The sequence below is a fragment of the Haloarcula vallismortis ATCC 29715 genome, from assembly GCF_000337775.1.
GTDB classification, from domain to species: domain Archaea; phylum Halobacteriota; class Halobacteria; order Halobacteriales; family Haloarculaceae; genus Haloarcula; species Haloarcula vallismortis.
Map to the genome: position 1 here is coordinate 1 of NZ_AOLQ01000005.1, position 41511 is coordinate 41511.

Below are 41511 nucleotides of genomic sequence, written 5' to 3' on the forward strand. Positions count from 1 at the left end.
TAGTGAGATTTATACCGACAACGTGATTCCGGTTAGATATGACCAGCGTCGCCCTGATTGTACTGGATACGCTCCGGAAGGACGCATTCGACAGACACTTCCAGTGGCTTCCGGGAACGAACTTCGAGAACGCTTATGCGCCGAGTCACTACACTGTCCCCTCACACGCCTCGCTGTTCACTGGCCTCTACCCGAGCGAAACGGGCACAAACGCCAATTCACATCAGTTCACCCCGCCTAATCCCCCGCTTGCTCGCCGGCTCCAGATTGAGGGACTTGAAACACACGCGTTCAGCGCAAATGTTCAGATTTCTAGGCAGTTCGGCTGGGATCAGGGATTCGACAGATACAGCGGTTCCTGGAACTCCAAGCACGCCAACGCGACTGACGATATCTTCGAGTGGAACGCGTTCATCCGGGAACATCGCGACGAGGGCCCACAGCGGTATGTCAAGGCGTTTTGGTCATGTCTCTCGGGCGAGTGCGACACGATCCCCAGCCTCAAACACGGGCTAGAAATTAAATACCGGACACATACGGTGTCCGACTCTGGAGCACAGGAGGCGCTCTCGTACGTTCGTGGGACAGACTTCGCAGACGACGCCTTCCTCTTCATGAACCTGATGGAGGCACATGGACCATACAGACCACCCGAAGAGTACCGAACAGTGGAGTTCGATGAGATGCCCGGCTTCGCCGAGTCTGTCCAAGAGGAACCGATTGACCAGACCGACGCTGAAACCATCCGACAGGCCTACGACGACTCAGTGCGGTATCTCTCCGAGAAGTACGAGGATATATTCGCGGAACTCCGCGATGAGTTTGACTACGTGATCACATTGGCCGACCACGGAGAGAACCTCGGTGAAAACGGAATCTGGGGCCACGGGCTGGGCCTTTATCCGGAGCTGACCCATGTCCCGCTGTCTATCTGGGGGATGGGCGGCAGGAAGACACGTGCGGAGACCGTCAGTCTCATTGACGTTCACCGGACGATACTGGAGATGGTCGGTGTAAACGATGACAGGCACGAGAGTCGCGGGCGAGACCTTCGGTCGCCAGTAGATCACGAACCGCAACTGACGGAGTATCTCGGCCTGAACATGTGGCGTGAGCAGAAACTGGAGGCAGCAGAAAAAGCCGACGAGTTCGCAACGTACGACCGGGAGCTGTACGGTATCGCCACAGCCGACAATTATTACGGGTACGAGGACTTCGACGAGCGTTTCGTTGAATCCGGAACGACAACGCTGGAATCCCCCCGCGATCGGATGGAAGAACTGGTCGACGACCTTACTCGTCGGGAGAATGCGGACGAGATTGATGTCTCGGACTCGGTAATGGAGAGTCTCGAAGACCTGGGCTACGCTTGAGGTCGCAACCGTTTTGACTGGTCTCATCGAAGGCCCACCACCGTGGATTCGTTGGACATTTGCTTCGTGGTGAATGCGGTCGGCGAAGGAAGCATCCCGGCGGAGATTGCGACGGCAGTGACACGGCACACCGACCACACCGTCGACATTCTGACATGGTTCGACTCGGGGCAGTTCGCCGGCGAGGAACTACTGGACGTTCGGTCCCTTGACGCACCGGACACAGCGCTTGGTGTCGATTTAGCGACATACTGCCGTGCTGCGGACATCCTCTCGGAGTACGACCTCGTCCAAGCCCACCACAATCACTCTGCAGCATTTGCGAAGGCCATTGCGCGACGAGTTGGCGTACCGACCGTTTCCCGTGAGGGAAATACTCGCGATGGGTTCACTCGGAAGGGCCGGATAGCCAATGGTGTCACCAATCCGCTTGCCAGTCGTGTCGTCTGCATCTCAGAGAGCGTCTATCAGTCGTTCACCCGCTGGGAGCGGGCGATACTGCCCAAACGAAGGGTTCGACGAATTCCGAACGGCGTCCATCTGGACCGAATCGCCGAGACCGCACCTGCACTACCAGATGGTATCGCCCCCGCAGACAACGCTTTTGTCGTCGGCAATGCGGCTATGCTTCACGAACAGAAGGCCCAAGATACGTTGATTCGAGCCATCGCTGAACTGAACAAGCGAGCCGACCGACCGGTCGAGCTCGTCATTTGTGGCGGCGGACCTGAACGATCACGTCTTGAATTGCTTGCCGAAACACTTGGCATCACATCGCGGATTCATTTTGCTGGTCTGGTCGAGCGCCGGGCCGTCTACGCTATGGCGAAGGCCGTTGACGCCTTCGCGATGCCGTCCCGCTGGGAAGGGTTTTGCTCGGCTGTCGCCGAGGCGCTGGCCGCAGAGACCGCGACAGTGCTATCGGATATCGAGACGTTCAGAGAGCTATACGACGGCGCGGCGCTGTATCATGAGGTCGACAACGTCGACGGCCTCACTGATTGCCTGGAGACGCTGCTGTCGGATAAATCACGTCGCGAGGCGCTCGCACGGGCAGGACGCAGCTTAGTTGAAGAGAAATACACGATCAAGACCGTCGCCCAGCAGTACGGTACACTGTACGACGATATTGTTGAGTAGTCTCAGTTCGACTGCTCGACACTCTCGTACTCCCAGATCAGGTCGAAGTAGCGCTGCATCCCAGCGACGAACGAGCCGTTGTCGGTGATTGCGGCCTGGCGCATGTGGTTCGGGACGTCCGGTTCCTCGACCAGTAGAATCGCCTCACCGGTGTCGTAGTCCATGCTCGGGTCAACGAGTGTCCCGCGCCAGGGGAGTCGCTCCGTGCTGAACCGCAGGTCGATTGTGGGATACTCCGTTTGCAGCCGGTCGACGATGTCAGCCTGGACAGCGGCTTTCTCCGCTGGTAGCTCGTCGGGATGCAGGAAGAGAACGCCGACCTCGACTCCGCGGTCAAGTGCCTCCGCCAGTGCGCGCTCGACGCTGTCGAGGTAGGCGAAGCTATTGGTGATGACGCGAAGCGTCTCTTCGGCGTCATTATACAGCCGTCTGGTTTCGCGTTCGCTCGGTTCGCCCACGTCGACGACGTGGAACAGTTCGGCCGTCGGCGAGATGTCCTCGCTGGCACGTTCGAAGCGCGGTTCGTACTCAGCGAGGAAGGCATCGCGGTAGGAGTCGATGTCTGCGGCGAACGATTCGTATGATTGCCTGCGGTTTTTGACGGCTCGGTCCAGAATTTCGCTAGGAGATTTCGGCTGGTACTCTTTGGGACGGCCGGGAATCACCTTGATGAAGCCGCGGTCGGACAGCGACTCCAGCACGCCGTAGACGCGGGCCTTGGGGATGCTGCTCGCTTCTGCGAGATTCGGGGCCGTCGTTCGGCCGAGCGAGAGCAACTGTTCCAGCGCTGTCGCCTCGTATTCGGTCAGCCCGACCATGTCGAACACGTCCGCAGGGTCGCTCATACACGCCCATGTGTGGCAGGGGATGTAAAACGCGTCGCCCGGCGCCGGAATCTATTAGTGGGTGGCGGCAAGTAGTTACTCGCAGAGTGAGTAACATGACTGCGACATCCCAGACCGAAGACGACGATCACCTGGCAGACATCGAAGACGGCTGTGGCTGTACGGAGGTCTGGGAACACATGAGCGAGCAACGCGACGACTGACACGGCTGGTGTCAGCTATTGCTGACTGTCACCGCTCGTTCACCGCCGACTGGGAGAATCTGACCCGAAACCCCGCACGCGGCCAGACCCGCATTTATTTGTCTTCGCGTGGATGAGGTTGAGTCGATGGCCGACCGCGACGACGTCTGTATACTGTTGCCGACATTCAACGAGGCAGAGACTATCGAGTCGGTCGTGTCCGGGTTTCGCGAGCAGGGCTTTACCAACGTTCTCGTCATCGACGGCGGCTCGACCGACGGGACACAGGAACTCGCCGAATCGGCCGGCGCACAGGTCGTCGAACAGTCCGGCTCGGGGAAGGGACAGGCCGTCAGGGAGGCGGTGGCGCGTCACATCGACCAGCCGTACGTCCTGATGGCCGACGGCGACGCGACCTATCGGCCCGATGAAGCGGACAGGCTCCTCGAACCGCTGTTGTCAGGTCAGGCCGCCCACGTCATCGGAAACCGGTTCGCGGATATGCGACCCGGCGCGATGACGAAACTGAACCAGATCGGCAACCGCATCATCAACAGTGCCTTCGAAACGATTCACGGGCGGGACCTCACTGATATCCTCTCTGGCTATCGAGCCTTTACGCGTCAATCCTTCCAGCGGAGTTCGCTGACGGCATCGGGCTTCGGTATCGAGACAGAGATGGCTGTCGAGTGTGTCAAACACAACATCTCGACGGCGGTGGTCCCAATCACCTACCAGCCCAGGCCCGACGAGTCTGACACGAACCTCCGCCCGTTCCGGGACGGCGCGACGATTATCCTGACGCTGTACCAGATGGCAAAGACGAACAATCCGCTGTTTTACTTCGGGAGCGTCGGCCTCGGGAGCACTGTGGTCGGATTCCTGCTTGGCGCGTACGTGGCCTACGACTGGGTTGTCAACAGTATCTCACACGAGGTGATTGCAGTTGTCGGCTCGTTCGCCATTCTGCTGGGGATTCAGCTCCTCATGTTTGGCGTCCTGTCCGATATGCTCGTGGCGGTAAACCGTGAACAGACACGCCGGCTGGAGGACATTGCCGTCCAACTCACACACGAGAGCCGCGACCAGCCGGCCGACGTGTTCGCCGACCAGCAGGTTGGTGACACGGAGGGGACCGGAGACAGCGACACAGCGACGAAGCCGGCGGTATCCCCGAACCAGCCCGACGAGTGATTTAGAACGGGACCAGCGCACGGAGCTGGGAGAGAATACTGTTTCTGGTGGCTTCCCGTTTGCGTTCGAATATCGGATGGAGATCGTTGAGTAGTTCCTGCTCGTTGTCGAACTCCGTGGCGTTCGTCTCGTCGAGCGCCTCGGCGACGGTCATCGAGTGGCCCGACGCGTCGAACGGGACTGTGATGTGGCCGGCGGCGTCCCGGACCTCTCTCGCGGTCGCGGGATACTCGATGTCCACGTCCGACAGGCGGGCGTCGAGTGCTGCGATACCGAACTCGATGACGTCTGGCTCGTCGCTGTTATCGGCTGGTGGCCGTACTCCCATTGATGAAGCGATGGGGCCGGGGGATAGAAAAGTCTGCGTTGTCCAGTCAGTTCTTGCACCCGGCCAGCCACTCCTCAGCCCAGTCCTCGATTTCGTCGAACACCGGACAGAGGGATTCACCCTTGGACGTGAGCCGATAGTACGTCGCGACTGGCGCGTCCTCTTCGAGCCGCCGGGCGACAAAGTCCATCTCCTGAAGATCGTCGAGGACCCGCGAAAGGGTGCGAGAGCTGGCGTCGGTGGCGCGTTTGAGCTCGTTGAACCGCTGTTCGCCGTTCTGGAGTTCGTGAAGTACAACCAGTCGCCAGCGCGACCCGATCTGTTCCAGCGATTCGATGACGGCACACGGCCCGCTCTCTTCCTCCTCTGCGGCACTGAATACTTCAGATGACATCGGTGTTATCTAGTATCCCCATTGTCCGGGAACGTACAAATAGGTTCGCATACGAACCAAGTAACGTAATGAAACCACCAATCGCGGTTCGACAGTCTCGTAGTGAAACAACCCCTTCGCTGGAGGTGAGCGTCTGATGGCGTTCGAGGCCGCCGGGGCGGCCGAACTGTTCCTGCTGGGACGAATCCTGTTCGGTGGCGTCCTCGCCTTCATGGGCCTGAATCACTTCCAGAACGCTGGACAGATGACACCCTACGCGGAAGCGAAGGGGCTCCCGGCACCCGCGGCGTCGGTCTACGCGAGCGGCGGGTTACTTCTCATCAGCGGTGTCCTCGTCATCGTCGGTGCGTACCCCGTTATCGCAGCCGGGGCGCTGGCGACGTTCCTCGTCGCCTCCGCCGTCATGATGCACAACTTCTGGGCGGTCCCGGACGATCAGGTACAGGACGAGATGACGCAGTTCCTCAAGAACATCGCTCTCGCCGGCGGCGCGGTGTCGCTGCTTGCGGTGGCTGGTACGTCGTGGCCGTACAGCGTCGGCATGACTCTCTTCTGAGGTCCCGCGTCGATCACAGCCCGGTTGCCTGCGGCCGGCTCGCGTTCCGCCCGTCACTGTTCGGGAGTGACACCTGTCGCCATCCATAAGCCGTCCCGTACCTGAACTGTGCGTGAATGATGCAGTCGCTGCCGACGCCTGCCATGCCCGCGTGGCTCCCGTGGCAGGAAGCGGCCGTCCTCGCAGTGGTGCTTGTCATACTCCATGCCGTCCGCCGGTTCTCGGACGTACGACTCGGGGACAAGATACGGGCGCGACTCCTCCTCGGCGTCCCGTGGGGGACGCTGCTGACGATTGCGGGCGTCGCGGCGGTGTACCTGTTCTTGCAGGGCGCGTGGTGGCATCCGCGGGACCCGCTCGTGACTCCGTTCCGGACGTGGTCGTACTTCTACCCGTTTGGGATGCTCACCGGTGCGTTCACCCACGGCAGTCAGGGGCACATCACGGGGAATCTCATGGGTACACTGGTGTACGGAACGGTCGCGGAGTACGTCTGGGGACACTACCCTCGCAAGCGCGGTGTCCAGACCTTCACCTCGCTTCGAACGAACCCGTGTACCCGAATTCTGGCCGTTCCCGCCGCGATGTTCGTTGTGGGCGTGTTCTCCGCGGTGTTCGCTATCGGACCGATTGTGGGCTTTTCCGGCGTGGTGTTTGCCATTGCCGGGTTCGCGCTCGTGACGCGGCCGACGCTGTTTCTCGGTGCGTTTCTCGGAACCCGCGTGCTCGATCTCCTGTACTCGGCGCTTCGCTATCCGGTGTCGACGGCCGCTGGGCAGACCCGCTTCGTGACGCCGTGGTGGTCCACCATCGCCATCCAGGGGCACGCTATCGGCATTCTGGCAGGCGTCGTCGTGGGGATCGCGCTGTTGCGGAGTCGTGACGAACACCCAGACACGCTCCGGGTGTTCTTTGCGACGCTCGTGTTCGCCGTCGCACAGGGTCTCTGGGCGGTGTACATACCGCTTGGTGGTGGCCGATTTCGGTTGTTCCGGTGGGCCGGGACGGCACTGGTGTTTATCCTCGCACTTGTCGTCGCCGCGGCGACCGTCGGCTCTGACCGGCGTTTTCGCCCGTCGTTCGACCGTCACCCGGCGTCACTCGCGGTAGTAGTGCTGCTCGTCGTCCTCGGCGCACTGAGTCTCGCTGCCGTCCCGACGAACGTCGTCGACTTGCAGACGGACCAGCTCCCCGAAGACGGCATCGAAGTCAGAGACTACGTGGTGACCTACGACGAGAACACCCCGAACGCGTACTTCGAGCGTATCTGGGTTCCAACGCAGCAGGCAGGGACGAGCGTCAACGCCAGCGGCGTCATCGTTGCTAGCGCAGAACGGGAGATCTGGATCGCCGCCGTCCAGCCCGGCCAGCTCGCCGTCAACGGTCGGGAGCGGGTCACGGTCGGTGGGGCGACCTGGCGCGAGTCGGTCTACGCGAACCGGACGGACTGGTCGGTGCTCGGCAATTCCAGCGTCTATCGGGTCCAACTCAGGCGCGATGGCGGCCAGCCCCGCACAGCCTACACCTCAGAGCCGTCGACGGCGGACGTGATACTGGACGGACGGAACGTGACGGTGGCGGCCCGCGACAACGGGTTCGATGTGGTCGTAACACGGGGGAACGAAACGGTCGGGCAGGCACCGCTTCCGTCGAACATGAGGCGGACGCGGGTCGGCGGGCTGACCTTCGAGCGGAACCGCTCGCGGCTGTACGCGCGGACCGACGGCACCCGCGTCAAAATCGCCGAACGTCGCCAGAAGGCCTCGGAGAGCTAGGTCCAGTCGATGCGGTACACTTCCGCGGTGATCGCCTGCCGGTCCGACTCGTGGAACTCGAACTGTCGCGGCAGGTCGAACTCCGTCTCGAAGGCGTGAGTCACCTCGCCGCCGTTATCGGCGGCGAAGGACTCGATGAACGACTGGCTCCCCTCGTTGTGAATCGAGTACGAAACGTCCGCGATAGACGCGGCAGTTTCGAGGAACCGCCGGTCTGCGTGTTCGTTGTCCGACTGCGCGCCAAAGGGCGGGTTCATCACGACGGTGGTTTCCCCGACAGGAGGAGACAGCGGGGCCGTGGTGGCATCTGCTCGAACCCACGACACTGGGGTCGTCGACCCGACTTTCTGCTCGTTTTCGCGCGCTGTCGACAGCGGTGCAGGGTCGATATCCAGCCCGACGACCCGCGCCGGCGACCGCAACGCTGCACCCAGCGCCAGCATCCCCGTGCCACAGCCCAGATCGACGACCGTCTGTCCCTGAACGTCGCCCTGGAGGTCCGCAGTATGGACCAGATGGGCCGCCAGATCTGGCGGCGTCCGATACTGTTCGAGACTGGCCCGCGGGTTGTCGAACCCGGCGACAACGGCGAGTTGCTGGGCGAGCGCACTCTTTGTCGGCATTATCTGAGATACGCACAGTTCATTCAAAAACGTTTGGAAATGTTCAGTGGTTATTCTGCCGGGAGTGAGACGACGAATTCGCTGCCGCCGAGGTCGCTCTCTTCGACCCAGATGTCGCCGCCGTAGCTGTCGACCATCACCGATACGAAGTAGAGTCCGAACCCGGTCCCCGTGGACTCGGCTCCCCGCTCCCCTTTCTCGAAGATCGACTCGCGCTCTCCGGCCGGAACCCCGGGACCGTCGTCCGCGATTCGAAGCTGAACAATTGAGCCGACGCGTTCCGTCGTCACCTCGACCGTGGTGCCGGGGCCGCCGTGCTCGACGGCATTGGTCAAGATGTTCCCGACAACATCGTCGAGGAGGTCGTCAGCCACAACTTCGATGCCCTCAGAGATGTCTGTTTTGAGCGTACACTCCGTGTCCATTGAGGCCGCTTTTCTCGTCGCCCCTTCGACGACCGGCCCCAGTGCAATTGTCTCCGCCTCGGTCAGGCCGTCGTCTGACATCGTGCTCAGGACGCTCCGGACCTTCTGTGTGAGGTCGACGATATCTCGGCTCCAGTCCAGAATCGTCTCGGCGTACGTCGCCTGTGTCCCGCCGAGTGCGCCTGCAAGCGTTTCTGCGCGCGCTTCGATGACTGTCATCCCGTTGAGAATGTCGTGCCTGAGAATACTGTTGAAAAACTCCATTTGCTCTTCGCGGCGCTTGAGATCCGTGATATCCGTCCCCTCGACGATTATTTTCTGTACAGTACCGTCGACCATCACCGGCCGGGCCACGACGGCGGTCGAGATACGCTGGCCGTCTGCGCCGACATGCTCGGCCTCGAACCTGACCATCTCACCCTCACTCGCCTGCTCGACAGCGTCCTGACAACGGCACGCTATGTCTTCATTGTGATTCCACCATGGTGTTTCCCAGAACGGCTCTCCGAAGATGGCGTCGTCGTCGGCGTCGACGAACCCGAGTGCCGTTTCGTTCGCTCTGATGAGGGCTCCGTCGGCGTCGAGGATACCGATGAACGTCTCCGGTGAGTTGAACGTCGCTTCTAGCAGTCGCTGGCTCTGCTCCCGTGTATCGACAGCTAACTCGCGTTCGATCTCCGCTTCGACCCACTGGGTGAGATGTTCGAACAGCGTCTGCTGCCAGTCCGAGAACTCCGGAATCGACTCGGCGTCGTTGACGAAACACAGCGTTCCGTACTCCGCCCCGTCTGCTCGAAGCGTCGCGCCGACGTACGCCTCCAGTCCGAACCGCTCGTAGGCAGGGTCAGCCGATAATTCCTCGCTCGCGTTGGTGACGACGTAAATCCCGGATTCGTTGAGGGTGTGTCTACAGTACGTCTCGGAGAGTGGCGTCTCGTCTCCCGCTGTAATCGTCGATTGCAGCCCACTACTGGCGACGATTTCGTGCTCGTCGCCGGAGACGACTGTAACGTGGCCGTTCGGAAATCCCAGATGTTCTCGACCGACCTCCAAAACTGGCTCGACGCGCTCCCGAAACGAGGTTCCGCTGGCCGCCATCGCCGCAGTGAGGTCCTGCATAGCCGCAAGATAGCGATCCTGTTCTTCCGGGTCGCTACCTTCTGGACCGTCCAGCGGATCATTCATACCCGAGGACTCGACCTCCCCGGAATTGAAGATTCGGACCCGTTTCTCAGAAGCTGAAATGCGACCGACCGATGACAGTGTGACAATCAACCACCGCTACGGAGTCGCGTGTGGGAGTTCAATGTAAAACGCTGCGCCGCCGAGGTCGCTGTCCTCGACCCAGACATCGCCGCCGTAGCTCCGGACCATCGTGTCCACGAAGTAGAGCCCGAAGCCGGTGCCGCCGGACTCAGACCCCTTCTCGCCGCGCTCGAAGATGCGCCGCGCATCGCTGCTTGGAACGCCGTCCCCGTCGTCGGCGAGACAGACTGTGACGACCCCCTCTCCGACTGTCGTCGTCACATCGATGGTCACATCCGCGCCGCCGTGTTCGACTGCGTTGAGAAAGAGGTTCGCGAACACGTCATCGAGCAGTTCGTCGGCGACAACGGTGACCGCCTCCGATTCGACGGTGACAGTACAGTCGTCACAGACTGACCGGGCGCGCTCCGCCGCGTCGGTGAGGACAGCCTGTAGATTCCGATGTTCGTGGTCTCGCCCGTCCTTGTCGGTGACTGTCTCCAGCACAGACCGGACCTTCTCCGTGAGGTCGATCAGGTCGTCGCTCCACTGGACGATGGTCGAAGCGTACTCGCGTTCCTGACTGTCGAGCGTGTCTTCGAGGAGTTCGCCCCGCGCCCGGATGACGTTCATCCCGTTGAGGATGTCGTGTTGCAGGATGCTGTTGAAGAAGTCCATCTGGTCGGTCTGGCGCTGAATCGCACGCTGCTGTCGGCTCCTGACGACCGCGTACCGGAGTGCTCTCACGAGTCGGTCGCCATCCAGATCCGCTTTCGGCAGGTAGTCCTGTGCGCCGCGGTTGATCGCTTCGATAGCCATCTCCCGGTCTTGCATTCCCGTGAGCACGATGATCGGTACTCCCCCGATCATCTCAGTTGCCCGGTCAAGTGTTGTGAGGCCTGTCGACTCGGGGAGTCCGAGGTCCAGCAACACCACGTCGTGGGCTGCTTCCAGCTGTTCGTCGACCGGCGACAGTGACTCGACGTGAGAGATCGACACGCCATCGACGAAGTGCGCCACGGCCGGCGAATTCAGGTGGTGCTCGACGAGCCGAGCATCGCCCGGATTGTCCTCGACGAGGAGCACATCGAGGTGAATCGTCCCGGTCATCGTCATTTCGGCGGCCGCTTGACCACCGTGAGGAAGAACTCCTCGACGCTACTCACGATGTCGACGAAGCCGTCGAAGTCGACGGGCTTCGTCAGATAGGCGTTCGCGTGGAGGTCGTAGGATTCGATTATGTCTTCCTCCGCCTCGGAACTGGTCAACACGACGACCGGGATCCGCCGAAGCGACTCGTCGTCTTTCATCTCTTCGAGCACCTCCTGTCCCCCTTTACGTGGCATGTTGAGGTCGAGCAACAACAGGTCAGGCCGCGGTGCGTCGTCGTACTCCCCTTTCTGACGGAGAAACGCCAGTGCCTCGACACCGTCGTTGACGACGTGCAGGTTGTTCAGCACCTTCCCCTTCTCCAGCGCTTTTTTCGTCAGCTTGACATCGCCGGGATTGTCCTCCGCCAGCAGAATCTCCACCGGCCGCCCATCGCTGGACTCAGTCATCGCCGCTCACCTCCGTCACCGCCGGTAACGTGAACTTGAACGTCGCGCCGTGGTCAGATGGTTCGACCCAGATACGCCCGTCGTGGCGCAGGACGATTCGCTGGCAGACGGCCAGCCCGATACCAGTCCCCTCCGTGTCGTGGGCTCCGGCGCGGTGGAAGATGTCGAACACTTCCTCGCGGTCCGCCGCCGGAATCCCTGGCCCGTTGTCCGAGACGGTGAACACGACCTCGTCGCCATCTCTGTCCGCGCTGACCTCGATACGTGGTTCGATGCCGGCTTCCACGGCGTATTCGATGGCGTTTTCCAGCAGATTCTGGAACACCTGCCCGATCTGGTTCGGGTCGGCCTCGACCGGTGGCAGTGACTCCGCCGTGATGGTCGCGTCGACCTCCTCTATTCGCATCTGCAAGGCGTCCAGCGTCCGGTCGAGAACCGCGTCAGCGTCCGTCTCCTCAAAGTCGCCCGCGTTCGTCTCGACACGGGAGTACCGCAGCAGGGCATTGACCATCTCCTGCATCCGGTGGGCACCGTCGACAGCGAAGGCCATGTACTCGGCGGCCTCTTCGTCGAGGTCGTCGCCGTACTCGCTGTCGAGCAGGTCGACATAGCTCGAGACCATCCGGAGCGGTTCCTGCAGGTCGTGTGAGGCGATGTAGGCGAACTGCTGGAGTGCCTCGTTCGACCGCTCCAGTTCCGTCTGTTTGGATTTGAGCCGCGTCTCCCGTTCGATCCGCTCCAGCGCGGCGGCCGCCGTACTCGCGAGAATCTCCAGCAGGAACCGCTCGTCGCCGTCGAACGACGACACAGTCTCTGACCCGATACACAGCATCCCATGGCCGTCGAGGGGGAGACACAGGAGCGTCCGTATCGGTATGCCCGGCGCTGACGGGTTCGACAGTTCTTGATAGTCCTCGATAACGGTCGGCTCGCCGCCGTGGAAGATACGGTTCTCGTCGCTGTCCGGTCCCATCGGCGGCAGGTCCGCCGGCGTGTTCACTCCGGCCAAGTCAGCCGCCATTCCCGTCGCACCGATCGGATAGAGCGTGTCGTCGCCGCTGTCGTAGGACCAGATCGCAGCGAGTGGCTGGTCGACAATGCGCTGTGTGATCTGTGCGACTGTGTCCGCGGCCGCGGTCTCCGTACGACTGTACAGTAGTTCGTTCGTCGCGTCGCTGAGTGCCTTGACGCGTTCCTCGCGGCGCTTGAGGTCGGTGATATCCCTGGCCACGCTGACGACCTGTTTGAGCTGTCCGCTATCGCCGAACACCGGCCGATACCACGTCTCGAAGACGAGGTCATCGATCTTCTGGGTCACGCGGACCTCCTCGCCGTCGAGGGCCAGTTCGACGGCGTTGATGATGTCCGGATACTCGCTGTAGGCCTCGAACACCGACGTGCCCTCGAGTTCGCCAGGTTCCAGCCCGAGCCCGTCGAGGCCTTTCCCGGCCGAGTACGTGAACGTGCCGTCGGGGTCGAGGGTAAAGACCACCACAGGGAGATTCCCCATCAGGGTGCGGAGCTGTTCGCTTTGCTCTGCGTGCTTCCGTTCCCGCTCGCGGATGTCGGTCACATCGTGAATGAACGCCACGACACGAATCTCGTCGCCGAGCGTAGCTCGCTTGAGCGTTACCTCGACCAGTTGGTCCGTGCCGTCGGGTCCCTCTGTCGCCCATTCGACCTGTGCCGACCCCGAGGTGGCTGCCTCGGTTATCAGGTCGTTTGCGTCCGCTGTGGAGAACCCCGGCGGACTGAACTCGCCGACGTGCATCCCAACGATGTCGTCCGGGGCACATCCCAAGAGCGCGCCTGCGGCCTGGTTGGCCCGGACGACGGTTCCGGTATCGGCGTCGTGGATCATAACCGGGTCCGGACTCGCCTCAAAAACGTCCTGATAGATAGCGGTGTCCTCTGTAGAAGCCATGAACCGTATCGGCGCCTGCGCTACAAGATAGTATGCCTCTTGTTCTCAGGGGTGAGAACTGGATCTACCAGGTGCCTTTGAACGTGTCGAACTCAAGCGAGTCGAGCGGCTTCTCGCCGACGGCGATCTCGTACTCGCCGGGGGTGAGCATCGGCTTCTTGAACTGTGGGCCGTCGTCGGTCGTGATTCGGGGACAGCCGGTGTTGACGTAGGCGTCCATCCCGAAGTTCGTCAGCCGGTCCGGCGTCACCTCGTCCATCGTAATGAGGTAGGCGTTCTCGTTGTTGTCGACGATCTCCTGGGCCTTGTCCCAGCGGCCCTGGCCGATCTTCGTACAGAAGATGACGCCCCAGGACTCGGCGTCCATCGCGCGGTGGACCGCGCCGTAGCGCTGCTTCATGAACTTCTCCGTGTCCGCGACGGTGACGACGTTGTTCACGGGGTCGGCGATGACGACGTGTTTTTCCGGGTGCTCCATCGCCAGCCCGAGCGGGTGGAACTTTCCGCCGCCGACGTACAGCATCTGGTCGGCGTCCACGTCCGCGCTGGCGTAGTTACAGCCCAGCACCTGTCCCTCGTGGGTCAGTCGCTCGTCCCCGCGACGCGTATGCACGGTGTAGCCCCGCTCTTCGAGCCACGCGCGCATCTCGTCGAACTTGTTCATATGCTGGGCTGTCGTTACCAGCCCCACGTCGGGGTCGTCCTCGGGGTCAGCGAGCTGTTCCTCACGGGCCTGCTCCATGATGGGGAAGACGTCGACGTTGGAGAACAGCGGCACGTAGATAATCTTGTCAGACTCCTTCATCGGTGAGTGGCCGAAGTGGACGAACACGTCCGTCCGGCGCATCATGTACGTATCGAGGTCACAGGCACCGTAACAGGGCTGGCCCGATAGCAGCACCGTCACGTCGTCAGGCAGTTCCTCGCGGAGGTCATCGGCCACGGCCGGACCGCGGCGTTTCAGCCCTTCGGGGAACTGCAGTCCCACTTTCTCGGCGTCTCGCTCCTCGACGGCTTCGACGATTCGGTCGAGTTCGTAATCCCACTCTCGGTCGTGCTTGAGCGACAGTCCGGTGTTCCGGAGGTCGCCGTCAGTCCGCTCTTGACTCATTGCAACTCTGTATCCGTTCGAGCGCCATAACCCCCGTGCTTCGGTGAGCAGCAGTTATTCCATAATCTCAGCGAGCCGTCGCTCGACCCGCTCGACGTTTTCCTCTAGGTCACGGGCCATCTGGTGCTGGGTTTCGTTGGCGTCAGCCACTTCGTCGATAGATTCGGAAACCTCGGCGGCACGCTGGGCGATTTCGTCGATCATGCTGGCAATTTCTTCAGCGCTTGCGGCCTGATCGTCCGTCGCCTCCGCAACCTCACCGATGCCCTGTTCTGTCTCTGCGGTCGCGTCGAGGATGGCCTGCTGGTTGTCCAGCACTGTCTCCAGATCAGTGAGGGCCTGCTGAATCGCAGCCGTCGTTTCCTCGACGTTTTCGGCGGTGTCGTCAGCTACCTCGCGGACCTCCCCGACGATGCGCTCGACCTCGTCGGCGTGCTGTTTGGACTCGTCGGCCAGTTCTTTGATTTCGTCGGCGACGACCGCGAACCCGTCGCTGTCGCTGTTACTTCGTGCGGCTTCGATGTTCGCGTTCAGTGCCAGCATGTTCGTCTGGTCCGCGATGTCGTTGATGACCTCGACGAACTCGTCGATCTCCTCGATGTGGCCCCGGAGTTCCGTCGAGTCCGACGCGACCTGTTCGGCGGACTCCGTCGCATCCTCGACGCGCTCGATGGTTTCCTCGGCTGTCTCGACGGACTCCTCGGCGAGTTCTCTGGCCTCGCCGCTCTGGCTGCTCACTTCCTCGGCGCTTGAGGCGATTTCCTCGACGGTCGCGCTGAACCCGGAGACCTCGGACTGGACCTCATCAAGGTTGTCGGACTGCTCACCGGCCATCTCTTTGATGTCATCGGATTGGTCGGTGACGGCCGCGGCGGAGTCATTGATTTCGCCGACCGCTGACTCGACGTCCGTTGCCATCTGTGACTGGAGAGCCTGCAGTTCCGCTCGCTGTTCGACGATATCGCTGAAATCGAGCAGTAGTTCTAGCGCACCGATAGCGTCCCCGCCGGGACCCATAAGTGGGATAGCTACCGCTCGCGCGTGTGCCATCGTTCCGTCCGGCCGTTCGGCCGAGCGGAACTCATCTTCGCGGACCGGCTCCCCCGTTCTGATAACTTCCTGGGCGAGCGTCTCGTCTTGCCCCTCCGTGCCGAACACGTCGTAAGCGTTCATCCCGACCGCCTCGCTCGCCGGAAGCCCGAGCATCCCTGCGACCGTCTCGTTCCAGTGCGTGATGTCGCCGTCCGAGTCGACCACAAACGCTGCTTCCGGTAAATCCTCGATAAGGGACTCGAACGTGTGGAGCCAGAATTCCCCGTCGTTGTCCATAGATTCTGGTAGCAGATCGTTTCCAGCAGCTGTTTTTGGCATTATAAAGCCTATTCCAGAGCCAAATATACTATTTTCGACCGATTATATCAGTTGATAACTGATTTAAATTGCCCGTAGCGAAAGCGAAGCTACGTACACATTAGCACAGCGATGCCCTGCAAAACACAGAGACTGTACAAATACGGACGCCGGACACACCGTTGCACACCTGCCAGTCAGAGATGTTCGATGGAAGAATAGACACAGTCGGAATCATGTCACCTTCCTCCGTCTGACCCAGAACAACCCGGTTTCGGCAGGCCTATACCGCCCGAGTCCGTACAGTATGCCGATGAGCATCGAGACTGATACCGCCGCTGATATCGACGGTGACCACGTCGAAGCGCTCGCTACAGAGTTCGGCGAAGCAATCGCCGAGCTACCGGTGTACCAGCGATTCAAGGAGACGAAGGACGCCGTCGAAAACCACGAGGAGGCACAGGCGGCCATTCAGGAGTTCGAGCAGATCCGCGAGGAGTTCATGCTCGCCCGTCAGACGGGCAACGCCTCTCAGGAGGACCTCCGAAAGGTCCAGCAAAAGCAGGAGGAACTCCACGACATCCCGGTAATGAGCGACTACCTAGAGGCGCAGAACGAACTTGAACTGCGCCTACAGGAGCTCAACGAAATCGTCTCCGAAGAACTGGCCGTCGACTTCGGGCAGAAGGCCGGCGGTTGCTGCGAGGACTGACCACCGGTATTTTCGCGGTTCCGTTTTTCACTGGCCCTGAAGCGACCGGTCAGGAGCACCGATACCGCTGCCATCCGTCAGTGGCACCCTGTTGTCGACAGGTATCGCCAGTCAGCAGACGACTCGACCGACTGTGGGAGATTACTCTTCGACTTCGGTTTTCACCACAACCGCCGGTCGTTCGCTCAGTCTGAGCACTTTGTCTGTGATGCTGCCGAGGAGGCTTCGGTACTCCGCCGGTCGCCGCTTTGTCCCGAGTACGAGCAGATCGACGTCCGCCTCATCGGCGGTGTCGATGATGGACTCGGCCGGCCGTCCGTGTTTCAGGGTCGTCGTGACGTCGACGCCGGACGCCTCCGCGTCGGCCTGTATCCGTGCCAGCGTTTCCTGCCCTGTCTCTTCGAGGCCATGTTCTGGCCCCTCCGATTCGTCGACGTATTCGTCGCCGCTGTAGGCTGTGTACACGTCTTCGTCGACGACATACAGGACGTGGAGGTCCGCACCGTGTTCTGCTGCGAGGGCAATCGCGTGGGATTCGGCGTTAGTCGACGCTTCTGTCCCATCCGAGGCGAGGAGGATATGATCGTACATACAGGTGGTATTTCTCTCAGTTGGGAAATAAACGGAGGGCCCCGTTCTCAGACAGCGGGAGACGACTCAGCGTCTTCGAAACATCTTAGCGACCGGGCGTGGCATCTCCCGGCATGACAGTCGAATCTGACTGGGACGACTGGCTCCCGCGTGCGGTGGAGTCGGCGACGCCTGACGGGCTGGCGATCTGGTATCTTGGCTGTAACGGCTTCATCGTAAAATCCAGCGGTGGGACGACCATCTTCATCGACCCGTACCTCGGCACGGGCGACCCGCCGCGAACCGTCCGCATGGTGCCGGTGCCGTTCAATCCCGAGGATGTCACCGAGTGTGACGCGATTCTTGGTACCCACGAACACACTGACCACGTTCACGGGCCGTCCCAGGCCCCGATTCTCGCTGGGACAGGCGCGGACTACTACACGACCGACAGCGGTCACGATGTCATCCGGGAGGAGGCGTGGCTGGAGAACTACAGCGTCACAGACGACCAACTCCACGAAGTCACGGAGGGCGACACGCTCGAAATCGGCGACGTGACCGTCCACGTCGAACCGGCCAACGACCCCGACGCCGAGCATCCGGTGTCGTACATATTCGAGCATGACTCCGGGACGTTCTTCCACGGCGGCGACGCCCGCCCCGGTGAGTTCGAGTCCGTCGGCGAGCGCTACGATATCGACGTCGGCGTCCTCGCGTTCGGGACTGTCGGGATGATCGACGACAAGGAGACCGGCGAACCCGTCCGGACACGGTGGTACAACGACGAGAACATGATCATCGAAGCCGCAAACGAACTCGAACTGGACACCCTCATCCCGACCCACTGGGATATGTGGAAGGGGATGACGACGGAGCCGACCGTCCTGCACAACCACGCCAACAGCTTCGAGTATCCCTCGACGCTTTCAATCATTGAAATCGGCGACCGGTACAACCTCGACTGAAAGCGGCCTACTGGTGGCACACGGACGGACTGCCCGGCATTCCGGGATCACGGCCTGTTCCTGTTACTGAGAGTACGTGTACGTATTATATTAACCGGCAGCATGTAGAAAAAAGTCGTAAATGTTGGTCAGGTACGTACCTTTAATACTATTGCTGAGACCATACAGACCATGAGCAATTCGCAAGCCTACGACGAAGTCACTGTCGCCGCAGATGGCGTGACAGTGACCAAGCGGTTCGAGGCGGACGAGTTCCCTGTGCCTGCCATAGCGTTTAATCTCACGTCACGACGGTCCGTTCCGGTGACAGTCAGGTTGGTTGACACCGTTCCGGAGGATGTCGCCGTCGAGGATCTGGGCTTTCATCCCGAGTACGGCAGCGAGTACTGGGACATCAACGAAGACCGGATCGCCTTCGAAAAGGAACTCGAACCCGAAGCCGATTACACGACCGTCTACGGTATCCGTGCGACGGGAACTGACGACGTCGAGAAGTTCCTGACGGAACCCGAAATCGAGAATGTGGACCCGCCCCTAGACGAGGATGAGGAGGACCTCGTCGGTGGCGGTGACGAGGCCGTTCGCGATGTCATCGCCGGCGACGCCGACAGTGTTCCCGGCCTCGAAGAAGATGACGACGAGGACATCGAGACGTTGGACCTCTCGGACCCGAATAACCCTGATTCAAGCGTCGAAGCGCCCGAAGAGAGCAACGCCGCACCGGCAGATTCCGAGGTACAGTCTGGCGCCGTCGTCGCGACGATGGCACAGGAAATCCGCGATCAGAATGTCTCCCCCGAAGACGTGAAGCTCCTCAAGCGCGCTCTTGACGCTGTCTCCGAAGCTGAAGATGACGGTGACACCGGCGGCGTCAACGACGCCCGAATCCAACGTATCCAGAGCGACGTCGCGGATCTCCGTGCCTACACCGATGCGCTCGAAGAATTCCTCGAAGAGAACGGGACTGGCGAGGACATGATTGAGGAGTTCGGCGAGCGTCTCGACTCCTTCGAAACGGCTCTAGAGAACTTCCAAGACGAGGTCCAGTCGGCGACGGAGACAGCCACGGCTGCCTCCGATCAGGTCGACGACCTCTCCGAGGAAGTCGAGAGCGTCGAAGGGCAGCTCGATGACCTCGAAGACGACATCAAAACCGTCCGCGAGGAGATCGACGATGGCGAACTGGCTGACCGGATCGACGAAACCGAATCGGAGATCGAGGAACTCAAAGAGTGGCGCGAACAGCTGTCGTCGGTCATCGGCGGCGGCGACTAACCGAACTCGTTTTACCGATCCCCCGTCTGTGCCTGCATAATGACGACGACGAGAGTGGCTGTGCCGCGCAAGGGCCGGCCCCTCGAAGCAGTGCTGGAGCGACTCGCCGGGCGCACAGGGACGACCGACCTGGCCGACGATATCATCTCGACGCTTCGCTACGAGAAGGCCGTCACCAAGGGCAATCAGGACGCGGTCGCCGACGTGTACCGTCGCATCAGCGACTACTCCTCGCTCGATGAGCCATACAGGCCAGAATACACGCTACTCCGTGACGACCGCGACGGGATGCCTCGACGGATCGTCTTCGATAGTGTCACAATTCCGACAGAACACGGCGATGTCCAGCTAGTCGGCCGCGAGGAGCCGTTCCGGGCGCTCCGGACCCACGAGTTCGCGCTCGGGTTCGACAGCGCGGACCTCGTTCTCGAAGAGGTCGTCCAGCTTCGGGACGACCCACTGACCGCCATTCACGAAATCAACGACCGTATCGACCCGCTGGACACGGACGTACGGGTCGTGACCGGGCTGGGTGATACGGTGTACCACACCCTGCTGGCGACGCCGGAAGTGCTGGACTCACAGGACGGCCCCCTCGACCGGGCTTTTGTTACCAACTACGAAGGCGACCTCTGTATCTCGCCGCGCTACGAGCGACTCGTCGAAGCCGTCCTCGGGACGAGCGCGCTCGACGGGGTCTCCTTTACCTATCCGACGGAAGGCGGCGAGGAGGAGGAAGACATCGCGGCAACCGGTCTCGGCGTCTACCTCACTGTCACGGGGTCGACCGCACGCGACCACGGCCTCGAACTCGGCGAGCGGTTGTTCCCCAGCGAGACCGTGCTTCTGGAAAACGCTCACGAGCGTACCGAGACGACGAAACAGGTCGCCAGTCTGTTCGAGGAGCCCGAAGAAACGGCGCTGCAGTCGGTCTAAAACGGATTCGATTCAGAGACGCCGTCGCTGGATGAGCTTCGCAGCGATGCCGACAGGCACGACGACCCACGCTACAAGTGCCGCGGCGACCATTGGAGTGGTCAGCCCGGCCTGTGCGAGGACACTCCCGAAGCCGCCGGCGACCACATCCACTTGCGAGAGCGCGAGCACGCGGAAGCAGTCCACGGGGTTGAGTAGTATCGTGGCGGCGATAGCGCCCGACCCGAGGTCGAAGCCCGCGACGGCACCCAGTGCGACCAGGTCGTGCAACAGCGCGACCCACAGCCAGATGGCCAGCGCCGCACCGAGTGCGTGCGTTTTCGTCCGTGCGACCGTCGAGACCAGCACTGATACGCCGAGCATCGCACAGGCGGTCAGCACAGCAGCGAGCGCGACAGCCGCGTACGGGCCGACGCTGGCGAGACCGATGTGGCGAACGGTCAACAGCGCGCCGGGAACGAATCCCAGCAACATCGCGCCGGACAGCACCGCCGCGCGACCGACGGCAATGCCGACGACGACACGGCCTTTCGTCACCGGGAGCGCGAGCAGGAGTTCCAGCGAGCCGCGCTCGTCGGCCCCGACGATGGCGTCGTACCCGACCGCCAGCGCGGTCAGGGGGACGAGGTAGACGCCCAGTTCGGCGATGGTCGCGATCACCGCGTCGAAGCGACCCGGGCCGACCGAACTCGCACCGAACTGGACGACTGCGGCGGTAAAGAGGCCGAACAGCAGCGCCACGCCGAGCGCCCATCGGCTTCGGACCGCGAGCCGGTACTCCCGGCGAGCGATAGTGAGGAGGCTGTTGTCGGCAAGCCGGGCGAGCGCGAAGTCGTCGGTCGCGGTTGTCGTCGCGTTCTCCTCGGTTCCGCCGTCGTGTAACCGAGTCGCCGGAGTGTCAGCCGCGACAACCCCGCCGTCGGGGGTCGGGTCGGCCGAGGACTTGCCGTCGCTCATGCCGGCTCACCTCCCGAATCCTCGGTCGCTATCGGCCGTGTGCCATCGCCGCTGTGACTACTCTCACTCACAGCCTCGTGGAACGCGGCTTCGAGGCCGGGTTCACGGACCTCGAACCGGTCGATGTCGTGTGCTTCCCCGACGGCGGTCAGCAGGTCGTAGGCGTCGGCCGGTGTGGTCCGTGCTGTCACGTCTGTGCCGGCCCGGGCGATGCTGGTCGCTGCTTCGAAATCCTGCAACTCGGCTGCCGCATCGCTTGCATCCCCTTCGGACGCAAGCGACAGCGACACCGTTACCTCGTCGGCGGCGGCGCGGCGAAGCTCCTCGACCGGTCCCGCCGTGGCGACTCGCCCGTCAGCGATGATGACGGCCTCCGAGCAGAGCCGCTGAATCTCCCCGAGCGCGTGTGAGGAGAAGACGATAGTCACGTCGGTTTCGGCCGCCAGGGACTCCACGACCTCATGGAACGCCCGGATTCCGTCGGGGTCCAGTCCCGCGGTCGGTTCGTCGAGTATCAGCACGGCCGGCTCGCCGACGAGCGCCGTGCCGAGGCCGAGTCGGCGGTTCATCCCGTTGGAGTAGCCGCCGACGCGGCGGTCCGCGGCCTCGGCGAGGCCGACGGTGTGGAGGATGCGCTCGACGTGGTGGGCTCGCTCCGTGCTCGGCACCGAGCGCATCCGCGCGTGGAAGCGGAGTATCTCGCGGCCGGTCAGGCTCGGCGGGAAGCCGGCGTGTTCGGGCAGGTAGCGAACACGTTCGCGGACGGTCGTTCCGTCGGTCGGGTCCGCACCGGCGACGGAGACGCTGCCGTCGTCGGGTCGGTTCAATCCGGCGAGCAGTTTGAACAGGGTCGTCTTGCCGGCCCCGTTCGTGCCGAACACGCCGAGGGTCGCCCCCTGTTCGACGGACAGACTCAGTCCGTCGAGGGCCTGCACGTCGCCGTAGGCTTTCGATACGTCGTCGACTTCAATCACGTTCATAGTAGTGCCTCCAGTTCTCGTGGGGTGGTTCGGTGAGCGGGCGGGCATCGACGACGCCGGGCGACTGGACGACCGGCACGGACGACTCGGCCAGTCGAACGGCGTCGAAGGCCGGGCTGCTGGCGAACACCCGCGCGGCGGGCTTCTCTGCAGTGACCTGCTGAACGGTCCCGGCCGGCTGGTAGCGGGTGTCGCCGACGCCGTCGTCGTCGATATCGGTCGGGTTCGCCCGGGACCAGTAGTTCCCGACGCTCTCGTTCCAGTGGACCTGATCGCTCATCACCGCCAGCACCGGTCGGTTGTTGCGGATGAAACTGTTCTCCGTCACGGTGCCGTCGGTGCTGCCCGCGGCGATGTGGACGCCCACGTCGTTGCCCACGATGAGGTTGCCGACGATGCGGTTGCTGACGGAGTTGTAGACGAACAGCCCGTTCTCGTTGTCGACGAGGTGGTTGCCCCGGATGTCCGTGTCGTCGATGCTCTTGACGAGGATGCCGTGGCCGGACTGCCCGCTGTTGTTGACCGCGATGTTGTCCTCGATGACGAGATGTTTCGACACCATCAGCGCGTACCCGACGTCGTTGTCGAAGGCGGTGTTGTCCCGCAGGTGGCAGTCGTCGGAGTACATGTAGTGGACGCCGTACCGGAGGTCCCACATGGTGTTGCTGGTCGCGTTCACGTCTTTCGCCCAGTTGTAGTAGAGCCCGTCCCGGACGGTGGTGATGTCGTTGTCCCGGATGACGCTGTCTTCGGTCTTCCAGATCTGGATGCCGTTGCCGCGCTCGGTCAACTGCCGTATCTCCTCGCGGCCGGCGATGGTGTTGTTGCGGATCTCGGCGTTGTCGACGCCGTCGAGCCAGATCCCGAACGTCATGTCGGTGACGCGGCTGTCGCGGACAGTGACATCGCTGGCGTTGACAAATATCGCGGCGTCGTTCGTCGCCGTGCTGTAGCCGCTGTTGCGGATCCAGAGGTCCGTGACGGTGACGCCCTGCGCTTCAACGGCGAGCACATCTCCCTCGCCGTCGCCGTGCAGCAGCGCCGACCCGGGACCGCTCCCGGCCAGCGTGACGTTCGGCGTCGTCACGACGAGCGTCTCGTCGAAGCGACCGTCGAGCGTGACGGTGTCACCGGGATCGGCGGCGTCGACCGCCGCCTGCGCGCTGTCGTACGTCTCGTCGTCGACCGTCGCGGTGCCGTCGGCCGACGGGGCGCTGAACGAGTCGGTGTCGGGCACGTCGGGGTCGAAGGCGAGGTCGTCGCGGGCGTCGTCGGTAGCGCCGGCACTGGCCATGCCGACGGCGACGACCGACAGCACGAGCAGGACCACAGTACCGATGGCGAACACACGCTCGAAATCGTGGGACAGTAGGCTCATGGGCGGGTTCCTGACTGGTCGGTTTCAACCGCGGCAGTGGTCGGGCGGTGCGGAGCGTCGTCCTCATCGTCGCTGTCGCCGTCGCGGCCGATGCGGTTCCGGACAGCGTCGGGAAGGCCGGTCAGCCCTCCGCGCAGTCGTCCCGGAAGCTCGCCGAACGTCACGGGCTGGTCGCGGTAGTAGTACGACACCGCAAGCAGTCCGACGGCCGCGGTGGCCATGTACGCGCCGAGGCCGAACCGGGAGACGCTGGTGATGTTGGCGACCTGGTACTGGCCCCACAGCGGCGGCGTGAAGCCGTCGACGCCCATCACCGGCGCGCCGGGATCGAGCGTGTGGCCGGCCTGCCAGAGCCGGTACTGGATATCGGCCAGCATCACGGTGAACACCAGCACGGTCCCGCCGAACTGGTATTTCAGGCCGCGCTTGAGTTTGGCAGTGGTCGGGGCGATTGCGACAAACACCGACAGCAGCGACACGGCGATGAACGCGACCGGCCCCAGCGACCACTCGGGCACCTTGATGGCCCGCTCGTTCACCGGGAAGTTCGGCTCTAACAGCACCGGGTCCGGGAAATAAAAGCCGATGTAGTGGTTCAGCCGCGCCATCTCGGTGAAGTCCCCGGTCAGCCGCGGGTATGCGTACAGTGAGACGTGGAGCGTCGTACTGGGGTACTGGACTGCGTCGACGCTGATTCGCCACATCGGGAACGCGAGCGCCGCGACGAACAGCAGCGCCGCTACCACGGGGAGGCCACGTCGAATCTCGCGGAAGTCGTCGAGGGTGGGTCGTTGCATGGCTGGACACCTCCGAGATGGGTTGTGGCGTTACCCCTCCGCCGGTTCGACAATCATCCGGCTGCGCATCTCCAGGTGCAGGGCGCTACAGAAGTACGTGCAGTAGATCCAGTACACGCCGGGGTCGTCAGCCGTAAACGTGACCTCGCGGGTGTCCTGTGGCGCCACGGCGTAGTTGATGTCGTGTTCGGGGATGGCGACGCCATGGATGATGTCCTGGACGCCCTCGATGTTGGTCGTGGACAGTTTCACCTCGTCGCCCTCCTGAACCGTGAAGTCCGGCAGGCCGAACTCCGAGCGCTTGGTCGTCATCTTGACGTGGACGCTGTTCTCGCCCGTGCGCTCGACGCCGGAGTCCTCCTCGGTGATGTAGGTTTCCTCGTAGTCGTTCTTGTCGTACACCTTCTTGGCGTCGATCTTGTCCTTGTGGGCGAACACGCAGTCGTGTGGCTCGGGATAGGCCGGGTGGTCAGCGACCAGTTCCATCTCTTTCTCGCCCTGCCCGATGTGGATGAGTTGGTCGTTGTCGGGCATGATCGGGCCGACCGGGAGGAACCGGTCTTTCGAGAGCTTGTTGAGGCTGACGAGCCACTCCCCGTCGGGGTCGGTCGTCATCGCCTCAAGCGCCTGGATGTGGCCCGGGTTGTAGTGGACGTCCTGCTTCTCCATGATGGGGTCTTCAGACCCCTCGTCTGCTTCAACGGCCGCCTGGATGTCCCACTTGGCGACCTGTGAGTCGATGAAGAGCGACGTGTAGGCGTGGCCATTGCCGTCGAAGGTGGTGTGAAGCGGGCCGAGTCCGACGCGCGGTCGTCCGGCGACGACCTCTTCGGGGTCGGAGGAGTCGGCCAGCGCGTTCAAGTCTAGCATCGTCACCGTCGGGGAGAGTTTCCCCGCGATGAAGGCGTAGTCGCCGTTCGGCCCGACCTCGACGCAGTGGGGGCTCTTCGGCGTCGGGATGTACTTCACGATAGGCCGGTCGCCCTGATTGAGCGAACTCCCCTGCGTGCCATCGACGACGGGGATACCGTTGACCTCCTCGTAGTTGCCGTTCTCGACGGCCTGCTCGATAGCCGGGATGTCGAAGGCCTTGACGTTGTCCCGGTCGTCCTTGGTCATCCCCTGGATGTCGGTGGCCTCCTCGCTGTTGTACGCGGAGGAGATGGCCCACCGACCCTCTTTGCCGGTGTCGACAATGTCGAGGTTGCCGTCGACCTTGACTTGCCACTGGGTCTCCATCGACTCGGGGTCGACGGCGACGAACAGCGACGTGTAGTCCTCCGGGTTCTTCGCGTCGGTCCCGTCGTTGGGGAGCGGCGCGCGGAACTCGCCGTTGCCCAGCACGTACTTCGTATCCGGCGAGAGGATAGTACAGCCGTGGATGGCCTGCATGTTCGGCACATCCGTAATGGCGTCCGTCTCGAAGTACGTGAGGTTCACGCGGGCGATACGGCCGTTGGCCTTGTCGTTGACGTACAGGTACTCGCCGTCGTAGTCGCCGTCGGTCTCAGAGAGGTTCGGGTGATGGTTGTCACCCCAGCTGTAGCCGCCGCCCTCCTCGAGCAGTTCCTTGCTGCCGTCAGTGAAGCCATACCCCGTCGCACAGTCGGTGTTGAACACCGGAATCCGGGTGACCTCGCGCATCGACGGGATACCGATGACTCGAAGCTCCCCTGAGTGGCCGCCGGACCAGAAGCCGTAGTACTCGTCGTGTTCGCCCGGTTCGACCGTGTGGCTCGCGCCGCTGCCCGAGGGTGTCGACTGGCTGCCAGCGCTGCCGTCGCCGCCGGTCAGCGCCGAACAGCCGGCGACGGACCCCATCGCACCGGCGGCCACGCCGGCCTTCATGAAGTCTCGGCGGCCGAGCGAAAGACCCGGTAGTCCCAGCGAGAGGTCGTCTTCTTCAGCCGCTTCGTCCGGGGACTCGACCTCTGCCAGTACCGAGTCGAGTGTTTCTTCGTACTCTTCTAGCATCTCGTTCGGATCGCGTGGGGTTTCGTTCTTGCTCATATCAGACCACCTTGATTGTGCCGACCATCCCGTTCATCTCGTGTGGGATGCAGTAGTACTCGTACGTGCCCCTCGTCTCCAGCGTGACCTCGTAGCTCTCGCCCTCCGGGATGTTGCCCTCCTGTCCGTTGCTGTAGCCGTCTTTCGCGGCCTGCAGTGAGTCGAACCCGCCGGACGCGAAGTAGTCCGCGCCGTCGGGGATATCGTCCTCGTAAGCCGTCACCGTGTGGCCGATGCTGCCGACGTTCTCAAAGGTGACCGTCGTGCCCGCCTCGACCTGTATCTTCTTGGGCTCGTATGCCAGTTCGTCCGTCATCTCGACGGTGCTTGTCTCGGCCCACTCCGAGCCGCTCCCGCCGTCGTTGGACTCGGTATCGCCGCCGCCTGACCCGTCGCCGCTACCTGAGTCACCGTCACCGCTACTGTCGGACCCGCCGCCTGACGAACACCCGGTCAGAGCGACGCCCGCCGCGACGCCCAGACCGCGTACGAATGTTCTACGCGTTTCCATGGTAGCTCACAGATGCCACTCGAAGACCAACCTGTATATATAGGGAACCGGACTCTCATCTCGCAGGAAGTGGGGCGAATATGTTCGCCGGTAAATAGTGAAAGGTGACCACTCGTGGACATCGCCACAGAATACAACGACTGTGCAACCGCCGCTATACTCCCTGAGTTGGGTGGTGGGTGGCGTCGTCAAGCGTACGGCGCTCCGGTAAACGCCTACGACAGTCTACCACAGGGGCCGCTCTCGTTCAACTGTCAACAGATTCTTGTAGCCGCGCGAGACTGGTCAACACCGGATACGTCCAGAGCTGGTCATCGTACATATACGTGCAGAACTCGTGTGTCTCGAACCGATGAACGCTGGAGTGGAGTTGGTCCTGCCGCTTTCGTAGAAGCGCAGTAACGTCGCTCTGGAACGTTTCGCGGTACCACTCAGGCACGACCGTACTGTCGAGTGTGTCGATAATCTCCTGCAGACTGCCGTGGTGCTCCTGTATCGATTCCTGCTCAATCTTGACAGCGCGGTCCAGCGAAACCCGTTCGTCGATTGCTTGCTCAGCCGCGGCCACGAGTGAGCGTTTGAGCGGCGGCGAAAACCCGACGTTCGCCTCAGGGTGGAACAGTGCTGCGTAGTCCTGTCCGAACTCGATAGCGACGTTCTCGACCAGCGATTCGTCGTACACTGACTCGTAGTGGTCGACAGCTAGCACCGTATCGGTGTAGGCGTCCCGTAGCGTTTCAACGGGGTCGGATGCGGATTGTCGGCCCCGCGTACCGACGGGGGCGGAGGGCCGTTCAACAGGGTCGACGGCACGGAGACGCTGCAGGAACTCTTCGAGACCGGCCTGCTCTGCGGCAAGTTCCGTATGCTCCTCGTCAAGCACAGTCAGAGCCGTCTCTACTGGCTCAAGGATGTAGTCTCGCCATGTGTGCAGGAACCACTGCGCACCGTCCTGCGCAGGCGTCGTTGCCATGCTAGTGTATCGTCCGGTAACAACAATAAGTGTTTTAGTTACCGGACAACACCGCTGTGTTCTGGACGGCCGTTTATATATTCTCGGCGCTGTTTCCGGAGCCATCGTGCGGTTTCGACTGATAGGTGATTGCGGTGCCCAGAGAGTAAGAAACGATTCGGAGAGCAGGGACGGTGTATCAGACTTGCTGACAAATATGTCTCATAACATCCATATATGGGTGGAATATGCATGAATAGGGAACATAATACGATATTTTACCGCTAAAGCGCAATTTTGGTAGTAACTACTGCCAATACTTGTCTACAAGTAACATAGTGGGAAGATATAGGCGCCAATACATCTGTATATTGTCGGAAATGGAAATACTATTGCTTTAGGACTCTTATAATTTAGACAACTATTGATTTTTGGTGCTAGATATTGCTCCCTGTCAGTCGGTGCCGCTGAGCGGTTGCTCCGACTGTTCATCGCCCACATCCGGGTTTTTAAATAATGACGGCAACTCTACTCGGGTAATGACCGACGACGCCGACACACAAAACACGGGCCGACGGATACAGTCCGTGGAGAACGCCTGCGAGATCATTGAAGCTGTACAGGAGTCACACAGCGCGACGTTGCAGGAACTGAGCGAGCGAATCGAGCTCTCTCAGGGGACGCTACACACCTATCTTGCGACCCTGACCGACTGCGGCTTTCTCTCGAAGGACAACGACACGTATCAGCTTGGCTTTCGCTTCGTCACGATGGGCGAACACGTCCGCAACGAGACGGAACTCTACACCGCTGGCCAAGAGGAGGTAGACAAGCTGGCAGACAAATCCGGCGAGTACGTCCATCTGGTCGTCGAGAACGACGGGCGCGAAGTCGCCATCTACGAGCGGCGGGGCGAGCACGCCGTCGGGATGGACTATCACCTCCAGTTGCGGGAGGCCCCACAGCATCTTCACGACAGCGCTTCGGGAAAGGCTATCCTCTCGTGTCTCCCGGACGAGCGTGTCGAGAAAATAATCGACCGAGAGGGCCTCTCACGACAGACACAGCACACGATTACGGACCGAGAGACGCTCTGCGACGAGCTAGAGACCATCCAGGAACGGGGGTACGCGACGAACGATGAGGAAGAGATACGCGGCCTCCGGGCGGTCGGTGCGCCGATACTGGACAACGATGGCACCGTCGTCGGCGCGGTCAGTGTGACTGCACCGACCAGCCGTCTGAAAGGAGCCCGCTTCGACACTGAAATCCCCGAGATGGTGATGGAGGCTGCGAACCTCATCGAAGTCAATCTCGAAATGACTTCGTTCGACCGAGGTACATAGTCGCGGCGTTAATACTCGCCGCTCTGTGTCGGTGACGACCAGTACCCGACTACGGCGTCCGGTCTCCGGCATTTGGATAGCTCAAATCTCGACTGTGCGACTGTGGCTGTGGAACGGAGCGATTCTCTCGGCAACGAGCCACAATAACAGTCGTACCACCGTTAGGAGGGGGCCCGGAATGGCGTCTCTGGTCCGATAGTGTGCCTTCAGGCTGTTTTCGGCGACTCGTAGCGGGACTAACACCGACCCAAGCGGTCTCCTCACGGACAGTGCTCTGGCACTGCAGGGCTATGTCTACTTTTGATATAGTCAAGTCATTTATCCACTCTCTCTTCGGTGCGTAGCCCCAGCCAAAGCACGTGTTTGTCGATAGTCCCGTCATCAGGTTCGCTTTTGCCCTACCAACGTAGCACAGGCTATATTGAATATAACAAGTCCGCTTTTGTGGGAATACTCCGCAAATACGCCGAAGATTCGGGTTAATATCCCTGATATGCCCCTAACAAGAGTATTCAAGTAGTTTTGCTATTTTCAAACAAACTGTCGGAGGGACACTCCCAAATATTTATTAACAATACCGGTATTGGTGCCGATACACTGTCTCACTCCACCGATTGGATGCTGACAGTCGGGACGGAACCACGTGCTGAACAACGCAGCGTACTCGCCCCATTGGTCCCGAAGCGAGCGGGCGTACGCACCGGAGTCACAGCCGAATCCACCAACAAATCATGAGCACACAGAAGGAGCCAGCAGAAGCACCAGACGAGGACGAATCGCCAATCGCGACAGCCCGTCGCCAGTTGGAGCAGGCGGCCGAACACCTCGACCTCTCCGAGGGACTGCTTGAGCAACTCCGTCACCCATCAAAGACCGTCGAGGTGTCTGTCCCGATCCGTCGAACTGACGGGAGTGTCGAGGTGTTCAGCGGCTACCGCGTCCAACACTTCGAGGTCAGAGGGCCGTACAAAGGAGGGATGCGCTATCATCCAAGCGTCTCCGCCGAGGAGTGTACGGCGCTGGCGATGTTGATGACGTGGAAGTGTGCGGTAATGGATCTTCCCTTCGGCGGCGCGAAAGGCGGCATCGTCGTCGATCCGTCGACGCTCAATCAGCAGGAGACTGAACAGCTCACCCGTCGGTTCGCCGAGGAGCTACGCGAAGTCGTCGGACCAACGAAAGACATCCCCGCACCCGATATGGGGACCGACGAGCAGACGGTCGCCTGGTTCATGGACGCGTATTCGATGCAAGAGGGCGAGACTGTCCCCGGAATTGTGACTGGCAAACCGACAGCAGTCGGCGGGACACATGGCCGTGAGGAGGCACCCGGCCGGAGCGTCGCTATCGTTGCCCGCGAAGCACTCGACTACTACGATGGGCGCATCGAGGGAGCCACTGTGGCCGTACAGGGCTTTGGCGCTGTGGGCGCAAACGCCGCACGCCTCCTCGACTCGTGGGGCGCTTCTGTGGTCGCTGTCAGCGACGTCGACGGCGGCATTTACGACGAATCCGGCCTCGATATCGAATCGATTTCGGCCGATGGCGACGACCACGGCCAGTTAGGGGATGTTGACGCCCCACGTCAGCTATCGAACGCCGAACTGCTGGAACTCGATGTCGATGTCCTCATTCCCGCAGCGGTCGGGAATGTTCTGACCAACGAGAACGCTGCGGACGTGCAGGCAAACATTATCGTCGAAGGGGCGAACGGCCCGACAACGACAGCAGCCGATGCAGTGTTCAAAGAGCGCGACATCCCAGTCATCCCGGACATCCTCGCCAACGCCGGCGGTGTCACTGCGAGCTACTTCGAGTGGCTCCAGCACATCAACCGACGGAGCTGGTCCCGCGAGGAGGTCAACGACGAACTGGAAGCCGAGATGCTCGACGCCTGGGACGCACTGCGGACCGAAGTCGAGGACCGCGATGTCACGTGGCGAACAGCTGCCTACATCGTCGCACTCTCACGAATCGGTGACGCTATGAACGCCCGCGGGCTATGGCCGTAGTAACGAATGTCGCTCCAGTCTACCCACTCGCAAGACCATAGTCGCCCCGTGCCACCCGTTGCGGTGCTCGGCGTCCCGTTCGCCCTCGGTGCCGACCGGCGTGGCGTCGACATGGGACCGTCGGCGATTCGCTACGGCGGCCTCAGTGCCGCCCTCGAGACGGCCGGTGTCGAATACACTGACGCTGGGGACCTGTCGCTGCCGACGCTCCGCTCTCAGCCGGCGACCCCCGACAACGGTGCGAAGTACCTCGATGCCATCGCCGAAATGACTGACACCCTCGCCGACCGGGTGGCGACCGAGATAGCCGACGGAAGCGTACCGCTGGTGTTAGGTGGCGATCACTCTATCGCGATGGGCACGATGCGCGGCGCTGCCCGGACAACTGACATCGGAGTTATTTGGTTCGACGCACACGGCGATTACAACACCCCGACGACCTCGCCCAGTGGCAACGTCCACGGCATGCCGCTCGCGGCCGCCCACGGCTACGGCGACTTCACCGAGATGCCGTGGGCCACTGCCCCCAACGTCTCCGAGGAAAATACCGTCATCGTCGGCGCGCGGAGCCTCGACGCCGACGAGCGAGCGGTCCTTCGGGACAGCGAAATCTCCGTTTTCACGATGGCAGACATCGATAAACGGGGTATCGGACCCGTCACTGAGGAGGCGCTCGACATCGCGACCGACGGCGTCGATGACATCCACGTCAGCCTCGATCTGGACTGGCTCGACCCGGACGACGCACCGGGAGTCGGGACACCGGTCCCCGGTGGCGTCACCTACCGGGAGGCGCATACGGCGATGGAACGGGTCGCTGACCGTAACGCTGCCGAATCGGTGCTTCGCTCGCTCGATATCGTCGAAGTCAATCCGATTCTCGACGAGCGCAATACAACGGGCGAACGGGCAGCCGAACTCGCCGCCAGCGCGCTCGGCAAGCGCATCCTGTAGCCGGTTTCGAACCGCGACACGCCCCCAGTCGTGTGGCCGCCACACGGCACCGGAACACAGTGATTTATTACGAATGATTCCGATTGTGATAACATGGACCGCGATACTGCAGAGCCGCGTGTCGATAGCCTTCCCGGCCCACAGAGCAGCGAGTGGGTGGAGTACCACCACGAGACAGCCGCGCCAAGTACGTACGTGTACGATTTCGTCTGGGATATCACTGAGGATGCAATCGGTCCGTTCTGTACAGACGCGGACGGCAACGTACTGCTCGATTTCACCTGCCACGTCGCCGCGTCACCGCTCGGCTACAACAACCCGAAAGTGCTCGACCGTGCCGACGAGTTCGACATGGTCGATCCGCTGAAAATCGCCGGCCAAGATTTCTACATCAGCACCGGCGGTTCACCCGATGAAACGTCACTTCCGGGGCCCGCCCACCTGATGGATAGATTGACCGACATTACCAGCCATTACGACTTCGACACTGTCTTCCTCTCGAACTCCGGTGCCGAGGCCGTCGAGAACGCGATGAAGATATGCTACGACAACTGCGAGACGCCGAAATACGGCATCACCTTCGATGGCGCGTTCCACGGTCGGACCCTGGGGGCGCTCTCGCTGAACCGCTCAAAGTCGGTCTATCGCCGGAAGTTCCCTGAAATCAGCGGGATTCACGACGTGGAGTACTCCGAGGCCGGCGTCGAGCGCCTCCGTTCGAAACTCGACGCGGATACCGGCCACATCCCGCCCGAAGAAGTCGCGTTCCTCATTCTGGAACCGATACAGGGCGAAGGCGGCTATCGCGTCCCGAACCCCGAATTCCTCTCGGCCGTCGACGACCTCTGTCGGGAACACGATATTCCAATCATCGCTGACGAAATTCAGTCTGGAGTCGGGCGCACGGGTGAGATGTGGGCTGTCGACCACTACGACATTGAACCGGACGTCATCACGAGCGCGAAAGCGCTCCGAGTCGGCGCGACCGTCTCTCGCTCGGACATCTTCCCGTCGGAAACGTCGCGGCTCTCCTCGACGTGGGGCGCTGGCGATATTCTCGGCTCGATGCGCGGCGCACTGACACTCGCCGCAATCGAGGATCACGACCTGCTTGACAACGCTGCCCAGAAGGGGACGTACTTCATGGACCGACTCCGCGATATCTCGGCGGACCGGCCGCTGGTCGAAGACGTCCGTGGTCTCGGTCTGATGACCGCGCTGGAGTTCGATACGGCTGACCGTCGCGACACCGTGATGGAAACAGCGCTCCAGCACGGCCTCCTCACGCTCGGTTGTGGCCAGAAATCGCTCCGACTTCTTCCGCCGCTCGATGTCACTGAGCGCGAACTGGAACTCTGCCTCGACATCCTCGATTCGGTCTTTACCGAGGTTGCAGACCCTGTCGCGTCGGCCTGACCCTCTCGACTTCTGCGGTAACCGAAATGTTAAAATATGACTGATTCGACTGTGGCACTATGCCACGAGAGGCACGCGTAGACAGACGGAGGTATCTGCAGGCAATCGGTGGCACTGTCGCGACCCTGTCGGTCGCTGGCTGTCAATCCGGCAGCGGTGACTCACAGACGCTCACTGCGGGAACAGCGCCGGGCTTTCCACCGTTTGAGATGAAACAGGACGGCGAACTCGTCGGCTTCGACGTTGAGTTGCTGGAAGCCGTCATCGAAGCGACGGAGTACGAACTGGGTGGCTGGGAAGAACTGGAGTTCAAGTCGCTCATTCCGGCGCTGAACAACGGGAACGTCGACGTCGTCGCTGCAGGTATGACGATCAACGACGACCGTAAGGAAGCGATCGACTTCTCCGACCCGTACTACAGTTCGAATCAGGCCGTCGTCGTCCGAGAAAATGGGTCATTCTCGCCGTCGTCGCTGAATGACCTCTCCGGGGCGACGGTCGGGGCACAGAAAGGGACGACCGGTGAATCTGTCATCACGGACCAACTCATCGAAGCGGGGACGATCGAAGAATCCCAGTACAACGCGTACGGTAACTACGTGCTCGCCGTCGAAGATCTACTGAACGAAAACGTCGACGTCATCATCATCGATGTTCCCGTCGCAAACTCCTTCGTGGCAGATCGTTCCATCGAGTCTGCGTTCGTCCACGAAACCGGCGAGCAGTTCGGCTTCGGCATTCAGTCCGGTAACGATGAGCTCACGGGCGCGCTCAACAGCGGGCTGACCACAGTTGAGGACGACGGAACGTACCGTGACCTGACCGAGAAGTGGTTCGGGCAGAAGTGAGGCCATGGCAGCAACCCTACTCCAGACCGCCGACTGGCTGTTCGTCATTGACAATCTGGGCCTGTTGCTCGGCGGGACAGCCGTCACTATCGCGCTCACCGTAGCCAGCATCTTTCTGGGGTTCGTCGTCGGGTTCCCAGCGGGTGCGATAGAGGTCTACGGCTCGGAACGGGCCAGTCGGCTGGTCGAACAGGTCGGGGTTGTCCTTCGTGGCACCCCGCTGCTGGTCATCATTATGATCCTGTACTTCGGCCTGTCCGTTTCCAGTAGTGCCTTCGTCACGGCGACCATCGCGCTCGGGCTCCGGAGCGCCGCCTACCAGTCCCAGATTTTCCGCGGTGCGCTCCAGAGCGTCGACGATGGGCAACTGGAAGCGGCTCGCGCCGTCGCGATGTCTCGGTTCGAAGCGATTCGACACGTCGTCGTCCCGCAGGCGCTCCGCCGGAGCGTTCCGGGATTCCAGAACGAGTTCACTATTGTCCTCAAGGACACGAGTATCGCCATCGTCATCGGTATCGGCGAATTGTTGACGACGGGGCAGAACCTCTATGAAGGCGGGCAGTCGACCGCAGCGCTGGAGATATTCCTCGCCGTCAGCCTCGTGTACTTCGTGCTGACGTTCGCGACGAACCGGTCGCTCGACAGACTCAGCGACTACTACGCGGTACCGGAGGGAACGACATGACACAGCCATTACTCTCAATCGACGACCTGCACAAGTCCTACGGGAGCGAAGAAGTACTGGAAGGCGTTGGCCTCGAAATGGACCAGGGCGACGTGACGGTCCTCATCGGTCCCAGCGGTTCAGGCAAGTCCACGCTGCTCCGGTGTGTGAACCGACTGACGGAGATTAACAGCGGCCAGATCGCTCTCGATGGACAGGACGTGACCGGGGCCAACACTGACGTCAATGAACTCCGAAAGCAGGTCGGCATGGTGTTCCAAGACTTCAATCTCTTTGCGCACCTGACAGCGCTTGAAAACGTCACGCTCGGCCCGAAAAAAGTACTCGGCATGGACGCTGCTGACGCCGAGGAAGCCGGCCGGACCCATCTCGAACAGGTCGGATTGCTGGAGCAGGCAGATTCCTATCCCGCTGAACTCTCCGGCGGACAGAAACAGCGCGTCGGTATCGCACGCGCACTCGCAATGGACCCAGAGCTGTTGCTGTTCGACGAGCCGACCAGTGCGCTCGATCCCGAACTCGTCGGCGAGGTCGTCGAGGTGATGCGTGACCTCGCCGCCGAGGGCATCACGATGCTTGTAGTCAGTCACGAGATGGACTTCGCCCGGTCGGCCGCATCTGACATCGTGTTCCTCGACGACGGTGAGATTGTCGAACACGGCCCGCCGGAACAGCTGTTCCAGAACCCGACAGCGGAGCGAACTGAACAGTTCCTGAGCAGATTGCACGCACACGAGGAGACGGCATGAGCACGGCCGAATCCACAACGTCACCGAATCCGGGGCTCCGTGACCGTGTCGGGACAGTGTTCACTGTTCGCCCGCTCACGGTTGGCCTGGCACTGTTCTGGGTCTGGGTTCTCGCCCGCTGGACCACTGATTTCGTTCTCGCAGGGGTGTTCGGGCTCGACCGCGGCACACCGTTTATTCCGGCCGCCCCGTTCCTGACGACAGCGGACACCGTCGGCTCGCTTGCCGCGTCACTCGGTGCCGTCGGAGCACCCCTCGTATGGTTCGCTGAGACGCTCCGGTTTGCCGCTGATGCCACGGCGTACTTACCGGCGATGGCACACGGCATCTGGACGACTGTTCTACTGACAGTCTTCAGCGTCTGTTTCGGGTTCGCACTGGCGCTTCCCCTTAGCGTCGTTCGCGTGTACGGAGGGCGGTGGGCCCGATGGCTCGCGCTGTCGTACACAGAACTCATCCGCGGGACGCCACTGCTCGCCCAGTTGTTCGTCCTCTATTTCGCGACGTCACTGACGCAGGTTCTCAGAGGCGTCCCGGGAATCGGCGTCGGGTTCATCCCGGCACAGGCATTCTGGGTGGCCGTCATCAGTTTCACGCTGAACAGCGCCGCCTACCAGTCTGAGTACCTGCGTGCGTCGCTGGAGTCAGTCGACGGCGGACAGCTGACCGCCGCACGCGCCATCGGACTCTCGAAGCTCGAGGGGATACGGTACGTCGTCGTTCCACAGGGTCTCCGGCTCGCGCTTCCCAGCTGGACGAACGAGCTCGTATACCTCATCAAGTACTCTTCACTGGCGAGTTTCATCACTGTGCAGGAACTGTACGGCAGGACAAGCACCATTGCCAACGAAACGTACCAGTATACGGAACTCTTCGTGCTGGTGGCGATACTGTACCTTGCTCTGGTCGTATCGGCCTCAGCATTGATGGACCGTGTCGAATCGCACACCGCAACCGCTGGCGTCGGACACACCAGACAATGACTACTCTCTTAGGGTCTCCGACCGACCATTTCAACACATCCCATGAGTCACGCTGATAGCGCCGGAGCACGGCTGACACTCGACCTGTGGCACCCGAACTGTTGGGCTATCGAAGCAACTGACCGCACCGATGGCGGCATACTGGCACACACGGTGCAACAGACCGTACAGTCGCCGACAGCATCGGTCAACGGCGTGTTTACAGCGTACGGACCGACAAAGTCGGCCGTCGAGGACTGCCTTGATGCCGTCCGTGCGTCGCCCCACGCCGGAGAGATTCAGGAACTTCAGGCACGTATCGGGCACAAGCGTGAGGCGCCGGGAACCGTCGTCAGACAGTTTCTGCTGGAGTACGACCCGGATGAGCTGGTCTGCCCGACGCTCCTCGAGCACGGGTTCGTCCACAGCGCCCCTGTTCGTATCGAAGACGGGCGCGAACGGTGGCAAGTGAGTTTCACCGGCGAGCGGCCCGACGTTCAGTCCGCACTCGATTCCGTCGAAGCTGACGCCGACGCTGACGTGTCGGTCGAGTCCATTGTCACACCTGACAGCGATTCTGAACGGACGGTGGGTGGGCTGCGAACCGACTCGCTGACGCCGGCTCAGCGGCGGGCCTTCGAAGCGGCCCGCGAAGCGGGGTACTATCAGTGGCCACGCGGGATTTCGGTCCGCGAACTCGCCGCCCAGATGGACATCTCGAAGACGACGCTCCTCGAACATCTCCGAACCGCCGAGTCGAAGCTTCTTGACCCCGAGTAGCCCTGTCAGTGGCATTTCCTCCGGGTAGAATCTTCCTGGGATATCTGTCGGTACCACACCTGCAGTCTCTGGTAGTGCACTCTGTTCGAGCCTGTGATACGTATACCTCGTATGCAGCCGCCGAAATTGCCAGTGAGACACCATGGCTGCGACGCAAACTCCCTCGATTCTATATATCGACATAGAGTTTACGCGTCCAGCATCACCCATCTCGACTGCGGCAATAGTATCAAAAAAGCGATAAAATAGCTACAGCAGTGAGTAGATCTCAGCCTCGTACACATCTCTGACCCGAGTCCCCCATTCGTGGGTGTACGTATCGATGACGTCCTGTGCCACGTCGCCTCTGAGGTACTTGACGACGCCGCGGTCGCCAGTCCGATCCCGGAGATGCGTCGTAAAGAAGTGCCGGAAGTAGTGTGGCGTCACGTTCTCTTCGGCACCCCCACCGTCCGTGTACCAGCCAAACTCGCGGGCGTGGGACTCGACGATGTGGTGTACCATGTTCGGCGTGAGACGGTCGCCCCAGCTGTCGCTTGTGGACACAAACAGCGGCGCTGCCGGAGACTGCGTGTCCGGTCGAATCGCGAGCCAACGTCGCAGCACTGAGCCCAACTCTGTGTCAACTGGAATCGTCGTCTCGCGCTTGCGCTTGTTGGACGCGGTTCGTTCTTCTCCGTTACAAGCCTCGCCACGAGCCGGGTCTGCTGCGACGAACAGTGAGTCCGGACGCCCGTCGAGCCCCGCTCGGACCGGAATCTCCGGTCTAGGACCGGGGGTTTCGAGATTGAGGTCCCGGATATCGAGGTTACACAGTTCGCCGGCCCGCATTCCCGTCTTCAACAGTGTCACCACGATAGCTCGTTCAAGTGGGTGTGAGACGCTGTCGACGAAGGCACGCATCGACCGGAGGTCTATCTCCCGGCGGGTCGGGTCGGTATTGATAGATTCGTCCATCTCCTCCATGACCAGTGTCATCGGATTCGATTCGAAGACGCCTACCTGAGTCATATACGCGAAAAACCGGTGCAGATAGGAGGCATATGTTGCAACGGTACTTTCTTCGGCATTTCCGCGGAGACTGTGGACGTATGCCATACAGTCGCGGTGGGAGGCCTCCTGAACAGGAACGGGCTGGCGGCCGTCCGCCAGATAGGACTCGAAGTCTCGCAGAACGCGCTCGTAGGATGCACGGGTCCGGTCACTCTTCCCGTGGTACCTGATGTCATCGAGGAAATAACCGACCGGATCAGAATCGGCGTCCGGTGTGGCTGTATCCGTGCTCATTCGTCTCGAACGTACCCCCCGTGTCGCCCGCTGTACTGCACTTCGTTGCTGGACTGCAGTTCCTGTAGCGTGTCTTCGAGACGTTCCTCGATATCATCTGTAAGTTCGGCGAGCAGGTCGTCCCACTCGTAGTGATCACCGTCAGCCAGAATCTCTCGGACCCGGTCTTTCAGCCCGTCACCCCCAGGGGTAGCGCCCGGAGAACGGGGTTTCTCGCTATCGCTCTCGGCGGCGTCCGATTCGGCTGCCTCGGATGCTGTTGGCTCGAACCCGCTGCGACCTGCCTGTACCATCGTCCGGACGAACTCGCTTTGACTCATATCCAGTTCCTCGGCGTGGGCCTGCCACTGTTCTTTCTGGTAGGCCGGAATGTACGTCCGGACCGTCGTTCGCTCACTGTCACTGGACACAGTTGTCCCTCGGACGCCGGGGACTTCAATGTAGTCCCATACTCCGAGATAAAAGCCTTTATTTGGGTACGTGTCACCCTATATTGCCCCAATAGTGAAGTCTAGTATACACTTTAGCGAAAAATAAGCACAGAATCACAAATATAAATTTGGTTGGGATACTGGCCTCCATCCGTTGGCCCGCCCAGATCGAGGTGGAATGGGTGCTGCCGATTGCCGACAAGGACAGGGGCCGGTTTGAGAAGTGCCCAACCACAAAGGGGGGCAACTGACTTGCTCCTTCGCCCTAATCGAGCGTGTGAACGTGACAGTCCGTCCAACTACTCGGAACGATTCCGTCCCTGCACGGTTACCTCCGCGACTTTCCCACGCTACAGAATATCTGTGGTCGCCCAGATGTAACATGTGTCGCCGCTGCTGGCGTCTTCCCTATCCTGCACAGTGCAATCCCCGCCGTGGAAATATCGGTCGGCCGAAGAGCTCTCGAACGCAATACACTCGTCATGCTGGGTAGCACCCAAGTCTGTGTGTCGCTCTCTGAGACAATGAGGGGCGGTAACTCCACTCAGTCGTAGCCGTCAGATCTAAGCACCGCAGTGTGATCGGCTTTCTGCGTGGCGTTTCAGAACCATCTCTGACGCTGTAAAGGCGGTGGATAGCGTCCTGTGGCGTATCGTCAACTCTGTACTACCACCACAGGCACGCTTAATCGCACACACTCTGACCGGGCTGCTACCAATATACACTGTGTCCACACCGTCTTCGGACAGTCAATCCAGCAGGCACGACATATTGCTTTTCCCGTGACCACAGTCTCGGGTTCGCTTGCGGTACAGTTGCCAGAGACGCTGGCGACTGCTCGGCCATTCTCGCAGTCGTCTTGAGGGCTCCGTCTTCCGGGATTGCAAAAGACACTGTTTCTCGGACTGTACTGGGTGGTTTTCGCGTATTGTCTCATTGAACAGCTGACCATCTCATGGCCTTCGTACAGATACTGCTCATCGGTCATGATGAGACAGACCACAGAGTATCTCTCACAATAGCCAGAGTAGCCGTGTCGTCGGACAGTGGCGTGTACGTCGCCCGACAGAACACGTACAGAGCTCGGAGGGTACAATCAGTCTCTCGTCCGCCCAACGGTTCCGCCTCACGTTGGACTAATCTGGGTTAGCAGCGTATGTAGCTGGAAACACCGTGTGGTCGCCGGGAACTCAGTCCGTTCTCGATCAGTATCTCAGGCCAAGACTACCCGCCTCATTCACCGGTCTATGACCTGCCGCAAACGATGCTGTATATCTGCCCCTCCCCTCGTTGTCACGGAAATCCGGTAGTTAGGGTGCTCCGCAACCGGCGTACCCGGTCGTGAGATACCTTCTTCATGTCCACGAACCCACGCGCCATACTTCGATGTTTTGTGTCACCGGTTGCGTGGCAGACCACCGAGAACAGCTTTGTACTGCCTTTGGGCCGATCTGTCCCAACTTTGTTCTCCCCTGTGTACTACCACCGACATCCGGTCACTGGGGTGAAAAATTGGCCGGACGCTACAGAATGCTGAACCGAAACCCTCCTGCATTAGCGTATCGAGGCTGAAACTAGGGATATGCGTTCTCGACGACACGCGTCCGCTCAGGCGGGTGAGTTTGGTGGCTAACGACGCACTCGTCGTTTTGTTCATGATTGCAATCGTTCTGGTAGTGATGGCTGTGACCCTCATTGGTGGGTTTTACCTGGTCAAGTATCTCGTCGAGCGTACGTTCAATTCGTAAGCTCGGACTATCAGCGGTTTCTGACTAACTGAGGGTTTCGTAGGAAGCACGTGATTACTGATAGTAATTGCTGTGGTGTAGCCCAGTTCCCCACTCGGAACAAATAAACTGCATGTAGCTATACAGAATTTGAGTCCGACCATCCGTAGTTGGATGGAAAACCAGCCTTCTGATGGGCAGGTGGCTGTATCGTGCTGGGACATCGACTGCACTCTGACACGAT

At 61.2% G+C, this 41511-nt stretch carries 39 protein-coding genes; 19 read left to right on the plus strand and 20 right to left on the minus strand.

Annotation, left to right across the window (positions count from 1 at the left end; genetic code table 11):
• Positions 1 to 38: 38 nt before the first annotated feature.
• Positions 39 to 1373, plus strand: coding sequence for a sulfatase-like hydrolase/transferase (locus C437_RS01880; protein WP_004515174.1), 1335 nt, complete (start codon positions 39 to 41; stop codon positions 1371 to 1373).
• 42 nt (positions 1374 to 1415) lie between these two features.
• Entirely contained in the window at positions 1416 to 2513 is a 1098-nt protein-coding gene (locus C437_RS01885) for a glycosyltransferase family 4 protein (protein ID WP_241431623.1), read from the plus strand.
• A gap of 2 nt (positions 2514 to 2515) precedes the next feature.
• On the opposite strand, the gene C437_RS01890 is transcribed toward C437_RS01885, so the two are convergent.
• Positions 2516 to 3358 carry a TrmB family transcriptional regulator gene (locus C437_RS01890; protein WP_004515176.1) on the minus strand — a complete coding sequence of 281 codons (843 nt, stop codon included), beginning with the start codon at positions 3356 to 3358 and terminating at the stop codon, positions 2516 to 2518.
• Between the two features lie 329 nt (positions 3359 to 3687).
• Here C437_RS01890 and aglJ point away from each other — a divergent pair, with 329 nt between their 5' ends.
• Positions 3688 to 4734, plus strand: a complete 1047-nt coding sequence (gene aglJ, locus C437_RS01895; protein ID WP_049919568.1) for an S-layer glycoprotein N-glycosyltransferase AglJ — start codon at positions 3688 to 3690, stop codon at positions 4732 to 4734.
• 1 nt (position 4735) lies between these two features.
• Here the strand turns inward: aglJ and C437_RS01900 are convergent, their stop codons facing one another.
• Both C437_RS01900 and C437_RS01905 read right to left on the minus strand, forming a co-directional pair.
• Positions 4736 to 5062 carry a DUF5789 family protein gene (locus C437_RS01900; RefSeq protein ID WP_004515179.1) on the minus strand — a complete coding sequence of 109 codons (327 nt, stop codon included), beginning with the start codon at positions 5060 to 5062 and terminating at the stop codon, positions 4736 to 4738.
• A gap of 46 nt (positions 5063 to 5108) precedes the next feature.
• Positions 5109 to 5456 carry a winged helix-turn-helix transcriptional regulator gene (locus C437_RS01905; protein WP_004515180.1) on the minus strand — a complete coding sequence of 116 codons (348 nt, stop codon included), beginning with the start codon at positions 5454 to 5456 and terminating at the stop codon, positions 5109 to 5111.
• Between the two features lie 136 nt (positions 5457 to 5592).
• Between C437_RS01905 and C437_RS01910 the strand changes: the two genes are divergently transcribed.
• Together C437_RS01910 and C437_RS01915 are read left to right on the plus strand one after the other, a co-directional pair.
• On the plus strand, positions 5593 to 6012 hold the full coding sequence (locus C437_RS01910) for a DoxX family protein (RefSeq protein WP_004515181.1): 420 nt from the start codon (positions 5593 to 5595) through the stop codon (positions 6010 to 6012).
• A gap of 116 nt (positions 6013 to 6128) precedes the next feature.
• Positions 6129 to 7787 carry a rhomboid family intramembrane serine protease gene (locus C437_RS01915; protein ID WP_004515182.1) on the plus strand — a complete coding sequence of 553 codons (1659 nt, stop codon included), beginning with the start codon at positions 6129 to 6131 and terminating at the stop codon, positions 7785 to 7787.
• Here C437_RS01915 and C437_RS01920 read toward each other — a convergent pair.
• The 7 genes from C437_RS01920 to C437_RS01950 form a co-directional block, all read right to left on the minus strand.
• Positions 7784 to 8410, minus strand: coding sequence for an METTL5 family protein (locus C437_RS01920; RefSeq protein ID WP_004515183.1), 627 nt, complete (start codon positions 8408 to 8410; stop codon positions 7784 to 7786). The genes C437_RS01915 and C437_RS01920 overlap by 4 nt on opposite strands.
• A 50-nt stretch (positions 8411 to 8460) precedes the next feature.
• On the minus strand, positions 8461 to 10020 hold the full coding sequence (locus C437_RS01925) for a sensor histidine kinase (protein ID WP_049919569.1): 1560 nt from the start codon (positions 10018 to 10020) through the stop codon (positions 8461 to 8463).
• Positions 10021 to 10116: 96 nt separating this feature from the next.
• Positions 10117 to 11190: a hybrid sensor histidine kinase/response regulator gene (locus C437_RS01930; protein WP_049919572.1), complete on the minus strand. Its 1074-nt coding sequence runs from the start codon at positions 11188 to 11190 to the stop codon at positions 10117 to 10119.
• A 2-nt stretch (positions 11191 to 11192) separates the two neighbouring features.
• Entirely contained in the window at positions 11193 to 11639 is a 447-nt protein-coding gene (locus C437_RS01935) for a response regulator (protein WP_004515186.1), read from the minus strand.
• Positions 11632 to 13563 (minus strand): PAS domain-containing sensor histidine kinase, encoded by a 1932-nt coding sequence (locus tag C437_RS01940; RefSeq protein ID WP_004515187.1) that lies wholly within the window; start codon positions 13561 to 13563, stop codon positions 11632 to 11634. The genes C437_RS01935 and C437_RS01940 overlap by 8 nt, the downstream gene beginning before the upstream one ends.
• Positions 13564 to 13627: 64 nt before the next feature.
• A complete protein-coding gene (gene dph2, locus C437_RS01945; RefSeq protein WP_004515188.1) occupies positions 13628 to 14674 on the minus strand; it encodes a diphthamide biosynthesis enzyme Dph2 in 1047 nt (348 codons plus the stop codon).
• A gap of 54 nt (positions 14675 to 14728) precedes the next feature.
• Positions 14729 to 16003, minus strand: a complete 1275-nt coding sequence (locus tag C437_RS01950) for a methyl-accepting chemotaxis protein (RefSeq protein WP_004515189.1) — start codon at positions 16001 to 16003, stop codon at positions 14729 to 14731.
• Positions 16004 to 16337: 334 nt separating this feature from the next.
• On the opposite strand from C437_RS01950, the gene C437_RS01955 reads away from it, so the two are divergent.
• Positions 16338 to 16736: a YlbF family regulator gene (locus tag C437_RS01955; RefSeq protein WP_004515190.1), complete on the plus strand. Its 399-nt coding sequence runs from the start codon at positions 16338 to 16340 to the stop codon at positions 16734 to 16736.
• Between the two features lie 141 nt (positions 16737 to 16877).
• On the opposite strand, the gene C437_RS01960 is transcribed toward C437_RS01955, so the two are convergent.
• A complete protein-coding gene (locus C437_RS01960) occupies positions 16878 to 17327 on the minus strand; it encodes a universal stress protein (RefSeq protein ID WP_004515191.1) in 450 nt (149 codons plus the stop codon).
• Between the two features lie 113 nt (positions 17328 to 17440).
• On the opposite strand from C437_RS01960, the gene C437_RS01965 reads away from it, so the two are divergent.
• The 3 genes from C437_RS01965 (at position 17441) to C437_RS01975 (ending at position 20485) form a co-directional block, all read left to right on the plus strand.
• Positions 17441 to 18274, plus strand: a complete 834-nt coding sequence (locus C437_RS01965) for an MBL fold metallo-hydrolase (protein ID WP_004515192.1) — start codon at positions 17441 to 17443, stop codon at positions 18272 to 18274.
• A gap of 171 nt (positions 18275 to 18445) precedes the next feature.
• Positions 18446 to 19549, plus strand: coding sequence for a hypothetical protein (locus tag C437_RS01970; RefSeq protein WP_004515193.1), 1104 nt, complete (start codon positions 18446 to 18448; stop codon positions 19547 to 19549).
• Positions 19550 to 19588: 39 nt separating this feature from the next.
• On the plus strand, positions 19589 to 20485 hold the full coding sequence (locus C437_RS01975; protein WP_004515194.1) for a hypothetical protein: 897 nt from the start codon (positions 19589 to 19591) through the stop codon (positions 20483 to 20485).
• Positions 20486 to 20497: 12 nt separating this feature from the next.
• On the opposite strand, the gene C437_RS01980 is transcribed toward C437_RS01975, so the two are convergent.
• The 7 genes from C437_RS01980 to C437_RS02010 all read right to left on the minus strand — a co-directional run bounded on the left by C437_RS01980 (position 20498) and on the right by C437_RS02010 (position 28091).
• On the minus strand, positions 20498 to 21442 hold the full coding sequence (locus C437_RS01980; RefSeq protein WP_004515195.1) for an ABC transporter permease: 945 nt from the start codon (positions 21440 to 21442) through the stop codon (positions 20498 to 20500).
• A complete protein-coding gene (locus C437_RS01985) occupies positions 21439 to 22422 on the minus strand; it encodes an ABC transporter ATP-binding protein (protein WP_004515196.1) in 984 nt (327 codons plus the stop codon). Before C437_RS01985 ends, C437_RS01980 begins: the two co-directional genes overlap by 4 nt.
• Positions 22409 to 23800, minus strand: coding sequence for a nitrous oxide reductase family maturation protein NosD (gene nosD / locus C437_RS01990; protein ID WP_004515197.1), 1392 nt, complete (start codon positions 23798 to 23800; stop codon positions 22409 to 22411). Before nosD ends, C437_RS01985 begins: the two co-directional genes overlap by 14 nt.
• On the minus strand, positions 23797 to 24597 hold the full coding sequence (locus tag C437_RS01995) for a hypothetical protein (protein WP_004515198.1): 801 nt from the start codon (positions 24595 to 24597) through the stop codon (positions 23797 to 23799). The genes nosD and C437_RS01995 overlap by 4 nt, the downstream gene beginning before the upstream one ends.
• 30 nt (positions 24598 to 24627) lie before the next feature.
• Entirely contained in the window at positions 24628 to 26607 is a 1980-nt protein-coding gene (nosZ, locus tag C437_RS02000; RefSeq protein WP_004515199.1) for a TAT-dependent nitrous-oxide reductase, read from the minus strand.
• A 1-nt stretch (position 26608) separates the two neighbouring features.
• Positions 26609 to 27118 carry a plastocyanin/azurin family copper-binding protein gene (locus C437_RS02005; RefSeq protein WP_004515200.1) on the minus strand — a complete coding sequence of 170 codons (510 nt, stop codon included), beginning with the start codon at positions 27116 to 27118 and terminating at the stop codon, positions 26609 to 26611.
• Positions 27119 to 27365: 247 nt separating this feature from the next.
• The gene (locus tag C437_RS02010; RefSeq protein WP_004515201.1) at positions 27366 to 28091 is read right to left on the minus strand and encodes a DUF7260 family protein; all 726 of its coding nucleotides are present in this window, start codon (positions 28089 to 28091) and stop codon (positions 27366 to 27368) included.
• Positions 28092 to 28609: 518 nt separating this feature from the next.
• Between C437_RS02010 and C437_RS02015 the strand changes: the two genes are divergently transcribed.
• From C437_RS02015 to C437_RS02055, 9 genes are all read left to right on the plus strand, one after another.
• Positions 28610 to 29416 (plus strand): IclR family transcriptional regulator, encoded by an 807-nt coding sequence (locus C437_RS02015; protein ID WP_004515202.1) that lies wholly within the window; start codon positions 28610 to 28612, stop codon positions 29414 to 29416.
• 731 nt (positions 29417 to 30147) lie between these two features.
• A complete protein-coding gene (gene gdhB / locus C437_RS02020) occupies positions 30148 to 31428 on the plus strand; it encodes a glutamate dehydrogenase GdhB (RefSeq protein ID WP_004515203.1) in 1281 nt (426 codons plus the stop codon).
• Positions 31429 to 31434: 6 nt separating this feature from the next.
• Positions 31435 to 32382: an arginase gene (rocF, locus tag C437_RS02025; RefSeq protein ID WP_049919570.1), complete on the plus strand. Its 948-nt coding sequence runs from the start codon at positions 31435 to 31437 to the stop codon at positions 32380 to 32382.
• A gap of 93 nt (positions 32383 to 32475) precedes the next feature.
• The gene (locus C437_RS02030; protein ID WP_004515205.1) at positions 32476 to 33798 is read left to right on the plus strand and encodes an aspartate aminotransferase family protein; all 1323 of its coding nucleotides are present in this window, start codon (positions 32476 to 32478) and stop codon (positions 33796 to 33798) included.
• Between the two features lie 59 nt (positions 33799 to 33857).
• Positions 33858 to 34646: a basic amino acid ABC transporter substrate-binding protein gene (locus C437_RS02035; RefSeq protein WP_004515206.1), complete on the plus strand. Its 789-nt coding sequence runs from the start codon at positions 33858 to 33860 to the stop codon at positions 34644 to 34646.
• A gap of 4 nt (positions 34647 to 34650) precedes the next feature.
• Positions 34651 to 35331, plus strand: a complete 681-nt coding sequence (locus C437_RS02040; RefSeq protein WP_004515207.1) for an amino acid ABC transporter permease — start codon at positions 34651 to 34653, stop codon at positions 35329 to 35331.
• Positions 35328 to 36080, plus strand: coding sequence for an amino acid ABC transporter ATP-binding protein (locus C437_RS02045; RefSeq protein WP_004515208.1), 753 nt, complete (start codon positions 35328 to 35330; stop codon positions 36078 to 36080). The genes C437_RS02040 and C437_RS02045 overlap by 4 nt, the downstream gene beginning before the upstream one ends.
• Positions 36077 to 37063 (plus strand): amino acid ABC transporter permease, encoded by a 987-nt coding sequence (locus C437_RS02050; protein ID WP_004515209.1) that lies wholly within the window; start codon positions 36077 to 36079, stop codon positions 37061 to 37063. Before C437_RS02045 ends, C437_RS02050 begins: the two co-directional genes overlap by 4 nt.
• Positions 37064 to 37105: 42 nt before the next feature.
• On the plus strand, positions 37106 to 37822 hold the full coding sequence (locus tag C437_RS02055) for a helix-turn-helix domain-containing protein (protein WP_004515210.1): 717 nt from the start codon (positions 37106 to 37108) through the stop codon (positions 37820 to 37822).
• A gap of 249 nt (positions 37823 to 38071) precedes the next feature.
• Here the strand turns inward: C437_RS02055 and C437_RS02060 are convergent, their stop codons facing one another.
• Both C437_RS02060 and C437_RS02065 read right to left on the minus strand, forming a co-directional pair.
• Complete coding sequence (locus C437_RS02060) at positions 38072 to 39109, minus strand: tyrosine-type recombinase/integrase (RefSeq protein ID WP_004515211.1); 1038 nt, start codon at positions 39107 to 39109, stop codon at positions 38072 to 38074.
• Positions 39106 to 39519, minus strand: a complete 414-nt coding sequence (locus tag C437_RS02065; protein WP_004515212.1) for a DUF5805 domain-containing protein — start codon at positions 39517 to 39519, stop codon at positions 39106 to 39108. Before C437_RS02065 ends, C437_RS02060 begins: the two co-directional genes overlap by 4 nt.
• A 1646-nt stretch (positions 39520 to 41165) precedes the next feature.
• Here C437_RS02065 and C437_RS21020 point away from each other — a divergent pair.
• Positions 41166 to 41288: a hypothetical protein gene (locus C437_RS21020; RefSeq protein ID WP_275040369.1), complete on the plus strand. Its 123-nt coding sequence runs from the start codon at positions 41166 to 41168 to the stop codon at positions 41286 to 41288.
• Positions 41289 to 41511 lie beyond the last annotated feature (223 nt).

Bases quoted from the DNA above. Each gene is read 5' to 3' on its own strand.
- C437_RS01880 (WP_004515174.1), top strand. From the start codon at position 39: ATGACCAGCGTCGCCCTGATTGTACTGGATACGCTCCGGAAGGACGCA.
- C437_RS01890 (WP_004515176.1), bottom strand. From the start codon at position 3,358: ATGAGCGACCCTGCGGACGTGTTCGACATGGTCGGGCTGACCGAATAC.
- aglJ (WP_049919568.1), top strand. From the start codon at position 3,688: ATGGCCGACCGCGACGACGTCTGTATACTGTTGCCGACATTCAACGAG.
- C437_RS01900 (WP_004515179.1), bottom strand. From the start codon at position 5,062: ATGGGAGTACGGCCACCAGCCGATAACAGCGACGAGCCAGACGTCATC.
- C437_RS01905 (WP_004515180.1), bottom strand. From the start codon at position 5,456: ATGTCATCTGAAGTATTCAGTGCCGCAGAGGAGGAAGAGAGCGGGCCG.
- C437_RS01910 (WP_004515181.1), top strand. From the start codon at position 5,593: ATGGCGTTCGAGGCCGCCGGGGCGGCCGAACTGTTCCTGCTGGGACGA.
- C437_RS01915 (WP_004515182.1), top strand. From the start codon at position 6,129: ATGATGCAGTCGCTGCCGACGCCTGCCATGCCCGCGTGGCTCCCGTGG.
- C437_RS01920 (WP_004515183.1), bottom strand. From the start codon at position 8,410: ATGCCGACAAAGAGTGCGCTCGCCCAGCAACTCGCCGTTGTCGCCGGG.
- C437_RS01925 (WP_049919569.1), bottom strand. From the start codon at position 10,020: ATGAATGATCCGCTGGACGGTCCAGAAGGTAGCGACCCGGAAGAACAG.
- C437_RS01930 (WP_049919572.1), bottom strand. From the start codon at position 11,190: ATGACCGGGACGATTCACCTCGATGTGCTCCTCGTCGAGGACAATCCG.
- C437_RS01935 (WP_004515186.1), bottom strand. From the start codon at position 11,639: ATGACTGAGTCCAGCGATGGGCGGCCGGTGGAGATTCTGCTGGCGGAG.
- C437_RS01940 (WP_004515187.1), bottom strand. From the start codon at position 13,563: ATGGCTTCTACAGAGGACACCGCTATCTATCAGGACGTTTTTGAGGCG.
- dph2 (WP_004515188.1), bottom strand. From the start codon at position 14,674: ATGAGTCAAGAGCGGACTGACGGCGACCTCCGGAACACCGGACTGTCG.
- C437_RS01950 (WP_004515189.1), bottom strand. From the start codon at position 16,003: ATGGACAACGACGGGGAATTCTGGCTCCACACGTTCGAGTCCCTTATC.
- C437_RS01955 (WP_004515190.1), top strand. From the start codon at position 16,338: ATGAGCATCGAGACTGATACCGCCGCTGATATCGACGGTGACCACGTC.
- C437_RS01960 (WP_004515191.1), bottom strand. From the start codon at position 17,327: ATGTACGATCATATCCTCCTCGCCTCGGATGGGACAGAAGCGTCGACT.
- C437_RS01965 (WP_004515192.1), top strand. From the start codon at position 17,441: ATGACAGTCGAATCTGACTGGGACGACTGGCTCCCGCGTGCGGTGGAG.
- C437_RS01970 (WP_004515193.1), top strand. From the start codon at position 18,446: ATGAGCAATTCGCAAGCCTACGACGAAGTCACTGTCGCCGCAGATGGC.
- C437_RS01975 (WP_004515194.1), top strand. From the start codon at position 19,589: ATGACGACGACGAGAGTGGCTGTGCCGCGCAAGGGCCGGCCCCTCGAA.
- C437_RS01980 (WP_004515195.1), bottom strand. From the start codon at position 21,442: ATGAGCGACGGCAAGTCCTCGGCCGACCCGACCCCCGACGGCGGGGTT.
- C437_RS01985 (WP_004515196.1), bottom strand. From the start codon at position 22,422: ATGAACGTGATTGAAGTCGACGACGTATCGAAAGCCTACGGCGACGTG.
- nosD (WP_004515197.1), bottom strand. From the start codon at position 23,800: ATGAGCCTACTGTCCCACGATTTCGAGCGTGTGTTCGCCATCGGTACT.
- C437_RS01995 (WP_004515198.1), bottom strand. From the start codon at position 24,597: ATGCAACGACCCACCCTCGACGACTTCCGCGAGATTCGACGTGGCCTC.
- nosZ (WP_004515199.1), bottom strand. From the start codon at position 26,607: ATGAGCAAGAACGAAACCCCACGCGATCCGAACGAGATGCTAGAAGAG.
- C437_RS02005 (WP_004515200.1), bottom strand. From the start codon at position 27,118: ATGGAAACGCGTAGAACATTCGTACGCGGTCTGGGCGTCGCGGCGGGC.
- C437_RS02010 (WP_004515201.1), bottom strand. From the start codon at position 28,091: ATGGCAACGACGCCTGCGCAGGACGGTGCGCAGTGGTTCCTGCACACA.
- C437_RS02015 (WP_004515202.1), top strand. From the start codon at position 28,610: ATGACCGACGACGCCGACACACAAAACACGGGCCGACGGATACAGTCC.
- gdhB (WP_004515203.1), top strand. From the start codon at position 30,148: ATGAGCACACAGAAGGAGCCAGCAGAAGCACCAGACGAGGACGAATCG.
- rocF (WP_049919570.1), top strand. From the start codon at position 31,435: ATGTCGCTCCAGTCTACCCACTCGCAAGACCATAGTCGCCCCGTGCCA.
- C437_RS02030 (WP_004515205.1), top strand. From the start codon at position 32,476: ATGGACCGCGATACTGCAGAGCCGCGTGTCGATAGCCTTCCCGGCCCA.
- C437_RS02035 (WP_004515206.1), top strand. From the start codon at position 33,858: ATGCCACGAGAGGCACGCGTAGACAGACGGAGGTATCTGCAGGCAATC.
- C437_RS02040 (WP_004515207.1), top strand. From the start codon at position 34,651: ATGGCAGCAACCCTACTCCAGACCGCCGACTGGCTGTTCGTCATTGAC.
- C437_RS02045 (WP_004515208.1), top strand. From the start codon at position 35,328: ATGACACAGCCATTACTCTCAATCGACGACCTGCACAAGTCCTACGGG.
- C437_RS02050 (WP_004515209.1), top strand. From the start codon at position 36,077: ATGAGCACGGCCGAATCCACAACGTCACCGAATCCGGGGCTCCGTGAC.
- C437_RS02055 (WP_004515210.1), top strand. From the start codon at position 37,106: ATGAGTCACGCTGATAGCGCCGGAGCACGGCTGACACTCGACCTGTGG.
- C437_RS02060 (WP_004515211.1), bottom strand. From the start codon at position 39,109: ATGAGCACGGATACAGCCACACCGGACGCCGATTCTGATCCGGTCGGT.